Below are 57,671 nucleotides of genomic sequence, written 5' to 3'. Positions count from 1 at the left end.
TCAGCGCGTCGGTCGCCGTGATCGGCCCGAGGAAATGACCGTCGAAGTTCTCCGGCGCATACGGGCCGAACGACGTCGGCACGTCGCGCAGCACGGTCTGCGGATGCAGCACGCCCTGGTCGAAGCCGAGCGCATAGATGAACGGCTTGAGCGTCGAGCCCGGCGAGCGCCGCGCGAGCGTGCCGTTCACCTGCCCGTCGATCGTCCGGTCGAAGAAGTTCGCGGAGCCGACCAGCGCCTTCACGCCCATGTCGCGCGTATCGACGAGGATGGCCGCCGCGTTGCGCACGCCGCGCGTATCGTTGCGCGCGACGTAGCGTGAAATCTGCCGTTCGAGCGTGCGTTGCAGGTCGAGATCGAGCGTCATCGCAAGACGGGCGCCGCCATCGCCGTCGCGGTTGCCATCGTCCGCCGCGCCGCTCGACGTCGTACGCCACGCGCTGCGCGCGGCCAGCGCCTGGTCGACCGCATGCGGCGCGTCGAACGGCAGCGCGGACAGCGGCCGCATCGCGAGCGGCAACGCGAACAACGGCTTGAGCGACGCATCGCCCGGGTGCTTCGTCAGCCAGCGCGCATAGAGCCGATTGCGCGACGCGGCCAGCGCACGGTTGATCTCGTCCTGCCCGCCGCGCACGCGTCGCGCCGGGTCCTGCGGAATCACCGCGAGCGCGAGCGCTTCGGGCAACGTCAGCGCGTCCGGCATCCGGTCGAAATAGACGACGCTCGCGGTGCCCGCGCCTTCGACGTTGCGGCCGTACGGCGCGTCGTTCAGATACGCTTCGAGAATCTGCCGCTTCGAGTAGAACAGTTCGAGCTGCACCGCGCGGGCAACCTGCTCGAGCTTGCCGGCCGGCGTGCGCGTGTTCAGCTTCCACAGCGAGCGCGCGAGCTGCATCGTCAGCGTGGAGCCGCCTTGCGGATTGCCGCCGCGCACGTACGTGATCCACGCACCGCGCGCGAGCCCGTACGGATTGAAACCCGGATGCCACCGGAACCAGCGGTCCTCGTGCAGCATCACCGCTTCGACGAGCTGCGGCGACATCCGGTCGAGCGGCACCCACAGCCGGTAGCGGTCGTCCTTCGCGAGCGTCAGGCGCAGCAGCCGGCCTTGAGCGTCCGTCACCGCGACCGACGACGGTTTCCAGTCGCGCAGCGGCGGATGCGGCCACAACCGGCACGCGGCCAGCACGCCGAACACGAGCAGCGCGCCGACGAGCCAGTTCTGCCAGCGATGCAGCCAGCGGCCGGCGCCGTGCAGCGCGCGCCGGAGCACGGATGCGTCAGCCACGCGCGGCCGCTCCTGGCGACGTGCGCGACCTGCGACGCGGATGAAACCGCCCCGTCATCGCACGCGCTCCACCGTCAGCGCCGTGCCGCCCGGCGCCTGCGCCTGCACGCGGCGGTCGTACATCGATTCGCCGTAAGCGGGCGGTGCAATGAAGCGGCCCGCGTTGCTCGCCTTGATCCGGTAGACGAACTCGCGCACGTCGGTCGTCGCGGTGCCGTAGATCACCACGCGATCCTCGCGGATATCGGCGAACTGCGGCTGCCACGTCGAGCCCTTCACGCCGATCGGCGAATGCCACGGTGCATCGGCCACCGGCGCCGACGCACTGCCGTCGCCGTTGCCGTCCTGCGTATCGGTCACCGGCGGCGGCGCGATCACCGGATCGAAGCCGCCCGGCAGCAGATCGACGATCGCGACGTTGCCGACGTTCGCCGAACCTGTCGCGCGAATCTTCAGGTGTACGTCGATCTCCTGGCCGAGCGCGATCCTCGCGAGCGGCTTGCCGTCGGTATCCGTGTAGTCGCGCACGATCTCCAGCCCGTTCCTGATCGCCTTCGTCGACGTGCCGCGGTCGTAGCCCGACTGGCTCGCGACCCACCACGCCGGCAGCGCGCTGCCGTTCACGAAGTCGACGCGCGACGCGCCGGCCGCCCACGTGCCCGATCGCACGAGGTTCGCCTGAATCGACGACACGTCCTTCGGCGCTGCGCCCGCGCGCACCTCGTTGATGGCGAGCCGGTCGAGCTGGCCCGCGTTCGACGCCGCATACGCGTCGAGCGCGAGAATCGTCATCGCCGACGACAGCGTGTTGTAGCGGTTGTCGACGAGCGGCGCGGCGAGGTTGTCCATCGCGCGCGGCGACAGCTTGCGCACGCGCTCCGGGAAGTGCTTCGCGAGCAGGTACAGCACGCTCGCATCGCGCGTCAGCGGGTCGATGTAGTAGCCGGCCGCGTCACCGCCGTCGGACGCGCGCTTGCGTTCGAGCAACGCCTGCGGGCCGGCAATCAGCGCGGCGGCCTCCTTGTCCTGCTTCAGCAACTGATACGACGCGGCGAGCCACGCGGCCGCGAGATCGTTGTTCCAGTCGTTCGGATAGGCCGCCTGCAGCCGCTTCTGCACGGCCGCGAGGCTGTTGGTCGTCACGTTGCCCTGGCGCGTCAGCAGGTACACCGCGTACGCGCGCTGCCGCAACAGGTCGAGCGAGCCGAGCGAATCGTTCGCGGCGAGCCGCTGCAAATACGCGTTGCCCGCGTCGAGCATGTCCTTCGGCACCGCGATGCCGCGCTCGCGCGCATCCAGCAGCACGTGCATCGCATACGCGGACACGAACGGATCGGCATCGGGCGTCGCGCTCCACAAGCCGAAGCCGCCCTGCGCGTTCTGCCGGCCGCGCAACACGCCGAGGAACTGCGCGATCGCGCTCGCGTTCGCCGTGTCGGCGCCGGCTTCCGGCGCATGCATCGCGCTCGTCAGCGCGCGCACCGACAGCCATTTCGCCGCGAACACGCGCGGCACGGCCGCGCTCACCATCTGCTCGCTGCAGGAATGCTCGAAGTTGACGAGATACGACGACAACCCTTCGGTCAGCACCAGCGGCGCGGTGGAAATACTCGCGTCGCGCGACGCATACGCGTCGTACATCGACCGCAGGTTCGGCACGCCCGTCTTCTTGCCCGGGTCGAGCCGCGCGATGTCGAGCTGCGTGCGGAACGCGGCGGCCGGCCGCACCGACACGTCGACACGCTGCTGCGCACCCTTCGCGCCGTAGCGCGCGCCGAACGACAGCGCGCCGGAGCCGAGCGTATCGGTCGCCTTCACGCGGAACAGCGCGACGCCTTCGTGCTGCGGCGCGAGCGCGACGTTCTGCGTCGCCGGCCCGATCACCTGCAACTGCGGGCCCGTCTTCAGCGTGACCGCGACCGGCACCGGCTGGTTGCCGACGCCCGTCAGGTTGTTCGCGACACCGACGCTGACGTCGGCCTCGTCGCCCGGCGCGAGCGTCGTCGGCACGTTCGGCGACAGCACGAAATCGCCGCGCACCGTCGTCGCGCCTTCGAACGTGCCGACGAGATCCGGCGACACCGACACGGCCATCACGCGCAGCTTTCCGTTGAAGTAGTCGGGCACCGTGTAGCTCAGGCGCGTGTCGCCGTTCACGTCGACGATCCCCGACCAGTAGACGACCGGCTTGTCGCGCTTGCGCTTGAACGGGTTCAACTGGCGGCCGATCGCATCGTCGGCGTCGCCGCCGGGCGCGGCCATCGCCATCAGCTTCTCGAAGTCCGGCAGGATCAGGTCGAGGATCTGCGACGTGCCGACTTCGAGCATCCGCTTGCGGAAGAAGAACTTCAGCGGATCGCCGAGCTTGTAGCGCGCGACCTGCAGGATGCCCTCGTCGACCGCGAACACCACGACCTTCGCGGGCTTCGCCGAATGCACGGTGAAGTTGACGGTATCGCCCGGTTTCACGAGCGCCGGCGCATCGACGCTCACCGCGTTGCGGCGCGCATCGAGGTTCACCGAGAACGGCACGACGCCGTAGCTCAGCGGGCTCATGAAGATCTCGTCCGACGCCGGATCGCGAATGTATTGGACGTTGATGTAGCCGTTGCCTTCGAAGCCGGCCGGCACCGTGATGTGCTGAATCGAGCTCGTCGTGTCCGCATGGAACCACGCATGTGCATACACCTTGTCGCGCTCGATCGTGATCAGGCCGCTGCCCGCGTAAGGCGCGCGGATCGCGATTTCCACCTGTTCGCCCGGCTTGAAGTCGTGCTTCGCGAGGCTTACCTGAAGCTCCGCGTTGCGGTCGAGCGAACGCGTGACGTTCGCGGCGCCCGTGACCGAATACTCGATCCGGTTCACCGCGGCGCCATCGGCGCGGCGGATCACGAGCGCATAGCTGCCCGGCTTGTCGGTGCGCAGCGCGTAGTCGAGCCCGGCTGCCGGAATCGACAGCGGCTTCTCGTCGACCGGCACTTCCTTCAGCCGCGAATCGTATTTGTACGCGCCGGAATCCTGCTTCGTCAGCACCGACACGTAACGCTGCTCGACGAGCTGCGCGCGCAGGTCCTTCACGTCGATCGCCTTCGCGCCCGGATCGATCGCGACGAGCCGCACCGTGCGCGGGCTGCCGCGCTTCACGTAGCCGAGATCGTCGACCGACTTGTAGCCGACGAACCAGTCGTTGTTCGACACGAGCGTCTGCGCGTTCGCGGCGACGTTGCGGCCGCCTTCCGCTTCATATGCCTTCGCCTGGAAGTAGAGCTGGTAGGTCGCGTCCGCGTACTTGTCGAGATCGAGATCGAATTCGGCATGACCCTTGTCGTCGGTCGTGCCGTCCTGCAGCGCGGTCGTGTAGCCCTCCTTCGCGCGGCGTGCGTCGAAGAAGTGATACCCCTGCCAGCTGCGGAACGACGGCCACACGGGGCGCAGCGTCAGCGTCGCCGCGACGCGGCGTTTCTCGGCCGGCGTGCCGAACAGGTTCTGCGCATCGACGATGCCCTTCAGCCCCTTCGGCTTCACCCACCCTTCGACGACCTGCTGCGACAGCTTCGCGTCGACCTTCATCCGGTCGGGCAGGAATTCCTTCACCTGCACCGTCGTGCTGCCGATCGGCTCGGCGCCCGGCTGGCCGTCCTTCACGATGTACAGGTTGACCGTCCACGTACCGGTCGGCGCCGTTTCGGCGGTCGTGTAGCCGATCTCGGTGAAACCGGTCGCGTCGACGGTCACCGGCTTGCGCTCGACGGTCATCCCGCGCGGGTCGACGATCTCCGCCTGCAGCGGCACGCCGGCCGGGCTGCGCGCCCAGTTGGCCGCACGCACGATCAGGCCGATATGGAATGGATCGCCGGGCCGGTACAGCCCGCGATCCGAGAACAGGTACGCGGACAATTGCCCCTGGCCCGTCGCGTTGCGTTCGCCGTCGACGTCGAAGCGCGAGAAGTCGAGCTGGCGGTCGCGGCCGGCCACCGGCAGGAACGACAGGTCGGTGTCCTTCTTCACGACGTAGAGCTGCGGACGCTTCTCGCGGTCGAGCCCCTTGAATGCCGGGAAATGCACGACGCCGTCGGCGCTGGTGGTCTGCGTGAACAGCGCCTGGCCGTTCACCGCGAGTACCGATACGGTTGCGCCCGCAACCGGCTTGCCCGAGCGGATCGACTGGATGAACACGTCCTGGCTGCCATCCAGCGCCTTCTTGACCAGCATCCCGAGATCGGTCACGACGATCAGCCGCGTGTCGCCGAGTGCGTTGTCGCCGTCGTCGCCGTTGCCGCTGCTGTCGCCCGAATCGGCGTTGTCGGACTGATCGTGGCTGCCGTCATCGGACGCCGCGTCGCCATCCTTCGCATCGTCGGCCTTCTTCTTCTCGGCCGCCGGATCGTACTTCGACAGGTGCAGCAGGAACACGCCGCGCTTGCCGTCCTTCAGATACTGGCCGAGGTCGACGCCTTCGTAATGGGCGCGGCCCGGGTCGCCGGCCGGGAACGCGCGAGTCTGCACGAAACGCTCGACGATGTGATCCTCGCTGAACGAATACGACAGTTCGGGCCGCGCGTACGTGCCGTTGTTGAAGCTCACGAGATGCTGGATCTGGTCGGGCAGCACGCGGCCGATCTCGACCTTCATCCCCGGCAGGTTGCGCGACACGACCGACAGCCGCTTGCTGCCGCTCATCGACAGCAGCGAGCCATCGGCCATGAAGCGCAGCAGCTTCGGATAGTCGGGCACCGTGAACGCGGTCGTCGCCGCCTCGGCGAGCAGGTAACCGCCGGCCGATTTAAGGTTGCCCTCGATTCGCACGACGATACGATCGCCCGGCGTCGCGTGATACTTGAAGCTTTGCAGCGTCGCGTAGTCGTTCTCGGTGGGCACCGCTTCGAGCGGCAGCGGCTTCGACTGCTTCAGCACCGCGTCGCTGACGTCGGCCAGGTTCCATTCGTACGGCGGATCGTCGTCCGACTGATCGACGCCCGGCTTGCGCTTCGGCAACACCCACGCCTTCGCGCGCGCGGCCAGCTCCGCGCTGCGCACGCCGTCGGACGCTTCGGCGACGAGCACCTGCTCCGGCTCGTAACGCTCGTTGTCGACCAGCGTCGGCGCGATATTGCCGATCGACAGGCTGTACAGCCCCGGCACGTCGACCGACGCGTGCAGCACATCCGGCGTGCCGTTGCCGCCTCGCGCGCTCTTCACGCCCTTGTCGACGTCGAGCCGCACTGCCAGCGGATCGCGCGGAATGTCGAGCGGCTGCGAGTAGACCCACGCGCTCGTCTTCATCTTGTCGTAGTTGACCGTATAGCGCAGCGGCGACACGGTCTTGCCGTCGCGGCCGACCAGCGCGAGGCCGATGCGCTTCTCGAACTCGGCCGGATCGACCGGGTAGTTGAAGCGCAACTGCAGCAGCGCCTGCTTCTCCGCCGGATTGTCGGGGTTCTGGTAGAACTGGTTGTCGCCGAACGTCGCGGCGAACGCCGGCACGTCGAACGCGAAACGATCGTCGCGCATCGTCGCCTGCGGCGCGAACACGCGATGCACGGCGAAGCGCACCTCGACGTGCGCGCCGACCGGCCAGTCGGCCGCCGGCGTGAAGCGCAGCGTCTTGTCGTCGGCCCACTCCCACACGCCCTTCAGCGCGGGTGTCATCTCGATGCCGTCGCCGGCCGGCTTGCCGACCTGTTCGATCGGCGCGGCCGATCGCGAGAACGCCACTTCCAGCGGATGCACGGTGATCTTCGGCTTGTCGGCATCGTCGACCTCGTAGGTCGTGATCGCCGGCGCCTTCACGGTGAAGCCGACGGTTTCGGGCTCCGGCGGCTTCGGGCGGTGCTTGAACCAGTAGCCGCCGTAACCGAGCGCGGCCGCGAGCAGCACGATGCCGCCGGCATGCCACGGGCGGCGGCGCACGGCCGCGGCGGTGACGCCCATCCATGCGGGCGCCGTCCACGACACGTCGCCGACCAGCGGCCGCAGCGCGCAGCCGAGCAGCCACCAGACGAAGCCCGCCGCGCGAATCGGCAGGAGCAGCAGGAAACGCAGCAAATCCATTTTGTTATTTCCTTGTCAAGGACATGCTGCCCAAGCGGCAACCTTCCCCGAATCGTTATGGGTCTGTGACGGCGCGGCCCGGTTGCGCCGTGATGATTTGGTATCTTCGACCGGATGCTGGGCGCCATTATCGATCAGACCCGAAACGATGGAAACAGCGGTGTGCCGGCGCGCAACGCCCGCCGGTGACCGGCCGGTCGGGCGGGCATCGGGCGGATGGCGGGCCGCCGCCGTCCGGCCTCCGCACGCGGCCGCGCCGCGTTCGCTAGAATGCGCGGCTCGGCAGGATCGAATCGAAACGAAAGGAAACCGCTTGAAACTCCCGTTCGAATGGCAGATCGGGCTGCGCTACGCGCGCGGCGGCCGGCGCTCGGCCGGCGACGGCTTCGTGTCGTTCATCGCCGGCGCCGCGATGGCCGGCATCGCGCTCGGCGTGGCCGCGCTGATCGTCGTGCTGTCGGTGATGAACGGCTTTCGCACCGAGGTGCGCGACCGGATGCTGTCGGTGCTCGCGCATGTGGAAATCTTCTCGCCGTCCGGCGCGATGCCCGACTGGCGGCTCACCGCGCACGAATCGTTACAGAATGCTGCGGTGCGCGCGGTCGCGCCCTATGTCGACGCGCAGGCGCTGCTGACGAACGCGGGCAACGTGACCGGCGTCGCGCTGCGCGGCATCGATCCCGTGCTCGAGCCGCGCGTGTCCGAGATCGCGCGCAAGCTGAAGACGGGCCGCCTCGACGCGCTCGTACCGGGCGAGATGGGCATCGTGCTCGGCGCGGCGCTCGCCGACGCGCTGCACGTGAAGATCGGCGACCGCATCACGTTCTTCGCGCCCGGCAACACCGCGCGCCTGGGCGACGCGCTGCCGCGGTTCCGCCAGTTCAACGTGGTCGGCACGTTCGAGTCCGGGCACTACCAATACGACAGCGCACTCGCGTACATCCACATCCGCGACGCGCAGCAACTGGCCAACGTGCGCGCGCCGACCGGCATCCGGCTGCGCGTCGACGATCTGCAGCGCGCGCCGGAGATCGCGCTGGCGCTGTCGCGCACGCTGTCGGGCAACCTGTATATCCGCGACTGGACGCGGCAGAACCGCACGTGGTTCGAAGCCGAGCGGCTGCAGAAGCGGATGCTGTCGCTGATCCTGATGCTGATCGTCGCGGTCGCCGCGTTCAACCTCGTGTCGTCGCTCGTGATGACGGTCACGCAGAAGCAGGGCGACATCGCGATCCTGCGCACGCTCGGCGCGCCGCCCCGCGCGATCATGAAGATCTTCGCGATCCAGGGAATGACGATCGGCCTCGCCGGCACGCTGGCGGGCGTCGCGCTCGGCTGCGCGATCGCGGTGAGCATCCCGGTGGTGCTGCCGGCGGTCGAACAGTTGCTCGGCATCCGCTTCCTGACGCCGTCCGTGTATTTCCTCAGCGCGCTGCCGTCGAAGCTGTCGGCGCTCGACGTGATCGAGATTGCGTCGGCCGCGTTCCTGATGTCGTGCGTCGCGACGCTGTACCCGAGCTGGCGCGCCGCGCGGGTGCGGCCGGCCGAGGCGCTGCGCGACGAGTAGAGGCCATTGGCGCGGCGTTACGCGGTCTCGTGGAAACCGACGCTGCTGCCGCCGTCGGGCGTGTAGCCGGCGAGCACGTCGAAGCCGACGTTGACGAGTTCCATACGCATGCCGTAGGACGTGTTGCCGGATGCGTCGACGAAAATCGCCGCCCCCGACGACAACTGGCGCGCGGTGCTCAGCAGCGCGAGCGTGCCGCGCACCGTGCCGGCCGACGGCTCGATCGTCAGCGTCGTGCCGTCCTGCGTGGTGAAGTGCCCGCCGGGCGGCACGGGCGGCGGGTTGTCCGCGACCGACCGGTTGAGCAGGCTCATGAAGTGAAAGCGTGCGTCGGCGCCCTGGCTCGCCGCCGCGCGATCGCTGTCCGTGAATGCGTCGCCGCGCACGGCCGCGCCTTGCGCGGCGATATCGACGGCCTGCTCGTGAAAATCGCGCGTCGCGAGCACGAGGCCGGCGTTCGAATTCAGCGTCGACTCGATCCACGCGCGATCGCTGTCCGTCATCGTCTTCGACACGACCTTGATCCGGCCGTCGTCGGTCATGAAGTCGAACGGCGCATCGGCCAAGTCCGGCCGCTTCGCGACGATGTCCTGCAGGCTCGTCGCGAGCATATCGGTCACGCCGCGCAGCTTCATCGTCAAATCGCCCACCATCGACAACTGTTTCGTCATCGCCGCCTGCAGCGCGTCCGGATCGATTGCCCGGACGCTGATCGGCGTGTCTTGCTGCGCGCCGGACGCCGTCGTGTCCGGTGTCTCGCGCCCGGCGAGCGCCGCCTGCGCCATTTGCGCGAGCGTAAGGCCGCCCGCCGCCGTAACCGGTATCGTCATTGCCCTCTTTCTCTCTCGTTTTCAGCCTGTTTTTCCCTGTTTACGGACGGATTGCCGGGAAGTTAAGCGCGCATGCCGCACCCTCACCGAAACTTTGTTTGATTCAAGCTAAAAAAGTTTGACACGGACATTTCACTGAGATAACTTTTGCGCAAGCTTCCGGAAAGCAATCCGGCCAGCGTGCCGATTCGCGTCGCGCTTTCCTGCCGTTGCAGCACCGTCGTTCGCAACACTCCCGCCTCATCGCATCGTGCCGTTCCGTTTCATCCGAAACCTGAAGGAAGCCAGGGCATGCCCGCATTTGATTCGCACTCCTGTATTCGTAGCGAACCGCCGCACTGACGATTCCCGTTCGGGGCGATGCGCTCGCCTCGACGCCGGCCGGATGCGCGCCGCCCGACGCACGCCGGCACCGGGCGAGATCCTTATCCATCTCGTCCGCCGTTTTTGATGGTGCAGTTCCGCTTCATCCGACGCAGCACCCGGCCAGGCCGCAGGGGGCGTATCGCGAGCCGGCCGGTTCCAGACAAACACAAGAGACGAGGTCGATTCCATGAACATTCATCGAACCGGAGTACGGCGCGCATGGCTGCCCGCGCTCGTGGCGGCCGCGACGCTCGCCGCGTGCGGCGGCGACGACGGCGGCAGCGTGGCGGGCGTGTCAGCGCTCGCGCAGGGCCAACAGGCGGGGGCCGCCGCCGCGGCCGATCAGTCCAATACGCAATCGCTCGCGTCGCGCTTTTCGCCGTCCGGCGTGCCTTACGCGAATCCGGCGAGCGGCGGCCGCTACAAGCCGGTGATCAGCAACGGCCAGGTGCAGCCGTCGCTGTCCGGCGGCACGATCGAAGAGAACGCGTGGGTCGACACGCCGGTCGATTCCGACGGCGACGGCACGCGCGACCGCATCCACGTGCGCATCGTGCGGCCGTCCGAAACGGCGAACGGCGCGCGCACGCCCGTCATCGTGCTCGCGAGCCCGTATTACGCGGGGCTCGCCGACAGCCCGAACCACGACGTCGACGTCGAACTCGACGGCACGCCGCATCCGGCCTCGACCGCCGGCGCCGCGGCATCGGCATCCACGCGCATCCTCGCCGCCGCACCGCAAACCCGGATGCTGCAGCAGCTCGAGGCGGCCGCCGCCGGCCGTTCATGGATCGAGAGCTACTTCGTGCCGCGCGGCTTCACGATCGTCTATGCGGATTCGCTCGGCACCGCCGGCTCGGATGGCTGCCCGACGATCCTGACGCGCGACGAATCGGTCGCGATGGCGTCGGTGATCCGCTGGCTCGGCCGCGACGCGACCGCGAAGGACGCGAACGGCAAGACGGTCGTCGCGAACTGGTCGACCGGCCACGTCGGCATGTACGGCGTGTCGTACGACGGCACGCTGCCGAAGATGGTCGCGAGCCTGCGCACGCGCGGGCTCGACGCGATCGTGCCGATCGCGGGGCTGTCGAACATGTACGGCTACTACCGCTCGGGCGGCCTCGTGCGCGCGCCGGAAGGCTATCAGGGCGAGGATGTCGACGTGTACATCAAGGCGCTGCTGACGAACGCGCATCCGGAGCGTTGCACGCACCTGATCGACGAAGCGCTGCAGCAGGAAGACCGCAAGACCGGCGACTATTCGCCGTTCTGGGCCGCGCGCGACATTCCGACCGCGTTCGCGGTCGCGCCGGCGCTCGTCGCGCAGGGGCTCACCGACGACAACGTGCGCGTCGACCAGTCGACGTCGTGGTATCTGGCGATGCGACGTCAGGGCGTGCCGACCCAGCTGTGGCTGCATCGCCTGAAGCACACCGATCCGACCCGCGTGCCGGCGATGGCCGACGCGTGGACGGCGGAGGTGAACCGGTGGTTCACGCGCTACCTGATCGGCTATGACAACGGCGTCGAGCAGGATCCGCGCGCGGTGGTCGCGCAGGCGGACGGCACGCTGCTGAAGGAAGCCGACTGGGCCGCGCGCCACGCGACGCCGGTCACGTACTTCGCCGGCGGCGACGGCGCGAGCACCGGCACGCTGCTGCGATTGCCGAGCGGCGGCCCGCTCGCGCGCTTCACCGACGATGCGCGCATTCCCGCGCTCACGCTGGCGAACACGCCGACCGGCGAAAACCGCAGCCGCTTCGAGACCGCACCGCTGACGGCCGCGGCACGCCTGTCCGGCACCGCGACCGCGCGCGTCAGGCTGACCTTCACGGGCGTCGCGAACGTGACGGCGCTACTGGTCGACCGTGCGCCGGACGGCACGGCGACGATCGTCACGCGCGCATGGACGGACCCGCGCAACCGGTTGTCCGAGTGGGTGTCGCAACCGGTGCTGCCCGGCATGCCGTACGACCTGAAGCTGACGTTCATGCCGCGCGACTACCAGTTGGAAGCAGGCCACCGGCTGGGACTCGTCGTCCTCTCCAGCGACTATGAAGCGACGTTGCGGCCGACGCCGGGCACCGGGCTGACGCTCGATCCGGCCGGCACGTCGGTGACGGTGCCGCTGGCGTCGCCGTCGACGGGCGCGTAATCGTGCGCCGTCTGCCGGCGTAACGGCGCCGCGTCCCCCGCCCGCATGCCCGTCGATGCGGGCGGGGGATCGCTAGATGAAAGGAGTGTCAGGCCGATCGTCGCGAAATCGTGCTGAGCGGCGAACACAATCCGTTCGGCTGGATCGACGTCGATGCCGACAAGCCGGCGAATCGGCCGGATTTCTACCGGGAATGCTGCAAACAGGCGGACTGATTCAACGCCGCCGCCCGTTCCTCACACCGGCGTCAACACCGGCTGCCCCGCGAAGTGCCGCGCCGCGTTGTCGAGAAACTGCCGCACCGAACGATCGAGCGCCTCGGGCGACCAGCCGCCCATGTGCGGCGTCAGCACGACGCTGTCGAGATCCGACAGCGCGCGCGGCGGCTCGGGTTCGCCTTCGTACACGTCGAGCCCCGCGCCCGCGATGCGCCGCTCGCGCAGCGCGTCCGCCAAAGCAGCGGTATCGACAACGCTGCCGCGCGACACGTTGACGAGAAAACCGCCGGGGCCGAGTGCGTCGAGCACGGTCCGATCGATCAGATGCCGCGTGAGCGCGCCGCCCGGCGTCGCGACGATCAGGAAATCGGCCCACTGCGCGAGCGCGTCGACCCGGTCGAAATAGCGGTACGGCACGGGCTTCTCCGACCGGTTGTGATAACCGATCTCGATGTCGAAGCCGACCGCGCGACGCGCGCATTTCTCGCCGATCTTGCCGAGCCCGACGATGCCGAGCTTCTTGCCCGACACGTTCGGCGGCATCGACAGCCCGTCGCGCCACACGCCCGCGCGGGTCTTCGCATCGAGCTGCACGACGTTGCGCACCGCCGCGAGCAGCAGCGCGAACGCGTGATCGGCGACGCAATCGTCGTTGGTGCCGGCGCCCGTGACTACGACAATGCCGCGCGCCTTCGCGTGCGCGACGTCGATGTGCTCGTAGCCCGCGCCGAGCGCGCTGACGAACGTGAGCTGCGGCAGCCGGTCGATCTCGGCGGCGGTCAGCCCCGTGCTGCCGTTGGTCAGCACCGCGCGAATCGTGCTGCCGTGTTCGGCGATCGCGCGTTCGCGCGCGTCGGGGGTCGGGGCATAACGCACGTCGAACGACGCGACGATCTCGCGATGCGCGTCGCCGCGCAATGCGATGAGGACCAGCAGCTCGGGCTTCATGTCGGCAAATGTCCGCAGGCGGGAGTGAATTCCAGTGTAACAAGCCCGTACGGCGGTTGCGGGTTATCCTCACATCGGCTGTGGACACGCCGCCGCACGCGGTTTGCCAAAGCCCGCTCAGTCAAGTAACTTTCGGCGTACGCCCCCTCCTGGAGATTGGCCCCGATGAAGCTCGCCCTGCCCGCCCGGATCCTGGGCCTCGCGTTCGCCGCCGCGATCGTGGCGCCTGGCGCGCACGCCGACACGCCCGTCGTGGTGTCGTCGAAGATCGACACCGAAGGCAACCTGCTCGGCAACCTCATTTCACAGGTGCTGAAGGCCCACGGCATTCCCGTCACAGAAAAGATCGCGCTCGGCACGACGCCGATCGTGCGCAAGGCGCTCACGAGCGGCGAGATCGACGTCTACCCCGAATACACGGGCAACGCCGCGTTCTTCTTCAACAAGGCCGACGATCCGGTGTGGAAGAACGCGAGCCAAGGCTACGACACCGCGAAGCAACTCGACTACGCGGCGAACCATCTCGTGTGGCTCGCACCGGCGCCCGCGAACAACACGTGGGGCGTCGCGCTGCTCGCGCCCGTCGCGCAGTCGCAGCACCTGAGGACCTTCTCCGACTTCGGCAAGTGGGTGGCCAGCGGCGGCAAGGTGAAGCTCGCGGCCTCGGCCGAATTCGTGAACAGCGCGTCCGCGCTGCCGTCGTTCGAGAAAGCGTACGGCTTCAAGCTGAAGCCCGAGCAGCTCGTCGTGCTGTCCGGCGGCGACACGGCCGCGACGATCAAGGCCGCCGCGAACCAGACCGACGGCGTGAACGCGGCGATGGTCTACGGCACCGACGGCGGCATCGCGTCGAGCGGCCTCGCGGTGCTCGACGACGACAAGCACGTGCAGCCCGTCTACGCGCCGGCGCCGGTGATCCGCGAAGCCGCGCTGAAAGCGCATCCGCAGATCGCCGACTTGCTGAAGCCCGTGTTCGCGAGCCTCGACCTGAAAACGCTGCAATCGCTGAACGCCCGCATCCAGCTCAACGGCGAGCCGGCGGCCGGCGTCGCGAAAAGCTACCTGAAAGCGAAGGGTTTCGTGAAATGACGGCGCGCGCGGCAGCGTCCGCGCGGCGCGTCACGCTCGACAAGATCGGCATCCTGATCGGCATGCTGACGATCGTCGCGGTGTTCGGGCTGTCGTTCGCGGTGCTGCGGCCGAACCGGATCGCGGCCGGCACCGGGCTGTCGGTGTTCGCCGCGTTGCCGCCGATGCAGGGCGCCGTGCTCGCCGCGCTGTGGACCGTCGGCGCGCTGTGGGTGATGACGGCGAGCCGTCCCGCGTGGCGGCTCGCGGCCGGCTGTACGGGGCTCGCGACGCTCGCGTATGCGGTCGGCGCGGCCGCGGCGCATGTCGTCGCACCCGACGACATGCTGGCCCGCGTGTCGCCCGACGCCGGCGTCTGGCTGCTGCTGTTCGCATGGGCCGTGCTGATCGCCGACGCGCTCGCGCGCCTCGCGTTCGGCCCGTGGCGGCGCCTCGCCGCGCTCGCCGTCGCGATAGCAGCGGTTTCGGTGCCGCTTGCGAGCGGCGGGTGGGACGGCCTCTCCGTGATGCGCGAATACGCGGTGCGCAGCGACGATTTCTGGCGCGAAGCGATCCGTCACGTGTCGCTCGCGGGCGGCTCGGTCGCCGCCGCGCTCGTCGCGGGCGTGCCGCTCGGCATCGCCTGCGCGCGCATCGCGACGGTGCGCACCGTCGCGATGCCCGCGCTCAATATCGTGCAGACGATCCCCAGCATCGCGATGTACGGGCTGATGATGGCGCCGCTCGGCCTGCTCGCCGCGCACGTGCCGCTCGCGGCCGCGCTCGGCATCCGCGGCATCGGGGTCGCGCCGGCCGTGCTTGCGCTGTTCCTCTACTCGCTGCTGCCGATCGCATCGAGCGTCGTGGTCGGGCTCGAACAGGTGCCGCCGCACGTGACCGAAGCCGCGCGCGCGATGGGCATGACGCGTGCGCAGCGGCTGCTGCGCGTCGATCTCGTGCTCGCGCTGCCGGTGATCCTGAGCGGCGTGCGCATCGTGCTCGTGCAGAACATCGGGCTGACCGCGGTGGCCGCGCTGATCGGCGGCGGCGGGTTCGGCACCTTCATCTTCCAGGGGATCGGGCAATCGGCCGCCGATCTCGTGCTGCTCGGCGCGATCCCGACGATCGCGCTCGCACTGGCGGCCGCGGTCGTGTTCGAAGCCGCGACGTCGCTCGCGAAGGGGCGTGCAGGATGATCGAGATCGAACGAGTCGGCAAACGCTTCGGCGACGCGATCGCCGTCGACGACGTATCGCTGACGATGCAACGCGGCACGATCACCGCGCTCGTCGGCGCATCGGGCAGCGGCAAGTCGACGCTCTTGCGCATGATCAACCGGCTGATCGCGCCGACCAGCGGCACGATTCGCATCGACGGCGTCGATACGGCGACCGTCGCACCCGAGCAACTACGCCGCGGCATCGGCTATGCGATCCAGGGGCACGGGCTGTTTCCGCACTGGAGCGTCGCGCGCAACATCGCGACCGTGCCGCGCCTGCTCGGCTGGCCGGCGGAGCGCATCGACGCCCGCGTGAACGAACTGCTCGACCTGTTCCATCTCGCGCCGGCCGAATTCGCGGGCAAGCTCCCGCACGAACTGTCGGGCGGCCAGCAGCAGCGCGTCGGCGTTGCGCGCGCCCTTGCGGCCGAGCCTGCGATGCTGCTGATGGACGAACCATTCGGCGCGCTCGATCCGATCATCCGCAACAAGGCGCAGGACGATCTGTTCGCGCTGCAGCGCCGCCTCGGCATCACGGTCGTGATCGTCACGCACGATATCGAGGAAGCGCTGAAGCTCGGCGACACGATCGCGGTGATGGACGGCGGCCGGCTGCTGCAGGTCGCGTCGCCGGCCGAGATTCTCGGCAAGCCGGCGGCGGGTGTCGTCGAACAGCTCGTCGCGGGCGTCGATCGGCCGCTGCGCCTGCTCGCGCTCACGCCGATCGACGCCGTGGCCGAAGCCGGCCACGCCGACGGCGAACCGATCGCGGCGACGCGCACGCTGCGCGATGCGGTGTCCGAATTGTTGTGGCGCGGCGTCGATGCGCTGCCCGTCGACGATACGGCCGACGGCTACCGCCACGCACACGGCCCCCGCCGCATCACGCTCGACGCGATCCGTTCACACGCGAGGCAGCCCGCATGACGACGCGCGGCAGCATGGGCCCCAAGCGGTCGTCGCTTCCCGCGTACGTCGCCCGCGCGGCCGCGCTCGCGCTGCTGCTTGTGCTGCTGTTGCGCCCCGTGTGGCTGCAGGGTCTGTTCGCGCCGTTCGCGGACAACGGCGCGCCGGTGATCTACGATCGCGCGAGCCTGCTCGATCTCACGCTCGCGCATCTCGGCACGGTCGCGCTGTCGAGCCTGATCGGCACGATCGTCGCGGTCGCGGCCGGCATCGCGGTCACGCGGCCGTTCGGTGCGGATTTCCTGCCGGTCGCGCGCAGCGTCGTCGATATCGGCCAGACCTTCCCGCCGGTCGCCGTGCTCGCGCTGGCCGTGCCGGCAGTCGGCTTCGGCCTGAAACCCGTGCTGATCGCGCTCGTTTTGTACGGGCTCCTGCCGGTTTTCGAAAGCACGATCGCGGGGATCGAGGACGTGCCGCGCGACGTCGTCGACGCCGCGCGCGGGATGGGGATGAGCGGCTGGCAGCAGCTGGTGTCCGTCGAGCTGCCGCTCGCGTTCCCGGTGATCGTCAACGGCATCCGCCTCGCGGTCGTGATCAATCTCGGCACCGCGACGATCGGCTCGACGGTCGCCGCGCGCGGGCTCGGCGACGTGATCATCGCGGGCCTGCAGACGTCGAACACCGCGTTCGTGCTGCAAGGCGGCGTGATCGTCGGCTTGCTCGCGGTGCTCGTCAGCGATGCGATCGGCGCGATCGCGCGGGTGGCGAGCGCGCGGCGCGCGTAGCAGCCGTCGCAAAATTTTTCGAAGGAGAAACCATGGCTGCCCTGGACACCGGCCCGTTTTTTCATGGCACGAAAGCGGATCTGCGGACCGGCGACTTGCTGACGGCAGGCTTCAGATCGAATTATCGGGATGACGTCGTGATGAATCACATTTATTTCACGGCCCTGCCCAAAGGCGCCGGCCTGGCTGCGGACATGGCCAAAGGCGATGGCCGGCCGCGGGTCTACATCGTCGAACCCACCGGCGAATTCGAAAACGACCCGAACGTCACGGACAAGAAATTCCCGGGCAATCCGACGCGATCGTATCGAAGCACATCGCCTTTGAAGATCGTTGGCGAACTCGATAGCTGGGAACCGTACGATCCGGCGTTCATCCAGCAGCTCAGAATCCGCATCGAAACCGGCATCGGCGAGATCATCAACTAGCGCGCGTCCGGACTCCGATGCGTGTCCGCGCAACGATCGGCACGTCGATGATCGCGAACGTGACAAGCCTACACGTCGCTTTCATTCGAGCCGGCGCTCGACCACGCGCCGCGATTGGTCGATATACTATGCGCCTCCCATTTCCCCGCACTCGACCATGCGACGACGGTTCTTCTGGCTGATCGTGCTTTCGCTCGGCATTGCGCAACAGGCCGCGGCGCAGCAGGCGCCCGCTTTGCCTGCTTCCGCGCCCGACGCACTGGCATCGGCGCCGGCTGCCGCGTCCGCGCCGCTCGCGAGCACCAACGATCAGCCTAACGAAGCAAACCGCCGCATCACGTCCTACCTGACGAAGAAATTCGGCGTCGCAAGAGAAAAGGCCGCGAAGCTCGCCGATATCGTGAGCGTCACTGCGACGAAATATTCGCTGCCGCCGGCACTCGTTTACGCGATTATTTCGATCGAATCGCGCTTCCAGGAAAAGGCGCGCGGCCAGCATGGCGCGACCGGATTGATGCAGGTCGTGCCGTCCGCGCACCGCGGCATGCTGCGCGACGTGAAGGACCTGACCGAGCCGAATGCGAACGTCGAGGTCGGCTCGCGCATTCTGTCGGGCTATGTGAAAGCGGCCGGCGGCAACGTGCAGGCCGGGTTGAGGAGCTACAGCGGCGGATCCAGCGCGTATGCGGCGAAAGTGATGCAGCGGGTCGATTCGTTCCGGTTCGTGCTCGAACCCGATGATGATGCGAAAAGTGCGAATACCGCGAACGATGCGAACAACGCGAAGGCGCACATGGTGCCGGTCAGCGATCCGTCAGCGGCGCCGGCCGCGAACCGCAACGCGAAGTAAGCAATGGGCCCCCCCGTTCGCACGGCCCCGGCCCGACGCCGCGCGGTCCGGCTGTTCGCCATTGTCGCGCTGTCGGCCGGCCCTGTATCGGCTTTCGCTGTCGTCGACTGCGAACAGGCAGGGCCGACGATGGAAGCCGTGCGGCGCTGCGTGCTCGATCAGCAGCAGCAGCAAGTGGACAGCGCGTACCGGTCGCTCGCTCGCAAGCTGCGCCAACGCAACCCCGACGCTGCCGCCCGACTCGCGAAATCGCAGACGAGTTGGGCCGCCTTTGCCGGCGATACTTGTGACTACGTGAAGACCGCCAATCCGCAGCAGACGATTCCGAGTGACGCCTGGCTCAACTGTTGGGTGGATTTCAGTCAGGCACGCGTGCGCATCCTGAAGAAGTGGGAAGCGCAACTGACGCAGCCGAACTGACCGCCGGCCGTGCCATATCGCCAATTGTTCCGATATTTCAGGAACAAAAACGCCAAAGGCCAGCGGTAGCCCATTCTTCTCATATTTCAGGAACTGTAAACGAGTACGGCGGCGCATTCGCGCCGCCGCCCCATGGCGTCACCGGATCACCTCCCTCGTGCCTTGATCCGGCCCCCTCTGATCAAAGCTGCCCCGCCGCCCCCGTCCACCGCAGGTAATCCCCGCGCGTCCAGTCCAGCGACACACCCACGCGCTTCGTCCCCGGCCGGATCTTCGGCTTGTACACCGACAGCGTCAGCGACTCCAGCGCCGGCCATTCGCGAAACGACAGCACCGCGATATCCGCAACGAGCGTCTCCAGCAACCGCGTATGCGGCTTGTGCGACAGAAACGACGCGACGCGCGCGCAGTAGCCGTCGTAATCGATCCACTCGCCCTGCTCGCTCGGCTCGCAGCGATACCCGAGCCGCGCATCGATCACGATCGGCTGCGGCGCCTCGTGTTCGTGCGCATGGATGCCGATCCGCGCGGGCACCTTCAGTTCGTCGACGAACACGCTCCAGCCGCGCCCGCGCAGGCGCGGCGCGTCGATCGCCACGAACGGTTCGTCGAACGGCTTCATGATGCGAGCGGCGCCGCGGCGTCGAGCATGATGCGCACGAAATAGTCGGCGAAGCTGCGGCGCAGGACGATCTCGAACGTGTCGTCGCCGGTCGGGATCAGCGTGATCGGCGACTTGAAGTAGTGCGACTGCGCGCACTGGCCCGGCTTGAACACGCGCGGATGCAGATCGAGCGGACAGCCGCGCGCGATCACGTCGCGCACGCGTTCGCCGGTGATCTCGACGACCGTGTAGCCGCTGCCGACGTCGACGGCCGCCGCGTACAAGCCCTGCACGGCCTCGGCCAGCTTCGCCTCGAGCACGCCGGCCTGCACCGGCCCGTTCGACCGCACGAGCCATTCGTCGGGGCCGAGCCACAGCACGTCGTACTCGGCGCCGCGCGCCACCGTGTTCGGCTCCGCGGGCGGCCGGCAGCCGACCACGCGCTCGAACGCGGCGACGAATGCCGGATCGCCCAACTCGCCGCGCACGTTGACGAGATCGAGGAACGGCCGCTCGCGCAGCGTGAACTTCTTCGAAGCGCGCGCCTGGTGCGGCTTCAGCACGTCGGCCGCGCCGACGAACGGCGATTCAAGCGTCACGCCGCCCGCGCCCGCCACCTGCGTCTGGTTTCTCGTTTCATTCCACATGCTGACGCACCCCTTCGGTATCGTAGAAAACCGGGCTCGAGATCTTCGCGGTGATGCGCTTGCCGTTGGCCAGCGGAATCACGACGCTCTCGCCCATCTTGTTCAGGCCGCCCTTCACCACCGCGAGCGCGATCGAGCGCTTCAGGATCGGGCTGTAGTAGCTCGACGTCACGTGGCCGATCATCGGCGTCGGATCGGTGGCCGACACCTGCGTGTCCTTCGCGATGATCTGCGCGCCTTCCGGCAGCACGAACTGTTCGTCTTCGGTCAGCAGGCCGACGAACTGCTTGCGGCCTTCCTTCGCGGTATCCGAACGCGACAGCGAGCGCTTGCCGAGGAAGTCCTTCGACTTCGCGACGACCCCGCCCATCCCGAGGTCGAACGGCGTGATCGAGCCGTCGGTGTCCTGCCCGACGATGATGTAGCCCTTCTCCGCGCGCAGCACGTGCATCGTTTCCGTGCCGTACGGCGTGATGTCGAACTCGGCGCCGGCCGCCATCAGCGCTTCCCACACCGCGCGGCCCGCATTCGCCGGCACGTTCACTTCGTAGGCCAACTCGCCCGAGAAGCTGATCCGCATCACGCGCGCCTTCGCGCCGGCGACGGTGCCGTTGCGATAGCTCATGAACGGGAACGCTTCATTGCCGAAGTCGATGTCCTGGCACACCTTCTGCACGACCTTGCGGCTCTTCGGGCCGACCACCGCGAACGTCGCCCAGTGATCGGTGACGGACGCGAGCCGCACCTTCATGTCGGGCCATTCGGTCTGCAGCCAGCGCTCGAGCCACGTCAGCACGCGCGCCGCGCCGCCGGTGGTGGTCGTCATCATGAAATGCTGGTCGGCGAGGCGCACGGTCACGCCGTCGTCGAACACCATCCCGTTTTCGTCGAGCATCAGCCCGTAGCGGCACTTGCCCACTTCGAGCTTGTTCCACGGGTTCGTGTACATCCAGTTCAGCAGCTTCACCGCGTCCGGGCCCTGGATGTCGATCTTGCCGAGCGTCGACGCGTCGAGGATGCCGACGCTGTTGCGCACCGCGAGACATTCGCGCTTCACGGCCGCATGGAGATCCTCGCCGTTCTTCGGGAAATACCACGGCCGCTTCCAGTTGCCGACGTCCTCGAACATCGCGCCGTGCTCGACGTGCCATTCGTGCACGGCCGTCTTGCGGATCGGGTCGAGGAAATCGCCCGTCTCGCGGCCCGCGAACGTACCGAACGACACGGGCGTGTAGTTCGGGCGGAACGTCGTCGTACCCGTTTCCGGAATCGTCTTGCCGAGCGCGCCCGCGAGAATCGCCATCCCGTTGATGTTGCCGAGCTTGCCCTGGTCGGTGCCGAAGCCCATCGCCGTGTAGCGCTTCACGTGCTCGACCGACTCGAAGCCTTCGCGCGCGGCGAGCAGGATGTCGGCGGCTGCGACGTCGTTCTGGAAGTCGACGAACTGCTTCGGCCCACGTGCGGCGGCCTCGCGGCTGCCGACGAGCCACAACGGCTGCAGCGCACCTTCGACGGTTTCCGCGACCTGCGGCGCGACGGGGCGCTGCGCGGCCGTGAAGCCCGCGGCCTTCGCCGCTTCGGCACCCGCGTCGACCGCGAGCCGCAGCGCACGGGCGAGACCGAACTCGCCCGCGGCCGCACCGATACTGGCCTCGGCCTGCACGGGCTTGCCCGGCAGGAAGCACGCCTTCTCGTCGTTCCAGCACGCCTTGCCGCCCGACTGCGCGAACAGGTGCAGCACCGGGCTGAAGCCGCCCGACATCGCGACGAGGTCGCACGGCAGCGACTGCATCTTGCCGCCGGTCTGGCCGTTCGAGTAGGACGCGACGTCGACCGACGATACGCGCCACTTGCCCGAAGCGGCCGTGACGACCGCACCGCTCATCACCGTCACGCCCTGCCGCTTGGCCGCCGCCGGCAATGCGCCGTTCGACGATGCGCGCGAATCGACGACCGTCACCTTCGCGCCGCACGCCTTCAGGTCGAGCGCGGTCTGGTATGCACGGTCGTTGTTCGTGAACACGACCACGTTGCGGCCCGGCAGCACGCCGAAGCGATGCACGTAGGTCGACACCGCGCCCGCCAGCATCACGCCCGGCAGGTCGTTGTTGCCGAACACGATCGGCCGCTCGTGCGCGCCGGTCGCGAGGATCACGCGCTTCGCACGGACCTTCCACAGCAGTTCGCGCGTGCCCTTGCGCATCGACACCGGCAGGTGATCGGTCAGGCGCTGCGTGACCGTCACGAGGTTGTGGTCCTGATAGCCGAACGCGGTGCTGCGCGACAGGATCGTCACGTCGGGCAGCTTGCGCAGCTCGGCCTCGATCTTCTCGACCCATTGCAGCGCGGGCTTCGCGTCGATCTCCGCACGGCACGACAGCAGGCTGCCGCCGAGTTCGCGCTGGTCGTCGACGAGGATCACGCGTGCGCCGGCCGTGGCGGCCGCATGCGCGGCGGCGAGGCCCGACGGGCCACCGCCGACCACGAGCACGTCGCAGTGCGCGTAGCACTTGTCGTAGCGATCGGCGTCGAGCACCTCGGGCGCCTTGCCGAGGCCGGCCGCTTCGCGGATCTTCTCTTCGTACTTCGGCCACATGTTGCGCGGCCACATGAAGGTCTTGTAGTAGAACCCGGCCGGCATGAAGCGCGAGAACTTCTGGTTGATCGCGTACTTGTCGTTCTCGAGCGTCGGCTCCGCGTTCACGCTCGTCGCGACGAGCCCCTGGTACAGCTCGATCTCGGTCGCGCGCGCGTTAGGCACGGTGTACGGGCCGGTTTCGAGCTGCACGACGGCATTCGGTTCCGCGACGTCCGCCGTCACGATTCCGCGCGGACGGTGGTACTTGAAGCTGCGCGCGACGAAGTGCACGCCGTTCGCGAGCAGCGCGGACGCGAGCGTGTCGCCCTGGAAGCCCTGATACGTGCGGCCGTTGAACGTGAACGTCAACGGAATCGCGCGATTGATGCGGCCACCGGTGCCGAGGCGGTCTTTCTGGCTCATTTGCTGGTGCCCTCTTCGTGTGCGTTGCCGGCAGCGGCGCTACCGAACTTTTCGTAGCCCTTGATATCGTAGGTCACCGTGTCGCGCGTGACCTTGAACCAGCGGCGGCAGCCCTGCGTATGCAGCCATTGCTCCTTGTGCAGCCCGCGCTTGTTCTCGCGCATGAACACGTATTCGCCCCATTCGCGGTCGGTCATGGTCTCGTTCGCCACCGGGCGCACGATGTCGGCTTCACCGCCGCACGTAAACTCGGATTCGGCGCGCGGCCCGCACCACGGACATTCGATCAGCAACATGTTTCTTTCTCCTCAGTGCGGTTAGTGCGCGACGGCGGCAGCGCCGTGCTCGTCGATCAGGTGGCCCGTGTAGAAGCGGTCGAGCGCGAACGGCGCGTTCAGCGGATGCGGTTCGTCGCGGGCGATCGTGTGAGCGAACACCCAGCCCGAGCCCGGCGTCGCCTTGAAGCCGCCGGTACCCCAGCCGCAGTTGAAATACAGGCCCTTCACGTCGGTCTTGGTGATGATCGGGCACGCGTCCGGCGACACGTCGACGATGCCGCCCCACTGGCGGTTCATCCGCACGCGCGAGAACACCGGGAACATCTCGACGATCGCCTGCAGCGTACTTTCGATGATGTGGAAGCTGCCGCGCTGGCCGAAGCCCGTGTACTGGTCGATACCGGCGCCGATCACGAGGTCGCCCTTGTCGGACTGGCTGATGTATGCGTGCACCGCGTTCGACATGATCACCGAGTTGACGACCGGCTTGATCGGCTCGGACACCAGCGCCTGCAGCGGATGGCTTTCGATCGGCAGACGCACGCCGGCCATGTCGGCGAGCGTCGTCGTGTTGCCGGCCGCGACCACCGCGACCTTCTTCGCCTTGATGAACCCCTTCACCGTATCGACGCCGACCACCGCGCCGCCTTCGCGGCGAATGCCCGTCACCTGGCAGTTCTGGATGATGTCGACGCCGGCGCGATCCGCGCCGCGCGCGAAGCCCCAGGCCACCGCGTCGTGGCGTGCGACGCCCGCACGGCGCTGGATCGATGCGCCGAGCACCGGGTAGCGGCTGTTCAGGTTGATCGTCGGCTCGATTTCCTTGATCTGCGCGGGCGTCAGGAATTCGGCGTCGACGCCGTTCAGCCGGTTCGCGTTCACGCGGCGCTCGGTGTCGCGCACGTCCTGCAGCGTGTGCGCGAGGTTCATCACGCCGCGCTGGCTGAACATCACGTTGTAGTTGAGATCCTGCGACAGCCCTTCCCACAGCTTCATCGCCTTCTCGTACAGCGCGGCCGATTCGTCCCACAGATAGTTCGAGCGCACGATCGTCGTGTTGCGCGCGGTGTTGCCGCCGCCGATCCAGCCCTTCTCGAGGATCGCGACGTTCGTGATCCCGTGCTCCTTCGCGAGGTAGTACGCGGTCGCGAGGCCGTGGCCGCCGCCGCCGACGATCACGACGTCGTATTCCTTCTTCGGCTCCGGGCTCTTCCACTGCTTTTCCCAGTTCTCGTGATACGAGAGGCCGTTGCGGAACAGGCTGAATATCGAGTAGCGGCTCATGTTTGGATCCTTCGTTAGCATTCGATGACGTTCACGGCGAGGCCGCCGCGCGACGTTTCCTTGTATTTCGTCTTCATGTCGGCGCCGGTTTCGCGCATCGTCTTGATCACGGAATCGAGCGATACGTAGTGCTGGCCGTTGCCCTTGAGCGCCATGCGCGACGCGTTCAGCGCCTTGATCGCGCCCATCGCGTTGCGCTCGATGCACGGGATCTGCACGAGCCCGCCGACGGGGTCACAGGTCATCCCGAGGTTGTGCTCCATGCCGATCTCGGCCGCGTTCTCGACCTGGTCGGGCGTGCCGCCCATCACCGCGGCGAGCGCGGCGGCGGCCATCGAGCACGCGACGCCCACTTCGCCCTGGCAGCCGACTTCCGCGCCGGAGATCGACGCGGTTTCCTTGTAGATGATCCCGATCGCCGCGGCCGTCAGCAGGAATTCGACGATGCCGGCTTCGTTCGAGCCCGGCACGAACTTCACGTAGTAGTGCAGCACCGCGGGAATCACGCCGGCCGCGCCGTTGGTCGGCGCGGTGACGACGCGGCCGCCGGCCGCGTTTTCCTCGTTCACGGCCATCGCGTACAAGTTGACCCAGTCGAGCATCGACAGCGGGTCGCGCAGCGACTCTTCGGAACGCGAACGCAGGCGGCCGTTCAATTCGGCCGCGCGGCGCTTCACGCGCATCGGTCCCGGCAGGTCGCCCTCGACCTTGCAGCCGCGCTCGACGCAGGCGGCCATCGTGCGCCAGATCGCGAGCAGCCCGGCGCGCACTTCGTCGGCGGAGCGCAGCGCGCTTTCGTTGCGCAGCATCAGTTCGGCGATCGACAGCCCGTGCTCGCGGCACTGGCGCATCAGGTCGTCGCCGGTGCGGAACGGATACGGCACCTCGACCGCCGCGCGCACGCCGTTCACGCGATCGCCGTCGCGGTTCACGACGAAGCCGCCGCCGACCGAGTAATACTCTTTCTCGACCAGCAGCTGGCCGTGCTCGTCGAATGCCTGGAAGCGCATCCCGTTCGGATGCACGATGCTCGTGCCGCTCATCAGCTTGCGATAAAAGCCGATGTGTTCCTTCTCGTCGAAGCGCACCGTCTGCTTGCCGAGCAGCGACAGCGACTTCTCCGCGCGGATCGCGGCCAGCCGCGGCTCGATCAGGTCCGGATCGATCGTGTCGGGCAGGTGGCCCTCGAGGCCGAGCAGCACGGCCTTGTCGGTGCCGTGGCCCTTGCCGGTCGCGCCGAGCGAGCCGTACAGCTCGACCCGCACGCGGCGCACGAAGCCGAGCAGGTTCGCGTCCTCGACGTGCGACGCGAAGCGGCACGCGGCGATCATCGGGCCGACCGTATGCGAACTGGACGGGCCGATGCCGATCTTGAACAGGTCGAACGCGCTGACGTTCATCTGGCTTCCTTTGGGTTGCATGCGTGAAATGTCGTTGGGCACCAGTACATCAAAGCGTAAAATCGGCCGATAGAACAAAAACGGCATCGGCGTGGGATACCGCCGCCAAGCGCCGTGCCGGCCGGCCCGAAAGTGCGTTTTGGCGATGGTTCGCGACGAAAAACCACAAGTCCGGCCGCGGCCGATCGGCGACGCTGGCTGCATCCGCGCCGCCTCCGGCAGCCGCAACCCGCAAACAGTGTGAAACGAGTGAGACCGCCTGCCCGGCGTGACGAGATTGGCCGCGATGACCCCCGACGTACCCGCTTCCCCCCTCGCAGAACCCGCGCCGCGGCGCATCCGCTTCGGCATCGTGCTGCTGCCGAACTTCACGCTGACGGCCTTCTCCGGCTTCGTCGACATGCTGCGGCTGTCGGCCGACGACGGCGACTACAGCAAGCCCGTGCGCTGCGCGTGGAGCGTCATCGGCGAGACGCTCGCGCCGGTGCGCGCGAGCTGCGGGATCCAGATCACGCCGTGGGAGACGTTCGATGCGGCCGAGCCGTTCGACTATGTGGTGGTGGTCGGCGGGCTGCTGCATTCGGGGCCGCAGGCCGGCCCTGAAACGCTCGAGTTCATCCGCCGCGCGGCGGCGGGCGGCGCGACGGTCGTCGGCATCTGCACCGGCGTGTTCACGCTGATGCGCGCCGGCGTGCTCGACGGCTACCGCACCTGCGTGAGCTGGTTCCATTACTGGGATTTCATCGAGCGCTTTCCGTCCGCCGATCCCGACCTGCTGATCGCAGACCGGCTGTTCGTGATCGACCGGCGCCGGATCACGTGCTCGGGCGGCCGCGCGTCGATCGACGTCGCCGCAGCGATCCTGCTGCGCCATTTCGATCACGCGACCGTGCAGAAGGCGCTGCGCATCCTGCTCGTCGGCGAGATGCAGAAAGGCAATGCGCCGCAACCGCATCCGCCGGGGCTCGAGCCGGCGACGCACCCGAAGGTCAAGCGCGCGATTCTTCTGATGGAACAGCACGTCGGGCGTGCGCTGCCGCTCGAGGAACTCGCGTGCAAGCTCGACCTGTCGACGCGGCAGCTCGAACGGCTGTTCAAGGCCGAGACCGGCAGGAGCCCGCAGGCCTTCGCGAAGCAGGTGCGGCTGCGCACGGCCGCGTGGCTGCTGACGAGTTCCGATCGCACGGTCGCCGATATCGCGTCGAGCTGCGGATTCGCCGATGCGTCGCACCTGGGCCGCGAATTCCGCAAGCAGTTCGGCGTGCCGCCGGCGACCTATCGCGAGCGCGGCGGCGACGTGGCCGAAGTGGCCGCGATGCCCGACGCGTCGGCCGACCCCGTCGAGGACATCGCCGAGTGACGGGGCCGGGCAGCCAGCCCCTTCCCTGATCGATTGCAGAACGACGCACGTTCGCGTCGGCTTCCGTTTTTTTGGAACCGGTTCCAATCAATTTAGCCGACGTTACCTCTCTTGAACGAGGGTTATCCCGGATGCTGATGCTCGCTCAAATTTGTATGATGACCACATCACCTTACAAACCTGAGCATCATGTTCGAGAAAATTCCCGCCCGTGCGATGAGCGACCACGTCGCGCAGCAACTGCTCAAGCAGATCGAAGTGGGCAGCTTCTCGGCCACCGGCAAGCTGCCGACTGAAGCCGTGCTCGCGCAGGAATTCGGCGTGAGCCGCACCGTGATCCGCGAGGCGATCTCGCGGCTGAAGAACGAAGGCGTGGTCGAGCCGCGCCAGGGCAGCGGCGTATTCGTGAACCAGCACGGCGCGATCCGGCCGTTGCGGATCGACTACGCGGAAGCCGTCGAGGCGAGCTCGCTGCCGCATCTGCTCGCGGTGCGCCGCGCGATCGAGGCGGAAGTCGCGGCCGAGGCCGCGCTGCACCACACCGCCGACGACATGGCCGACATCGACGACGCGCTGCGCAAGATCGACGCAGCCGTTGCCGAAGGGCGCGACGGCGTCGCGGAAGACGTCGCATTCCACCGCACGATCGCGGCCGTCACCGGCAACCCGTATTTCCTGAAGACGCTGCAATTCCTGAACCAGTATCTCGAAGCCGGCGTGAAGGTCACGCGCAGCAACGAAGCGACACGCGAGGATTTCTCGCGTCAGGTGCGCGAAGAGCACGCGGCGATCGCCGACGCGATCCGCGCGCGCGACCCGATGGCCGCCCGCAACGCGGCGCGCACGCACATGTACAACGCCGCCCGCCGTCTCGCGGAAGCCGGCATCTGCTGAAGCCGGCGGCGCCCGCCGCCGTTGTCCAGAACCTCTTTCGAATCGATCAAGGTTGACCATGTCACGAAATGTTGGAGTCATCGGCCTCGGCGCGATGGGCCTCGGCGTCGCACGCTCGCTGCTGCGCGCCGGCCTGCGCGTCCACGCATGCGACGTGCGCGACACCGTGCTGCAGGCGTTCGCCGCCGAAGGCGGCATCGCGTGCGCGACGCCGGCCGAACTCGGCGCGCAGTGCGACGTCGTCGTCACGCTCGTCGTCAATGCCGCGCAAACGGAAACGGTGCTGTTCGGCGAACACGGTGCGGTCGCCGCGATGAAGCCGGGCGGCGTCGTGATCGCGAGCGCGACCGTCGCGCCCGAATTCGCGGTCGCGCTCGGCGCGCGCATCGAAGCGGCCGGCCTGCAGATGCTCGACGCGCCGGTATCCGGCGGCGCCGCGCGCGCGGCCTCCGGCGAGATGACGATGATGACGTCGGGCCCGGCCGCCGCCTATGCGGGCTGCGAGGACGTGCTCGCCGCGATCGCCGGCAAGGTGTACCGTCTCGGCGACGCGCACGGCATCGGCTCGAAAGTGAAGATCATCAACCAGTTGCTGGCCGGCGTGCATATCGCGGCCGCCGCCGAGGCGATGGCGCTCGGCCTGCGCGAAGGCGTCGACGCCGACGCGCTGTACGACGTGATCACGCACAGCGCGGGCAATTCGTGGATGTTCGAGAACCGCGTGCCGCACATCCTGAACGGCGACTACACGCCGCTGTCGGCCGTCGACATCTTCGTGAAGGATCTCGGCCTCGTGCTCGATACCGCGCGCCGCAGCAAATTCCCGCTGCCGCTCTCCGCCACCGCGCACCAGATGTTCATGAGCGCGTCGAGCGCCGGCCACGGCGGCGAGGACGATTCCGCCGTGATCAAGACTTTCCCCGGCATCACGCTGCCGCCCGCCCGCTGATTCGAACGACGTGCCTGCCATGACCGCTTCCGCTTCCCGTCCCCTGCTCGGCTGCATCGCCGACGATTTCACCGGCGCGACCGATCTCGCGAACATGCTCGTCAAGAGCGGCATGCGCACCGTGCAGACGATCGGCGTGCCCGCCGACGGCGCGACCGACACGATCGCCGACGCCGACGCGATCGTCGTCGCGCTGAAGTCGCGCACGATCCCCGCCGCCGACGCCGTCGCGCAATCGCTCGCCGCGTACGCATGGTTGCGCACGCAAGGATGCCGCCAGTTCTTCTTCAAGTACTGCTCGACGTTCGACTCGACCGACGCGGGCAACATCGGGCCGGTGGCCGACGCGCTGCTCGATGCGGCCGGCGGCGACTTCACGATCGCGTGCCCGGCGTTCCCCGAGAACGGCCGCACGATCTATCGCGGCCACCTGTTCGTCGGCGACGTGCTGCTGAACGAATCGGGGATGGAGCATCATCCGCTCACGCCGATGCAGGACGCGAACCTCGTACGCGTGCTGCAACGGCAGACGAAGTCGCCGGTCGGCCTGATCCGCTACGACACGATCGCGCTCGGCGCGGCCGCCGCGCGTGCGCGGATCGACCAGTTGCGCGCGGAAGGCGTGCGCTTCGCGATTGCCGACGCGCTGTCGGACCGCGACCTCTACGTCCTCGGCGAAGCATGCGCGGGCCTGCCGCTCGTCACCGGCGGCTCCGGCATCGCGCTCGGCCTGCCCGCGAATTTCCGCCGCGCGGAGCAATTGCCCGAGCGCGACAACGCGGCATCGCTGCCGCGCATCGACGGCCCGTCGGCCGTGCTCGCCGGCAGTGCATCGAAGGCCACCAACGCGCAGGTCGCCGCGTGGCGCGCGACGCGGCCGAGCTTCCGCATCGATCCGCTCGCGGCGTCGCGCGGCGAGTCCGTCGTCGAGCAAGCGCTCGCCTTTGCGCGCTCGCACCTGCCGCAGCCCGTGCTGATCTACGCAACGGCCACGCCCGACGAAGTGAAGGCCGTGCAGCAGGCGCTCGGCGTCGACGCGGCCGGCCGTCTCGTCGAAAGCACGCTCGCGGCGATCGCCCGCGGGCTGCGCGAGCTCGGCGTGCGCAAGTTCGTCGTCGCGGGCGGCGAGACGTCCGGCGCCGTCGTGCAGGCGCTCGACGTGAAGTCGCTGCAGATCGGCGCGCAGATCGATCCGGGCGTGCCGGCCACGGCCACCATCGACACGCAGCCGCTCGGCCTCGCGCTGAAATCCGGCAACTTCGGCACCACGGACTTTTTCGACAAGGCGCTGCGCGCGCTGGATGGAGTCGCACGATGAGCGACGAAGCAAAACTGCGCGAAGAGATCTGCGTGGTCGGCGCGAGCCTGTATGCGCGCGGCCATGCGGTCGGCAGCGCCGGCAACATCAGCGCGCGTCTGAACGACGGCTGGCTGATCACGCCGACCGACGCGTGCCTCGGCCGGCTCGACCCGAACGACATCGCGAAGGTCGGCGCCGACGGCCAGCCCGTATCGGGCGGCAAGCCGTCGAAGACGCTCGCGCTGCATCGCGGCATCTACGCACGCAACGCGGAGGCGCACGGCGTCGTCCACACGCATTCGACGCATCTCGTCGCGTTGACGCTCGCGGGCGTGTGGCGCGATACCGACGTGCTGCCGCCGATCACGCCGTACTACGTGATGAAGGTCGGCCACATTCCGCTGATCCGTTACCGCCGCCCCGGCGACCCGGCCGTCGCGGCCGAAGTCGCGGCGCTGGCCGACCGGGTGCGCGGCGTGCTGCTCGATCGCCTCGGCCCGGTGATGTGGGGGCCTTCGGTATCGCACGCGTCGTATGCACTCGAGGAACTCGAGGAAACCGCGCGGCTGTGGCTGATGACGAACCCGAAGCCCGAACCGCTGTCCGACGCCGCGCTCGACGAACTGCGCCAGAGCTTCGGCGCGCGCTGGTAACGCACCGCGACCCGATCATGCAGTAGTCCGTATCGATTTATCTACCCGCCGTGTGCGCGGGCCTTTCCGTCAGCACACACGACTGGCGGCGTACGCGCCGCCGGCACATAACATCATTGGAGACGACGATGACTGCTCTCGACGCGGCCGCAAGCCGCTCGCCCGCCGCGGCCGCCCAATCGGGCGAACTCGACCGCACCTACAAGAAAGTGTTCTGGCGCATCGTGCCGTTCCTGATGCTCTGCTACGTGGTCGCGTATCTCGACCGCGTGAACGTCGGCTTTGCCAAGCTGCAGATGTCGCAGGATCTCGCGTTCAGCGAAACCGTATTCGGCCTCGGCGCGGGGATTTTCTTTCTTGGCTACTTTCTGTTCGAACTGCCGAGCAACCTGCTGATGCACCGCCTCGGCGCGCGCATCTGGATCGCGCGGATCATGATCACGTGGGGGCTGCTGTCCGCGCTGTTCGCGTTCGTGCAGACGCCGACGCAGTTCTACGTGCTGCGGTTCCTGCTCGGGCTCGCGGAAGCCGGTTTCTATCCGGGCGTGATTCTGTACCTCACGTACTGGTTCCCGTCGCATCGCCGCGCGAAGATCATCGCGGTGTTCATGTCCGCGATTCCGGTGTCGGGCATCTTCGGCAACCCGCTGTCGGGCTGGATCATGGAGCGCTTCCACGGCGGCTCGGGCTTCCACGGCTGGCAATGGATGTTCATGATCGAGGCCGTGCCGGCCGTGCTCATCGGCATCGCGACGATCCTGTATCTCGACAACAGCATCCGCGGCGCGAAGTGGCTCGACGAGCGCGAGAAGCAGTTGCTCGAGGACGAAATCGCCGCGCAGCCGCAGGAACAGCAGCAGCACGGCCATTCGCTGAAGGCCGTGTTCTCGGACCCGCGCATGTGGTGGATGTCGCTGATCTACTTCGCATTCGTCACCGGCCAGTACGGGCTCACGTTCTGGATGCCGACGCTCGTCAAATCGACCGGCATCACCGATACGCTGCAGATCGGCCTGCTGTCGGCGATTCCGTTCGTCGTCGCGATCGTCGTGATGAACCTGTTCGGCCACAGTGCGGACAAGCGCCGCGAACGCCGCTGGCACCTGATCGTGCCGGCGCTGATGGGCGCGGTCGGGTTTGCGGTCGCCGCGTCGTACTCGCACAATACGGCAGTGTCGATCGTGTTCCTGTCGCTCGCGGCAGGCGGCGTGCTGACCTGCGCGCCGCTGTTCTGGTCGCTGCCGACCGCGTTCCTCGCGGGCTCCGCGGCTGCCGCCGGGATCGCGATCATCAACTCGGTCGGCAATCTCGCCGGTTTCGCGAGCCCGTACGTGATCGGCTACCTGAAGGACGCCACGCACAGCACTGCGTCCGGCATGTACGTGCTCGCGGCGATGCTCGTGATCGGCGCGATCGCCGTGTGGCTCACGCCGCCCAAGCTCGTGAACCGCTGATCCGCCGCCGGCCGATTCATCATTCGACGCGGGGCGCGCGGCGCCCCGCCCCATTCATTCACAGGACCCGCTGCCATGCCACGCTTCGCCGCCAACCTCTCGATGATGTACACCGAGCATGCGTTTCTCGACCGCTTCGGCGCTGCCGCCCGCGACGGCTTCAAGGCCGTCGAGTACCTGTTCCCGTACGACTTCGCCGCCGAGGACATCCGCGCGCGCCTCGACGCGCACGGCCTCGAACAGGCGCTGTTCAACGCGCCGCCGGGCGACTGGGCCGCGGGCGAACGCGGCATTGCATCGCTGCCGGGCCGCGAGGACGAATTTCGCCGCGGCATCGACCAGGCGCTCGACTATGCGCGCGTGATCGGCAACAAGAAGCTGCACGTAATGGCCGGCATGGTGCCGCCGGGCGCCGACCGCGCACGCCATCGCGATACGTATCTGACGAACCTGCGTCATGCGGCGCAGGCCGCCGCCGCGCACGGCGTCACGATCCTGATCGAGCCGATCAACCCGCGCGACATGCCCGGCTATTTCCTGAGCCGCCAGGACGACGCGCAGGCGATCCGCGCGGAAGTCGGCGCGCCGAACCTGAAGGTGCAGTTCGACTGCTACCACTGCCAGATCGTCGAAGGCGATCTCGCGATGAAGCTCAAGCGCGATTTCGCGGGCATCGGCCATATCCAGATCGCGGGCGTGCCCGAACGCCACGAGCCGGACGTCGGCGAACTCAACTACCCGTATCTGTTCGCGCTGATCGACGCGCTCGGCTACGACGGCTGGATCGGTTGCGAGTATCGGCCGAAGGCCGGCACGTCGGAAGGCCTCGGTTGGCTCGAGACATACCTGTAATTCCCGTATTTCCCAGAGGGTCAAGAACATGAAAGTACTGATCACCGGCGGCGCCGGCTTTCTCGGCCAGCGTCTCGCACGCAAGCTGCTCGAGCGCGGCGACCTCACCGGCCCCGACGGTCGCATCGAGAAGATCGACGAACTGGTGCTGCTCGACGTCGTCCAGGGCAGCGATTTCGGCGATGCGCGCGTGACGTCGATCGTCGGCGACATCGCCGATCGCGCGGTGCTCGAAAGCGCGATCGACACGCGGACGGGCGCAATCTTCCACCTCGCGGCGATCGTCAGCGGGCAGGCCGAAGCCGATTTCGATCTCGGCATGCGGATCAATCTCGATGCATCGCGCACGCTGCTCGAAGTGTGCCGCGCGCGCGGCCACCAGCCGCGCGTCGTGTTCACGAGCTCCGTCGCGGTGTACGGCGGCGCGCTGCCCGACGTCGTGCAGGACGACACCGCGCTGAATCCGCAATCGTCGTACGGCGCCGAGAAGGCGATCGCAGAACTGCTGCTGTGCGACTACGCGCGACGCGGCTTCGTCGACGGCCGCGTGCTGCGGCTGCCGACCATCAGCGTGCGGCCCGGCCGCCCGAACGCGGCCGCGTCGTCGTTCGCGAGCGGCATCATCCGCGAGCCGCTGAATGGCGAGGAAAGCGTGTGCCCGGTGCCCGGCTCGACGCGGCTGTGGCTGCTGTCGCCGCGCGGCGCGATCGAAGCGCTGGTCGCCGGGTGCGAGATCGACGGCGCGACGCTCGGCACCAAGCGCGTGATCAACCTGCCGGGGCTGTCGGTGTCGGTCGACGAGATGATCGCGGCGCTACGCGACGTCGCGGGCGACGAGGTCGTGAAGCTGATCCGCCATGTGCCCGACGAACGCGTCGAGAAGATCGTCGGGAGCTGGCCGGGCCGTTGGGATACGTCGCGCGCGGAAGCGCTCGGGCTGAAGGGCGACACGTCGTTCGCGGACGTGATCCGCAGTCATATCGCGGACGAACGGCACTGATTGACGCCGGGTCGGGCCGCATCGACGCGGCCTGACCGATTCCCCGACGCGCAACGACGCGCGTTGCATCCCCGCCCGCCTGCATGAAGGGCGCATCGGCGCCGCGTCGACACCGCACGCCCCTCTCCACGATTCGTCTCCGCACGACACGCTGCGCACGTGCCGCGTTCCGCCGCGACGCCGACGGTCTCGCGCAACACGGGTACATGCCGGCACCTAGTTGGCGACCTGCGCCGGCATGCCGGGTCCGGCCTCCCGCGTGGCCGACACCGCCAGCCGCGCGCGGTCCTGGTCCGCGAGCTTCGCTTCCGCGGCCTGGATATCGGCCGGATACGCGCCGTCCTCGCCCTTCGCCGGGTCGTACCCGGCCGCTTCGACGCGGATCAGTTCGTCGCGAACCTGCGCACGCGTCAGCGGCGCGGCCGATTGCGCGAATGCCGACTGACCGACGATCGCCCCGATCATCATCAGTAGTGCGATATATGTTTTCATCATGGACTCCTTCAATGTGACGTATCGATCAACCACGGGACAGGCGTGACCTGCGGATGCAGGCGGGTGGATCAGCTTCCGAAATAGATCGTGCAGAAACTCGCGGGGCCGACGCATGCGGCGGCGCTTCGACGCGGCGACATCGTCGCCGGCTTGCCCGCTTCGGACGACATGGCCGGATCGCCGCCGACCGCCGTGCTCGCCTGCCGCTGCGGCATCCGATCGGCCTGGTGCTGGAACAGCGGGCTCACGTCCGGATACGACGTATCGGTCACGAAGCGCAGCCCGTTGTTTTCCGCGTCGACGAGTTCCTGCCGGACCTGTTCGCGCGTGAGCGCCTGTGCCGACGCTTGCGTCGCGACACCTGCGAGAGAAATCGCCGCTACCGTGGCGGCCACCAGCCAGTGCGTGTTCATGCTCCACTCCTTCATCAGTCAACGAAACGATGTGCTACACCCGTATGACGACGGAGAGGCGCGGTTTATTCCCGGCTTTCCATTCGCGCCGACCCAACATTCATGAAACTGTCATTCATTCGTCAGCCGGCGTAACCTGACGTAACGCAGTGCCCGTCGTGCTTCGGGCAGACTGACCACCACTTCATCCGGACCGCCCCTCGATCGACCATGTCCGCCGCTTACGACCATGCAGCCGCCCTGCTGCGCAGGCTGTACGACCGCCATATCGACAGCGGCGCGGTGCTCGACGCGGCCGCGTTCCCGGATGCCGAGCGCTTCGTGCGCGCGTGGCCCGCGATCCGTGCGGAGGCGCTCGACGTCGCACGCGACATGCCGCGCATCCCGCGCTTTCACGAAATCATGCGCGAGCAGTACGACATCTCGGCCAACGACGCGCGCGACTGGCGCATGTTCATCATGCAGGCGTACGGTCAACCGTTTGCACGCAACCTGTCGCGCTGCCCGACCGTCGCGTCGCTCGTCGCGGCGTCGCCGGACGTGCTGTCCGCGTCGCTGTCGTTCCTCGCGCCCGGCAAACACATCCCGCCGCATCGCGGGCCGTTTCGCGGCATCTTGCGCGGGTATCTCGTGCTGTCGATGCCGACCCGCGCGGACGGCACGCCGGCCGCCGTGCTGAAGGTCGACGGGCACGAATACCGGCTCGACGAAGGCCGCTTCCTGCTGTGGGACGACACGTTCACGCACGAGGTGTGGAACGACAGCGACGCGGTGCGGATCGTGCTGCTGCTCGATATCCGCCGGCGCGGGATGCCGCGCTGGCTCATGTGGCTATCGAATGCGGTGATCGGCGTCGTGCGGCTCGGGATCCGGATCAGGGGACGGTCGATTCCGGTTTAGCGAGGACGCCACCCACGCCGCGCACGGCGGCTGCGTTCCGCCTTTCGGCGTCCGCCGGATCGCCTAAACTACAAGCCGTCCCTTCGTGCGGCTCCTGCCACCTACCGCCATGGCGCACCTCTTCTTCGCCGCGTCGATCCAGCGGCACGTCGAAACGCCCGAGCGCGACATCGACGCGCATACGGTCGGCGAAGCATTCGACACCATTTTCAGCGAACAGCCGCGGCTGCGCGGCTACATCGTCGACGACCAGGGCGCGCTGCGAAAGCACCTGTCGGTATTCATCGACGGCCAGCCGATCCGCGACCGCCAACATCTGTCCGATGCGCTCGAGGCCGCCAGCCGCGTGTATGTCGTGCAGGCGCTGACCGGCGGATAAAGGGACCGATGCACGGGCGCATTCCCCGATACCAAGCACCGTCGCGCCAAGGCCGACCATCCGGAGACATCCCACATGAACGATCGACTGCTCGTCGCCACCCGCAAGGGCCTCTTCGTCCTGCAACCCGACGGTCATGGCGGCTGGACGCCCGGCGAACCGCATTTCATCGGCGAACCCGTCAGCATGGCGCTTGCCGACCCGCGCGACGGCACGCTGTATGCGGCGCTCAATCTCGGCCATTTCGGCGTGAAACTGCATCGGCTGCGTGCAGGCGCCCGCGATTGGGAGGAATGTGCAGCCCCGGTTTATCCGCCGCAGCCCGCCGACGCGTCGCCTCCCCGTGCCGAACCGCACGCAGGCAGCGGCGATACTGATGATGAAGCTGCCGCTGCCGGGACGTCGCAGCCAACGTGGACGCTTCAGCAAATCTGGTCGCTCGAAACCGGTGGCACGGACGAACCCGGCGTGCTGTGGGCCGGCACGATTCCCGGCGGCCTGTTCCGCTCCGACGACCACGGCGATTCGTGGGTACTGAACCGCGCGCTGTGGGATCGCCCCGAACGCCTCGAATGGGGCGGCGGCGGGTACGACGCGCCGGGCATTCACTCGGTGATGGTCGATCCACGTGACAGTCGGCACGTCACCGTCGGCATCTCGTGCGGCGGCGTGTGGCAGACCGCGGACGGCGGCTCGACATGGCGCGTCACGGCGGAAGGCATGGAAGCCGACTACATGCCGCCCGAGCGACGCGGCGAGGCGAACATGCAGGACCCGCACCGCGTCGTGCAGTGCGCGGCCAATCCGGACGTGCTGTGGACGCAGCATCACTGCGCGATCTTCCGCTCGACCGACGGCGGCGAACAGTGGCAACGGATCGAAGCAGAGCCGTCGAGCTTCGGTTTCGCGGTGGCCGTGCATCCGCACGAACCGGATACCGCGTGGTTCGTGCCGGCCGTGAAGGACGCGTGCCGGATTCCGGTGAACGGCCGGCTCGTCGTCACGCGCACGCGCGACGGCGGCCGCAGTTTCGAGAGCCTGTCGAACGGGTTGCCGGCCGCGCCCGCGTACGACCTCGTGTATCGGCACGGGCTCGCGGTGGACGATTCCGGCACGCGCCTCGCGATGGCGTCGACGACCGGCGGGCTATGGACGTCCGATGATGGCGGCGAGCACTGGCAGCAGGTATCGGCGCATTTGCCGCCGGTGTATTGCGTCAGCTTCGGGTAGCGGCGCGAGCATCGTCCGGCGCCATCCGCGCCACCGCCTCGCGCGTCGTTGCGATTTCCGCTTCGAGCCAGTCGAGAAACCGCCTGACCTGCGGCTCGCGCTCGCGCCCCGGCCGGCACAGTGCGACGAAGCGCGCACCGTCGAGCCGCACCGTGGGCTCGATCGGCATCAACGCGCCGCGCTCGACATGCTCGGCGGCCAGCACCGAGCTAAGCAGCGCGATACCCTGCCCGTGCAGCACGGCCTGCAGTGCGTAATGCTCGTCGTCGTAATGGCGAAACACCGCACGTTCGAGCCATGCTTCTCGCCCCGCCGCACGACACCACGACGCCCAGTCGATTGACACGGGCAGCGGCGTATCCCACACGGTTTCGATCAGGTCGAGCGGCGCGTCCGCACGATGCATATCGAACCCGGCGGCCGCATACGCGCCGAAATACTCGTCGATCAACGCAATCTCGTGCAGCGCGGGAAACCTGCGCGACGTCGCGCGAATCGCGAGATCGACGCGTGCATCGCGTTCGAGATCGACGAGCGTGTTCCCCGTTTCGACCTTGATGTGCAGGTGCGGATCGACGCGGCGAAACGCACCGAGCCGCGGAATCAGCCACATCGCCGCAAACGCGGGCGTGGTGGTCAGCACGAGCGGGCGCGCATCGGCCGCGTCCGGACGCAGCGCGTCGAGCCCGCGGCTCAGTGCCAGCAACGCATCGTGACTCGCACGAAACAGTTGCTCGCCTTCTTCCGTCAGCCGCACGCCGCCCGCGCCGCGCTCGAACAGCAGCACGCCGACGCGGCTTTCGAGCGACTTGATCTGGTGCGACACGGCGGCCGGCGTCACGGACAGTTCTTCCGCGGCGGCCTTGAACGTGCCGAGCCGCGCCGACGATTCGAAGACACGCAATGCGGTCAAGGGAATTTTCGAGAACACGGGGCCTCGCGGGCCGGATGCGGCCGGGTTGAATTCGATTCAATCCGGGTGAGATTAGGTGAATTGAAGCGGCTGCGCAACGCGGCTAGCCTTCCGGAACGTCGCGGCACGTCGCCGCGGCGGTTGCCGTCGAACCGGAGGAACCCCGTGCAAGGCCTATCGCGCAGGATCACGCAGGCGGTGCTCTACGAAGCGATCGCCATTTCCTGCATCTCGCCCGCGATCGCGGCGATCTTCAAGCAGGACCTCGTCTACTCGGGCGCGCTGTCGGCGACGATGTCGGCGATCGCGATGCTGTGGAACATGCTCTTCAATGCGCTGTTCGAGCGCTGGGAAGCATCGCGCCGGCAGCCGGCGCGTACGCTCGGGCGGCGGATCCTCCACGCGACCGGATTCGAGGGCGGGCTGATCTTCATCCTCGTGCCGGTCGTGTCGTGGTGGCTCGGCATCTCGTGGTTCGATGCGTTCGTCGTCGATATCGCGCTGTTCGCGTTCTTCTTCTGCTACGCGTTCGTGTTCCAGTGGGCGTTCGATCGCGTGTTCGACGTGCCGGCGGCGACGAAGGGGTCGTGAGTCGGGCGCCTATGCGCCCGCGGCAATTTTCGGCAGTTGCCAGCCGAACCGCACCGCCGCCATCCGCAGCGCAAAACAGGCGATGCCGCCGAGCACGGCCGCGACGACCGGCGGGCAACCGAGTCGCCGGCACAACACAACGACGACCGCGCCGAGCAACGCCGCGCTCGCATAGATGTCGGTGACCAGCACGACCGGTATCCGCGCGAGCAGCAGATCGCGCACGACGCCGCCGCCGCAGCCGGTCACGGCGCCCATCAGCGTTGCAATGAACGGGTGGACACGGAATTCGAGCGCCTTCACCGCGCCGGCGACCGCGAACAATGCGAGGCCGGCCGCATCGAGCGTCGTCAGCAGCGACGGTGAGAACGCGGCGACCCGCGCATGAAACACGAAGGCGAACAGCCCGGCGGCGAACGCGAGCGCCGGATAACGCCAGTCGCTCACGGCGCTCGGCGGCCGCGCGCCGATCAGCAGGTCGCGAATCACGCCGCCACCGAGCGCGACGACGAGCGACAGCACCATCACCCCGAACAGGTCGAGGCCGGCGCCGATCGCCGCATTGGCGCCCTCGATCGCGAACACCCCCGTGCCCGCGAGATCGGCGGCGAGCACGACTTGCTCGATGCGCTTCATGCGAATGAATGGTCGAAGCACCGGACGGTCCGGTTGCAGCCTGCGTCGACCGAAGCGGTCGCGTGATTCGGCCACGTGCCGGCTGCATGTTGCCGTCCGGATGCATCCAGCGGGTTGCGGGCCATGGCCGTCTCCTCGATCGTGGATCGAGCAGTCTAGCGCATCGCCCGCCCGCCGTCGGCGCGAGCACGAAGCACGTAGCAAAAAACCGGCGCAAGCAGGTCACCCCGCTTACGCCGGCTCAACATTCACGTCAGGCTTCGGGCCGCAGCCGCAAAGCCCGACGCGTCATGCTCAATGCGCGCCGAGATACGCCTTCACCGCCGGCAGGCCCGGCTTGCCGTCGATCGTCGTCACGCCGGCCAGCCACTTGTCGAGTGCGTCCGGGTTCGCCTTCAGCCACGCGGCGGCAGCCTTGTTCGGGTCCTGCTTGTTCATGATCGGCACCATCACGTGGTTCTCGATCGCCGTCGTGAACTGCAGGTTCGACACGAACTTCGCGACGTTCGGGCAGCGCTGCGCGTAGTCGGGCGGCGTCGCCGTCAGCACCTTCGCTTCGCCGTAGTTCGGGCCGAACACGTCGTCGCCGCCGGTCAGGTAGTCGATCTTCATCTGCACGTTCATCGGATGCGGCTCCCAGCCGAGGAACACGATCCACTGCTTGTCGCGGATCGCGCGATTCACCTCGACCAGCATCCCGGCCTCGCTCGACTCGACCAGCTTGAACTTGCCGAGGCCGAACTGGTTGCCGTCGATCATCTTCTTGATCAGCGCGTTGCCATCGTTGCCGGGCTCGATCCCGTAGATCTTGCCGTTGAGCTTGTCCGCGTATTTCTGGATGTCCGCGAACGACTTCAGGCCGCCCTGGTACACGTAGTCGGGCACCGCGAGCGTGTATTTCGCGCCGGTCAGGTTCGGCGTCGCGAGCACCTTGATCGTGCCGGCCTTCGTGAACGGCTGGATGATCGGGTCCATCGTCGGCGACCAGTAGCCGAGGAACACGTCGATCTGCTTGCTCTTGATCCCCGCGAACGTGATCGGCACCGACGCGATCGTCTTCGTCGGGTTGTAGCCGAGCCCCTGCAGCATCGTCGATGCGAGGCCCGTGGTCGCCGCGATGTCGGACCAGCCGACATCGGCGAAGCGCACGTTCTTGCACACGGGCGGATCGGCCGCATAGACGGCCGACATCGGTGCGGTCATCCCGATCCCGCACACCGCTGCGATCAATAGGCGCTTCATCTTGCTTCTCCTCAAAGTGATGTCGTTTGCTTGAATCCGGGATCGTTTATTGAAGCCGCGCGCCGCGATCCCGGCGACGTCGCGGACCGAATGATTGCCCCGTTCAGCGCCCCGGCAGCCGGCGCTCGTAGCTCGGCGCATGGCCGAACTGCGCGCGGTATGCCTTGCTGAAATGACACGGCGAATGAAAGCCGCAGACCGTCGTCACGCGCGCGATCGATGCGTCGGTCGTGCGCAGCAGGTCGCGTGCGCGTTTCAGGCGCAGCGTCAGGTAATAGTGGGTCGGCGATACGTTCAGGTACACCTTGAACATGCGCTGCAGATGCCGCTGCGACAGCCGCACGAGCCGCGCGAGTTCCTCGAGCGACAGCGGCTCCTCGATGTTCGCCTCCATCAGCCGCACGACCTCGATCAGCTCCGCGCGCGAGAAGCCGACGCGCGCGTCGACCGGAATCGGCTGCGTATCGGTCGAACTGCGGATGCGCTCCAGGATGAACTGCTCGGAGACCTGCGCGGCGAGCTGCTGGCCGAACCGCATGCCGACGAGGTTCAGCATCAGGTCGAGCGGCGCGGTGCCGCCCGTGCAGGTCAGCCGGTCGCGATCGACGACGAACAGCTCGTCGGCGAAGCCCACCTGCGGAAATTCGGAATGCAGCGCGGACAGGTTCTCCCAGTGCACGGTGCAGCGATAGCCGTCGAGCAGGCCGCTCGACATCAGCGCGTACGCGCCCGTGCAGATGCCGCCGAGCGGCAGCCCGCGTTCGGCGAGCGCCGCGAGCGTATCGCGCGCGCCCGCGTCGATCACGTCGCGGATGCGGATGCCGCCGCACACGATCATCACGTCGGGCAGGTTGTCGTAGTCGAGCGCCTGCGTGGGCCGCACCGCGATGCCGTTGCTGGCATGCGCGGGCGCGCCGTCGAGCGAGTAGATCGACCACTTGTAGTGATCCGCCCGCCCGACGTAGTTCGCCATCCGAAGCACTTCGACCGCGCTCGAGAACGCGATCATCGAGAAATTCGGCAGCGTGAGGAAGCCGAAATGGGCGAGGGACGAAACCGGTGAAACGCAGGCGGCGGGCGCGACAGCGACGGCGGACGTCACATCGGTCTCCTGGCGAGGAGGTTGTAGAGGGCCAGCCCCGCGGCCGAAGCCGCGGGAGCCGTTATCCATTCAGGGTGAGCGGCAGGAGCGTGGTCCGGCCGCCGAAGATCAGGCCTGCGCGGGCGAAGCCTTCACGCGAAAGAGCTGCTTGAGGCCCGAGAACAGCGGCGCCTTCACGGTGCCCGGCGCGCGGCCGAAGCTCTCGGTGATGCGGTCGAGAATGATCGCGAGCAGCACGACCGACAGGCCGCTTTCGAAGCCGAGGCCGATGTCGAGACGCTGGATACTCGCGAGCACGTCGTTGCCGAGGCCGCCGGCGCCGACCATCGACGCGATGATCACCATCGACAGCGCCATCATGATCGTCTGGTTCACGCCCTGCATGATCGACGGCAGCGCGTTCGGGAACTGCACCTTGTACAGCAGTTGCCACGGCGTGCAGCCGAACGCCTGGCCGGCTTCGACGATCTCGCGGTTCACGTGGCGGATGCCGAGGCTCGTGAGACGCACCGCGGGCGGCATCGCGAAGATCACCGTCGACAGGATCCCCGGCACGCGGCCGAGACCGAACAGCATCGCGGCCGGAATCAGGTAGACGAAGGCCGGCATCGTCTGCATCAGGTCGAGGATCGGGCGAACGATCGCGGCGACCCACTTGCTCTTCGCGGCCCAGATGCCGAGCGGGATGCCGAGCACGAGGCTGATGATCGTCGACGACAGCGTGAGGCCGAGCGTGATGACCGTCTGGTCCCAGAAGCCGGTCGCGAAGATCAGCAGCAGCGATGCGGTGGTGAACAGCGCGAAGCGCCAGCCCACCCGCCACAGCCCGACGCCGATGAAGATCGCCATCATCAGCCACATCGGGATCGCCTGCAGGCCATGCTCGACGAATGCCGCGAGCCCCTCGATCGCTTGACCGATCGCGTCGAACGTCTTCGCGTCGTGGTCGAGCAGGTAGTGAACGGACTGGTCGACCCAGGTACCGAGCGGAATCATTTCAGACATGGGAACCTCGCGAACGCGTGATGGCCTTCAGGATGAGCGCGCGATCGACCGAGCCGCAGTAGCAGCCGTCGTCGTCGACGACAGGCAGTGCATTCGGGCTCGCGACCACGCGCGCGACGACATGTTCGAGCGACGCATCGCGCCGGATGCTTTCGATCGGCCGCACGGACGGCGTGTCCTGACCGAGCGCCTCGCGCGTGACGAAGCCGCGAATCTTGCGTGCGGCATCGAGTACGAACGCGTAGTCGGCGCTGCCGTTCAGCGAAGCGGCGACGTTCGCGGCATCGCACTTCGACATGGTCGGCACGGCGCCCGTCTGCATCAGGTCGCCCGCCGTCAGATAGCGGCTCGTGTCGATGCCGTCGAAGAACGCGCGCACGTAATCGTCGGCCGGGTTCGCGATGATGTCCTGCGGCGTGCCGACCTGCACGAGGCGGCCGCCTTCCATGATCGCGATGCGGTTGCCGATGCGCAGCGCTTCCTCGAGATCGTGCGACACGAACATGATCGTGCGGCGCTGCTCCTTCTGCAGTTGCAGCAGCACGTCCTGCATTTCGCGGCGCTTGAGCGGATCGAGCGCGGAGAACGCCTCGTCCATGATCATCAGCGACGGGTTCACGGCCAGCGCGCGGGCGAGGCCGACGCGCTGCTGCATGCCGCCCGACAGCTCGGACGGCAGCTTGTGCGAGAACGGCGCGAGACCCACTTGCTCGAGCACTTCCATCGCCCGGCGCTCGCGCTCCTTCTTGCCCATGCCGCCCACTTCGAGCCCGAACGCGGCATTCGACACGACGGTGCGATGCGGCATCAGCGCGAACGACTGGAACACCATGCTCATGTCCTTGCGGCGCAGCGCGGTCAGCGCCGAGCGGCGCGCCGACGCGACGTCGAGCCCGTCGATCAGCACCTTGCCGGCGCTCGGATCGACCAGCCGGTTCACGAGGCGGATCAGCGTGGACTTGCCGGAGCCGGACAGGCCCATCAGCACGAAAATTTCGCCTTCCTGCACATCGAAGGAGACGTTGTGCACGCCGACGACCTGGCCGGTGCGCTTGAGCACATCGTCCTTCGTCGCGCCGGCGGCGAGCATGTCGAGCGCCTGCTGCGGGTTACTTCCAAATACCTTGCACAGACCTTCGACCACAACCTTGGGGGCATCCATCGAAACCTTCTCCTCGTGTAGCGGGGACTCGCGCTTGTCATAGCGTGCCTACATAGTTGCCAGAAAAAACCCCGGCCTGCCGACGAATTACGACAAACGCTTGCGCAAATACGACACACCCGCCAGCCCCGCCCGGCGGGCCGCGCCGCCGATTGCGGCGGCGCAATACGCGCACGGCCAGCAATGACGGGCATCCCCCGCCGGACTTGTGCGCAGCAGCGCGGCGGATGGCGCATGAGGTTTTGCGCCAGACCGTATCGGGCACGCGTCGCTTTGCGACAAGTTGACGTCCGTTCCGGCGTCGATCTATTCAGACGAAAGCGACCACCGCATGCGTCAGTAAAAAGCATGACCGTGCAAAAAGCCGGATGGCGACACCGGACGGCGCACGCCGCGATACCGCGCCAACCCCGGAAATAGGAGCATGCGCGCTGTGATACATTCCCGCAAACACGCCGATCGCGACGTTGCCGCGGGCCTTGCGCACGAGGGCCCGGCCGCACGGCGCGCGCATGCCGGTTCGCCTGCCGGCCGTGCCGAAACTGCCTCGATCCGGTGTGATCCGCGATCGAAGGACGATAACGATAGTGAGAGGGAGCAAGGCGTTGAACTGGGCATTCGCCGTAATCGGCTTCATCGTGGGCGGCATCGCCGCGTTGATCGGGGATTTCTCTGCCGCGAGCGGCTCGCTGCTGGGGGCCGCCGGCGGGTTCTGGCTTGGACACGCGCTGCGGCAACGCAAGCTGCAGAAGCCGCGCGCCGCACCCGACGCATTCGCGATCGCCGCGACGACGTCGCCTACTCCGTTACCGCTCGCCGATCGTGTCGCGCGCCTCGAAGCAACCGTCGACACACTCACACGCGAACTCGACGCGCTGCGCGCTCAACTGGCGGGCGCGAAGGCCGGTGGGGCGACCTCCGGCGGCATCGCGCAAACGGCTTCGGCCGACGCTGCGTCCGCGCCGCTGCCGGGGCACTTCCCGACACCGCCCGCGCAACAACCTGTCGCCGTGCGCGCCGACACACCGGCATCCATTTCGACGACGACGCCCGCGACACCGCCCGCACCGGCCACCGCAGCACGCACCTCGGCTGCGTCCGCTCACGCTAACGCTCACGCCGCAGCCACCGCACAAGCCACCCCGATCCGCCCTGCCCCACCGCAACCGCCCGCGCCGCGCGAACCCGGCCTCGCCGACCGCGCGTTCGGCGCCGCGCGCGACTGGCTGCTCGGCGGCAACACGGTCGTGCGTGTCGGGATCATCGTGCTGTTCTTCGGCGTCGCGTTCCTGCTCAAGTACGCGGCCGACAACGCGATGCTGCCGATCGAATTCCGCCTCGCGGGCACGGCGCTCGCCGCGGCCGCGCTGCTCGCGATCGGCTGGCGCGTGCGGCCGCGCCGCGCCGCCTACGGCCTCGTGCTGCAAGGCGGCGGCGTCGGCATCCTGTACCTGACCATCTTCGCCGCGACCAAGCTTTACGCACTACTGCCCATCGGCGCCGCGTTCCCGCTGATGGTCGCGGTCTGCGCGCTGAGCGCGTTCCTCGCGGTGCGGCAGAACGCGCTGCCGCTCGCGTTCATGGGCAGTGCGGGCGGCTTTCTCGCGCCGATCCTGCTGTCGACCGGCCAGGGCAACCACGTCGCGCTGTTCAGCTATTACGCACTGCTGAACGCGGGCATCTTCGCGATCGCGTGGTTCAAGGCCTGGCGCCCGCTGAACCTGCTCGGCTTCGTGTTCACGTTCACGATCGGCTCCGCGTGGGGCGTGACCGCCTATCGCCCCGCGCTGTTCGCGAGCACCGAGCCGTTCCTGATCCTGTTCTTCCTGATGTACGTCGGCATCGCGCTGCTGTATGCGGTGAAACGCGAACTCGCGCTGCGACACTACGTGGACGGCACGCTCGTGTTCGGCACGCCGATCGTCGCGACCGCGCTGCAGGCGGCGCTCGTGAAAGGCATGCCGTTCGCGCTCGCGTGGAGTGCGGTCGCGCTGTCGGCGTTCTACGTCGCGATCGCCGCATGGCTCGCGCGGCGCCGCGACCGCCTCGGGCTGCTGTTCGAATCGATGCTCGCGCTCGCGGTCATCTTCGCGACGCTCGCGGTGCCGCTCGCGTTCTCGGGACCGACGACCAGCGCCGCGTGGGCCATCGAAGGCGCGGCCGTCGTATGGCTCGGCGTGCGCCAGAAACGCCTGCTCGCGTTCGGCTTCGGGCTGCTGATGCAGGTCGCCGCGGCCGGTGCGTTCTTCACGAGCCTGCTGAGTCCGGCCGACGCGACCGCGCTGCCCGTGCTCAACGGCCCGACCATCGCGATGCTGCTGATCGCGCTCGCCGGCCTGTTCACCGGCTGGTGGCTGCACGGGCGCGGCGAAGCGCGCGCATGGCACGCGTGGATGCCCGAGATCGGCGTCGCGGCTGTCGCGTGGGGGCTGCTGTGGTGGGTCAGCGGCGGGCTGCACGAGATCCTCGTCCATGCGAGCCGTCACGTCGATCTGCATGCCGATCGCTTCGTCGTCGATACGACCGCGCTGTTCGCGGCCGGTACCGCGTGGCTCGCGCACGTCGCACGCCGCCGGCTCGCGTGGCCGCTCGCCGAATGGCCCGCACTCGCGCTCACGCCGGTGCTGGCGCTGCTCGCGCTGCGCGCGTTCGATGCGCACGAAGCGCCACTGTCGGGCATGGGCGCGTTCGCGTGGCCGGTGGCCGTCGGCGCGGGGCTTGGGCTGCTGTGGCGCCAGTCGCGCGGCACGACCGGCGCCGCTGCCGCGAACGGCGCGACGCCGTCCGTTGCAACGCGCATCCTCGCGCCGCTGCATACGCTGACGTTCTGGACCGTGTGCGGGCTGCTGTCGCTCGAAGGTTTCTGGCGCCTGCACGCGTTCGTCCCGGAAGGCGCATGGAGCTGGAGCGCATGGGCGTACGGCTTCGGCACGCTGCTCCTGCTCGTGTCGGGCGCCGGCTCCCGGCTGCGCTGGCCGGTCGCGGCGTTCCCGCGCGCATACCAGGTGTGGGGTGCGGCGCCGCTCGCCGCGCTGCTGTGGCTGTGGAGCCTCGCCAGCACGGTCAGCGACGGCGACGCAGCGCCGCTCTTCTGGCTGCCGCTGCTCAATCCGCTCGACATCGCGCAAGGTCTCGTGTTCGTCGCCTTCGCCGCGTGGCTGCGTCGCCTCAAGACGCTCGGCATCGCGTGGCATCCGCGCGTCGTCGACTATCTCGCGATCGCGACCGTGTTCCTGTGGTTCAACGCGCTGATGCTGCGCACGCTGCATCACCGCTTCCACTTCGGCTACGACGTCGACACCGTGCTGTCGTCGTTCGGCATCCAGCAGGTGTTCATGGTCGGCTGGAGCCTGTTCGCATTCGCCGGGATGTGGCTCACGCGCCGCGACGGCATCGCCCGCCTCTGCGCGCTCGCGTCGCTGCCGCTGATCGTCGTGATGTGGGCGTGGACCTTCTACGCGAACTTCACGCAGGACGGCGGAAGCTGGGCGCGCGTGCCGCTGTTCAACCCGCTCGATCTCGTGCTCGCGGTCGTCTATGCGCTCGCCGCGTCGTGGTTCGTGCGCGCGCGCAAGCTCGGCTGGTCGTTCGGCGCGTATCGCGTCGAGCTGCTCAGTGCGGCCGGCGCGACCGGCTTCCTGTGGCTGAACGCGATCCTGCTGCGCACGCTGCATCACTGGGCCGGCGTGCCGTACGCATTCGGCGCGATGGCCGAATCGACGCTCGTGCAGGCATCGGTGTCCGTGTACTGGACGGTCTGCGCGCTCGCGATCGCGATCTGGGCCACGCGCCGCGGGCTGCGCCCGCTGTGGTTCGTCGGCGCCGCGCTGCTCGCGCTGACGGTCGTCAAGCTGTTCCTGTTCGACCTGTCGCACGTCACCGGCATCGAGCGCATCGTGTCGTTCATCGGCATCGGCGTGCTGCTGCTGTTGATCGGCTATTTCTCGCCGCTGCCGCCGAAGGCCGCCGCGCAACAGGACGGCCAGCCATGAAACGACTCGCCGCCCTGCTCGGGCTGAGCCTGCTCGCGTCGTTCGCGGCGGCCGACGGCGCATCGAACGCCGGGCGCGTCACGCAGCGCTTCGCGCTCGACGTAGACGGCAGCGCCGCGTATTACCAGCTCACCGTGCCGCAGCCTGTGTATGCGGCGAGCCGGCGCGACGATCTCGGCGACGTGCGGATCTTCAACGGCGCGGGCGAGCCGGTGCCGTATTCGCTCGACGCGCCGGCCGCGCCCGCCGTGCCGCCGTCGCGCGCGCCGGTGCACTGGTTCCCGCTGCCGCCCGCGCGCGCCGAGAACGGCAACGCGCCGCTCGGCGTGACGGTCGGCCCGGACGGCGCGCTGCGCGCGGCCGTCGCCCCCCCTTCGCGCACTCGGCACGGCGCAGACCTCGTCGACCTGTCGCATACCGACGGCAGCATCGATGCGCTGCTCGTGCACGTGAACGACGACAGCTACCAGGGGCGCGTGTCCGTCGAAGCCAGCGACGACCTGCGCAACTGGCGGCCGCTCGGCAGCACGCAGTTGCTGAAAGTCGGCCGCGGCAACGACCTGCTGGTGCAGGAGCGCATCGCACTCGACGGTGCGACGCCGCGCTACCTGCGGCTGGACTGGCTCGACGGCGCGCCGGCGATCGCGTCGATCGACGCCGACACGCATCCGCGCGACGCACGCGGCGCCGACACGGCGTCCGTGCCGCGCCAGTGGCGCGACGCCGTGCGGATACGCGCCGGCGCTGCGCCGGGCGAGTATCTGTTCGACACCGACGGCGCGTATCCGGTCGACCGCGTGCGCATCGACCTGCCGCAGCCGAACACCGTCGCGCGCGCGACGCTGCAAAGCCGCGCCGATGCGCAAGCGCCGTGGCGCGACGTCGCGGCCGCGGTGCTGTTCCGGCTGCAGGGCAAGGGCGGCGAGCAGCGCAATCCACCGTTCGAGTTCGCGGCGAATACGGATCGCGCGTGGCGGATCGTCGTCGACATGCGCAACGGCGGGCTCGGCGGCGGCCGGCCGGCGGTCGCGATCGGCTGGCATCCGGCCGCGCTGATCTTCGTCGCGCGCGGCACGCCGCCATTTACGCTCGGCGTGGGCGATGCATCGCTCATGTCGTCGGCCGTGAGCCGCGACGCGCTGCTGGTCGGTATGGCGCCCGAAATACGGCCGGCCCGCGTCGGCGCGGCGCTACCCGTGTCGGCGGTCGCGCCGGCGGCAGCCGCCGATGCGGACGCCGGGCGTCGCTACGTGCTGTGGGGCGCGCTGATCGTTGCGGTCGGCGTGCTCGGCGCGATCGCGTGGCGCGTCGCGAAAGGCGGCGGCGACACGCGCAGCCGCGACGAGTGACGTCCACACGCATTTGCGAGCCGCTTGACGCGCCGGCCGGTTCCTTGGGCCATCGCCATGCGCGGTCGCACCGATTCATCGAGTGCCCGCGCCCGTCTTTACGTGAAGGCGATGCGACGCGTCAGCGGCGCGAATCGGAACCCGCCCGCCGCTCTCTGGCCACGAAGCGGCCGTGCTGACGCGGTCGCCACGGCGACGACCGGCAACTGGCCGCCCCGGCCGCGCGGCGCGCCGCGAAACCTCCGCCGCGACGCAGGCCCGACTCGCGCCGGCCCATCGCGACGACGCGCGGCGCCCACGCATGCATGATCCACCGCACGGCCGCCACACGCGCCGCCAGCCGCGACGCCGGCGACACGCGCCGCGCGGCACGTGCAACGGGCCGCTTGCACAGGATCGCGCTGTCGTAGCGCTTGCCGGCAAAGCGCATCACGTCAACCACCTCGAAGCCCTGCGCGCCGTAGAACGCCAGCAGGTGCGAAGCCGGATGCGGCGTATCCAGCGCGAGCAACGCATAGCCGCGCAACGCGGCCCACTGCTCGGCGAACGACAGCAGCAACGCGCCGATCCCGCGACTCTGGCAAGTCGGGTCCACCGCCACCTGGCGCACGCTCGCGACGCCTTCGCGCCGATACAGCGAGCAGGCCGACGACGGATCGGTCGCATACAGCGTGGCCGTGCCGACGACACGCCCGCCGCATACGGCGACATAACACTCGCCCGCTTCCGCGCGACGGCGCGTGACGTCTTCGTCCTGATCGACGCACGTGCAGTTGAGCCCCATCGCACCGAGCCGCGCGAACGCACGATGCAGCATCGGCGTGAGTTGCGCATAGCTGTCGATTGCCGGATCGAAACGCCGGACGATCACCCGATCAGCGCACGCGGAAGGCGGCGCGGCAGGGGTGCGTTCGGCGATCGCGTTCCAGGGTATCGACATGGCCATGCTCCGTGGTGAAGATGCCCGCAGTCTAGGAGCGCGCCGGTCGCCGTCGCAAGAAAAAATGTCGTAAAAATCCGGGGTAACGCGGCTGGTGGAGACGGCGAGTACGGTGCGTTTCGAAGCTGTTCGGACGTCATGCGCGAACGCATCGAAGCGCCGATCGTTGCTCGCGCAAGCAACGCACCAAGCGATGAAATCGACGCCCGGCGCGCACGCGCGTTGACACGTACCGCCCCACGCTCCAGACTCGCTGCTCCGTCACCGCATCGCGAGCGCCCATGATCACCTGCTTCCTTCGCTACGTCGTCGATCCGTACAAACTCGTCGAATTCGAAACCTACGGGAAGATGTGGATTCCGCTCGTCGAGCAGTTCGGCGGCACGCATCATGGCTACTTCCTGCCGTCCGAAGGCGCGAACAACATCGCGCTCGCGATGTTCTCGTTCCCGAGCCTCGCCGACTACGCGCGCTACCGCGAACGCTCGAAGGACGATCCGGCCTGCCAGGCCGCATTCCGCTACGCGGAGGAAACACGGTGCATCGTCAGCTACGAGCGCAGCTTCTTCCGGCCGGTGTTCGAGTAACGGACGAAACAGGCGCATCGCCGCACATCGCGCCCCGTTTTCCGGCCGAGGACGAAAAAAAGCCCCGCCAGCATCCGCGCGGCGGGGCCAACCCATGTCAGTAGAGACATCATGGAGGAGACGAGCCCATCTTATCGACCGCGGCGCACCGTCCCAACCAAGCATTTCTGCTATCGATCTGCGCGGCCGCGCACACGATTGCCCCGCCGCGCGGCATATCGATAGAACGAAAAGTCGTTTTCAGAGTGGCGGCGGGGTCGTTACCATCTGGTTTTAAGCCTGTGCTTAGCCGGGCAAGCCACTCCCAGGAGCGCCCCTTGACTGCATTCGATCAACACCGCCGCCCGTTCGTCGTCGGCATCGGCGGGACCACCCGGGCCGCATCGTCCACCGAACGCGCACTGTCGTTCGCGCTGCGCGGCGCGCAAGCCGCCGGCGCGCGCACGCGCCTGTTCGACGGCCCGTTCCTGCATACGCTGCCGCACTACGCACCCGAACACAAAACGCTGACCGACGCGCAACGCGAGCTGATCGACGCCGTGCGCGAGGCCGACGCGATCATCATCGCGACGCCCGGCTATCACGGCGGCGTGTCCGGCCTCGTGAAGAACGCGCTCGACACGCTCGAGGAACTGCGCGCGGACAGCCGCCCGTATCTCGACGGCCGCGCGGTCGGCCTGATCGTCACCGCGTACGGCTGGCAGGCGGCCGGCACCGTGCTGACGTCGCTGCGCTCGATCGTCCACGCACTGCGCGGCTGGCCGACACCGTTCGGCGCAACCGTCAACACGCTGGAAACGCGCTTCGAAAGCGCCGATAGCTGCTCGGATCCGAAGGTCGTCGCGCAACTCGAGACGGTCGGCGCGCAAGCCGCCGAATTCGCGCTCGCGTTCGCGTCGCATCGTGCGGCCTCGCATGCCGCCTCGGTCGATGCGCTCGCGCCCGTGCTGAAGGTCGCCAACCAGTAAGCTCCGCATTCCGCCGCGCCCCTTCGGTCGACACGGTTCGACGCAGGTGCGCGGCGCGTCTTCCGACGCACGGCGATGTGCCGGGCGCGTCCGTCTCGCCGCTCGAACACATCGTTCCCGCGCACCGCCCCGATAACGATTCAGCCCACCGCATGATTTGCATTGGCCGAAAGATTGGTTCACGCGGCCGGCAGGTTTTCGTACGCTGAAAGTCCGAACTTTTTATGCGCACGCCATGAACCGTACGATCCGCTACAAGGGCTATGAAGTCGCTCCCGCTGCCGCCCGGTTGCCGAACGGGCTGTTCGCCGCCAACCTGACGATCGAACGCGCGAGCGGCGGGCCGTCGCCGCGCTCCGTGTCGTTCGACGCCATCGATTTCTTCTTCGAGGAAGAGCACGCCCTCGCGTACGCATCGCGCTGGGGCCGCCTCTGGGTCGACACGAACGCGTGACCCGCGCGAGGCCCGCGTTGCACATGGCCCCCGAAAATACGCGATGACGGAAGCTGTGCCAGAATCTTTCGATCCGTAATCGCATAACAATAGCCATGACCGACACGCTGCAGGAAGAGCATGCAGCCGCAGATCACGCGATGCGCAACTGGACCTTCGAGAGGCAGGGTCCGGTCCGGATCGGTTCCGATGCGCACAAGCAGATGTTCTGTCGGATGCTGCTCGACACACACAATCCGTACAAGCCGGCGGTAATCGACTGGCCGGCGCTCCAGCCGGCCGAACTCAGGCGGCTCACGTCGCTGCCGATCTGGGACATCGCGGTGCAAACGGAAGGCCGCGCGTCGATTCGCGTCGCGACCTACGCCGCGACGGTCGACGATCCGCTGTTGCGCCGCGCGCTCGAGATGGACGGCGGCGAGGAAGCCCGCCACAAGGTCGTACTGTCGAAGCTCGTCGAGGCGTACGGTATCCGGCTCGCGCCCGAGCCGGCCTATCCGGCGCCCGCCGATCCCGAATGGTCGTGGATGATGACGGGCTTCAGCGAATGCATCGACAGCTTTTTCGCATTCGGCCTGTTCCGCTCCGCGCAGCGCTCCGGCTATTTCCCGCCCGAGCTCGTCGAGACCTTCGAGCCCGTGATCCAGGAAGAAGGCCGCCACATCCTGTTCTTCGTGAACTGGTACGCATGGTACTGGCGCACGATGCCGTGGTGGCGCCGGCCGTGGTTCTTCGCACGCGTCGCGGCCGTGTGGGTGCAACTGATTCGTGACCGCATGAATATCGCGCGCGGCATCGATGCCGACGGCGCCGCGCGTGACGCGAATTTTCCGGCGACCGGCACCGCCGATATCGGCGATGCGCTGAACCCGCGCGAACTGATCGAGCTGTGTCTCGTGGAGAACGACCGGCGGATGGCCGGTTACGACAAACGCCTGCTGCGCCCGATGTTCGTGCCGCGGATGGCGCGGCTCGCGCTGCGGTTTCTGAAGAAGTGAAGTCGGGCGCTTGCCGCGGATCATGCGGCAAGCGCCCGGATCGGCCCCCGCCCGTGGTTCGAGTGTGGCGCGTCCGATACATTCGCTTCCTCCCCTCTTTTTCCTCGACACATCGAGCGCCAGCGGCACGGCAGACACATTGCCGCACGCCGGATCTGACATTTCAGACACCGCCGCTCCCGCCAACGCTCGATCTTCGACGGCCTGTCGACGCCGCGCGGAACACCCACCGCGTGCGCGCCCGCTCGACTTCCGGCACGCGCGCCGATTCCGCCTTAACACCGACGCCAACGCGATCGTCAATAGGACAAAACCGATAAATTGACGCGAATTGTTTCGTCTGCGTGTCTGTAGCACTTTTTTACAACTTCCACGGCCCGGGCAGCCCGCAACGCCCGTCCCTCGGGCTCCGGCGCCGCGCGAAATGCGCAGATCCGCACAAACCAATGCACCCGACATCAGACAAATTCAATTACCAGATAACCAGTAAATGCAAACACAAATTCAACACAAACCCAAAATATTAATAAGTTAATAAAATATCAATAACATTATCCACGGCTCCACCCTCAAACATTACAAACATGAAAGTATTCGATGGTGCGCAAACGTTTGCGCTCCGTTTCGTCTTACTTTTAGGTGGATCGATCGTGTTGCCTATCGCACACAACCATCATAAGCCATTGATTCATATGGACAATTGTCGCCACTCCAACAGTAACACGAACCCTGCCCGGCCCATCCTCATATCTTTGACATTCGTTTCTCCGCACCACGTCAAAACGTGATGTATTAACCATTCTTTAACTTTAAAAACACTTCATTTATCACTGTTTGTCAATCTACAAAATCCACCTCCAATAAACTCCGCCCATCAATTTTGAGATTCGCGCGAACGCACGGAGCAATCCTCTAACAAAAGAGACCGGTGTGTGGCGTGCACATTTGGAGGTAGCAGGACATGAACCGCACATACCGCTCGATCTGGAACGAAGCGCTCGGCGCCTGGGTTGCAGCATCGGAAATCGATTCGGCACGGGGCAAGCCGAACAAGTCGGCCGTCGTGGTGGCAGCAGTCGCGGCTCTGGCGATCAGCCTGCCGTCGCTTGCAAGCGCGTCGACTTACATTCCCGGAACAGTGAACGGATTCGGGCAGTTCACGGTATCAAGCTGTACGTCCAGCAGCGGCAACACGGCCGCCGGGCGCACGACAATGGGCGACACCAACGCGTATCCCACCGACGGTTCGGGCACGTGGTCGACCGTGACCGGCTGTAACGCATCCGGCAACGGCAATCTCGCAGCAACGGTCTACGGCACCTACTCGCAAGTCACCGGCAAGGGCGGCACCGCGATGGGCTTCCTCAGCTCGGCCGGCCTCTGGGGCGTCGCGGCCGGCCTCGAAACCACCGCCAGCGGTGCCGGCGCGACCGCACTCGGCTTCGGCTCGACTGCGAACGCGCTGAACTCCGTCGCGATCGGCGGCGCGGGCGGCAACGGAACGACGCCGCTGTCGCAGGCGAACTCGACCATCGCTTCGGGCGCAGGCGCAATCGCCATCGGCAGCAACGCAACAAAGGGCGCCCAATCGGCCGCGGCGGACGGTATCGCGATCGGCGGGCAGTCATCCGTCGCGTCGGCCGCCACGTCGGGCATTGCAGTCGGCCGCGGCGCAACCGTCAACGGTGCGTACGGCATCGCGCAGGGCGACGGCGTCGTCTCCGGCGCAACGGGCCGGAACGTGGCGATCGGTTCGTCCGGCACTACCGCAAACAGCGCCACCGCTGCCGGCGGTGCAGTGGCAATCGGCCGAGGCCAGAGCGCAAACGGCGACGGCGCCGTTGCAATCGGCGATCCAAACAGCGCGACCGGCACGGGCGCGCTGGCAATCGGCGCGAACGACACGTCGAACGGCTCCGGCGCCATCGCGCTCGGCAACAACAACTCGGCGAACGGCACGGGCGCCGTGGCGCTCGGCAACAACAGCACGGCGATCAACAGCTCCGTCGCGATCGGCAGCTCGGCCTCGGCGACGGGCACCAACGGCGCGGTCGCCATCGGTAATGCGGCCACCGCGAACGGCACCGGCGCGATCGCGCTCGGTAACGTCGGCAGCTTTGCCGCCACCTCGATCGCGAGCGGCACGGACGCACTCGCGCTCGGTAACGGCTCGACGGCCAGCGGCAGCGCCGGCGCGGTCGCCGTCGGTGCGGCAGCCGTGGCGTCGAACTCCTACGCAACGGCCTTCGGTTCGAACTCGACTGCGTCGGGTGCCGGTTCGGTCGCGTTCGCGCAAAATGCCAATGCTTCGGCGTCGAACGCCATCGCCATCGGCGTCGGTTCGACCGCGAACGTCGCAAACTCGATCGCACTCGGCAGCAGTTCCATCACGAACAGTGCACTGACGACGACGTCCGGCGGCACCACCGCCGTCAATAGCACCACGATCGGCGGCCAGACGTTCGGCACGTATCAGGCCGGGACGCCTACGGGCGGCATCGTCAGCGTCGGTCAGCCGAACGCGGAACGCCGCATCCAGAACGTCGCCGCGGGCCTCGTCAGCGCGACCAGCACGGATGCGATCAACGGCAGCCAGCTCTTCGCAGTGGCAAGCACGACGACGTCGAGCATCACGAGCCTGTCGTCCTCCACGTCGACGGGCCTCTCGTCGGCTAATAGCTCGATCGCTTCGCTGTCGACCTCGACTTCGACCGGCATCAATTCGCTGTCCACCGGCCTGAGCTCGGCAAACAGCTCGGTTACGTCGCTTTCGTCTTCCACGTCGACGGGTCTCTCGTCGGCGAATAGCTCGATCACTTCGCTGTCGACGTCGACTTCGACCAGCATCAACTCGCTGTCCACCGGCCTCAGCTCGACTAACAGCTCGGTCACGTCGCTTTCGTCGTCCACGTCGACGGGGCTCTCGTCGGCGAATAGTTCGATCGCTTCGCTGTCGACGTCGACTTCGACCGGCATCAACTCGCTGTCCACCGGCCTCAGCTCGGCAAACAGTTCGGTTACGTCGCTGTCGTCTTCCACGTCGACGGGCCTCTCGTCGGCAAACAGCTCGGTTACGTCGCTTTCGTCGTCCACGTCGACGGGTCTGTCGTCGGCAAATAGCTCCATCGCTTCGCTGTCGACGTCGACTTCGACTGGTATCAACTCGCTGTCCACCGGCCTCAGCTCGGCAAACAGTTCGGTTACGTCGCTGTCGTCTTCCACGTCGACGGGTCTCTCGTCGGCTAACAGCTCGATCGCTTCGCTGTCGACGTCGACTTCGACTGGTATCAACTCGCTGTCCACCGGCCTCAGCTCGACTAACAGCTCGGTCACGTCGCTTTCGTCGTCCACGTCGACGGGGCTCTCGTCGGCGAATAGCTCGATCGCTTCGCTGTCGACGTCGACTTCGACCAGCATCAATTCGCTGTCCACCGGCCTCAGTTCGGCAAACAGTTCGGTTACGTCGCTTTCGTCGTCCACGTCGACGGGGCTCTCGTCGGCGAATAGTTCGATCGCTTCGCTGTCGACGTCGACTTC

Annotated in this window: 47 protein-coding genes and 1 pseudogene (1 of these 48 only partly in view); 28 read left to right on the top strand and 20 right to left on the bottom strand. The window is 67.7% G+C overall.

From position 1 onward, the window contains the following. Both pbpC and J8I33_RS29260 read right to left on the bottom strand, forming a co-directional pair. On the bottom strand, positions 1–1,288 hold the 5' portion of the coding sequence (pbpC, locus tag J8I33_RS29265; RefSeq protein ID WP_209939596.1) for a penicillin-binding protein 1C. Its footprint begins 1,136 nt before the window's first position; the window shows 1,288 of its 2,424 coding nt (coding positions 1–1,288); the start codon lies at positions 1,286–1,288; the stop codon falls past the left edge of the window. Between the two features lie 54 nt (positions 1,289–1,342). Next, complete coding sequence (locus tag J8I33_RS29260) at positions 1,343–7,339, bottom strand: alpha-2-macroglobulin (RefSeq protein WP_209939595.1); 5,997 nt, start codon at positions 7,337–7,339, stop codon at positions 1,343–1,345. A gap of 313 nt (positions 7,340–7,652) precedes the next feature. Between J8I33_RS29260 and J8I33_RS29255 the strand changes: the two genes are divergently transcribed. Next, positions 7,653–8,906 carry a lipoprotein-releasing ABC transporter permease subunit gene (locus tag J8I33_RS29255; RefSeq protein ID WP_176016360.1) on the top strand — a complete coding sequence of 418 codons (1,254 nt, stop codon included), beginning with the start codon at positions 7,653–7,655 and terminating at the stop codon, positions 8,904–8,906. 17 nt (positions 8,907–8,923) lie between these two features. Here J8I33_RS29255 and J8I33_RS29250 read toward each other — a convergent pair whose 3' ends face one another. After that, positions 8,924–9,736 carry a hypothetical protein gene (locus tag J8I33_RS29250; RefSeq protein WP_209939594.1) on the bottom strand — a complete coding sequence of 271 codons (813 nt, stop codon included), beginning with the start codon at positions 9,734–9,736 and terminating at the stop codon, positions 8,924–8,926. Between the two features lie 553 nt (positions 9,737–10,289). Here J8I33_RS29250 and J8I33_RS29245 point away from each other — a divergent pair. Then, positions 10,290–12,260, top strand: a complete 1,971-nt coding sequence (locus tag J8I33_RS29245) for a Xaa-Pro dipeptidyl-peptidase (protein ID WP_050012247.1) — start codon at positions 10,290–10,292, stop codon at positions 12,258–12,260. Between the two features lie 236 nt (positions 12,261–12,496). Here the strand turns inward: J8I33_RS29245 and J8I33_RS29240 are convergent, their stop codons facing one another. Next, the gene (locus J8I33_RS29240; protein ID WP_209927911.1) at positions 12,497–13,426 is read right to left on the bottom strand and encodes a 2-hydroxyacid dehydrogenase; all 930 of its coding nucleotides are present in this window, start codon (positions 13,424–13,426) and stop codon (positions 12,497–12,499) included. A gap of 165 nt (positions 13,427–13,591) precedes the next feature. Here J8I33_RS29240 and J8I33_RS29235 point away from each other — a divergent pair, with 165 nt between their 5' ends. From J8I33_RS29235 to J8I33_RS29205, 7 genes are all read left to right on the top strand, one after another. Next, complete coding sequence (locus J8I33_RS29235) at positions 13,592–14,515, top strand: ABC transporter substrate-binding protein (protein ID WP_209939593.1); 924 nt, start codon at positions 13,592–13,594, stop codon at positions 14,513–14,515. Beyond that, entirely contained in the window at positions 14,512–15,690 is a 1,179-nt protein-coding gene (locus J8I33_RS29230) for an ABC transporter permease (RefSeq protein ID WP_209939592.1), read from the top strand. Before J8I33_RS29235 ends, J8I33_RS29230 begins: the two co-directional genes overlap by 4 nt. Next, positions 15,687–16,640 carry an ABC transporter ATP-binding protein gene (locus tag J8I33_RS29225; protein ID WP_050012242.1) on the top strand — a complete coding sequence of 318 codons (954 nt, stop codon included), beginning with the start codon at positions 15,687–15,689 and terminating at the stop codon, positions 16,638–16,640. The genes J8I33_RS29230 and J8I33_RS29225 overlap by 4 nt, the downstream gene beginning before the upstream one ends. Further along, positions 16,637–17,404: an ABC transporter permease gene (locus J8I33_RS29220; protein ID WP_050012241.1), complete on the top strand. Its 768-nt coding sequence runs from the start codon at positions 16,637–16,639 to the stop codon at positions 17,402–17,404. The genes J8I33_RS29225 and J8I33_RS29220 overlap by 4 nt, the downstream gene beginning before the upstream one ends. A gap of 32 nt (positions 17,405–17,436) precedes the next feature. Further along, on the top strand, positions 17,437–17,832 hold the full coding sequence (gene arr / locus J8I33_RS29215; RefSeq protein WP_050012240.1) for an NAD(+)--rifampin ADP-ribosyltransferase: 396 nt from the start codon (positions 17,437–17,439) through the stop codon (positions 17,830–17,832). Between the two features lie 157 nt (positions 17,833–17,989). Continuing rightward, positions 17,990–18,682 carry a lytic transglycosylase domain-containing protein gene (locus tag J8I33_RS29210; RefSeq protein ID WP_124595460.1) on the top strand — a complete coding sequence of 231 codons (693 nt, stop codon included), beginning with the start codon at positions 17,990–17,992 and terminating at the stop codon, positions 18,680–18,682. Positions 18,683–18,811: 129 nt separating this feature from the next. Continuing rightward, positions 18,812–19,102, top strand: a complete 291-nt coding sequence (locus tag J8I33_RS29205; RefSeq protein ID WP_050012238.1) for a lysozyme inhibitor LprI family protein — start codon at positions 18,812–18,814, stop codon at positions 19,100–19,102. Between the two features lie 181 nt (positions 19,103–19,283). Here J8I33_RS29205 and J8I33_RS29200 read toward each other — a convergent pair whose 3' ends face one another. From J8I33_RS29200 to J8I33_RS29175, 6 genes are read right to left on the bottom strand one after another with little or no spacing between them, the layout of a single operon-like run. Continuing rightward, positions 19,284–19,724 (bottom strand): dihydroneopterin aldolase, encoded by a 441-nt coding sequence (locus tag J8I33_RS29200; protein WP_034186032.1) that lies wholly within the window; start codon positions 19,722–19,724, stop codon positions 19,284–19,286. Then, the gene (locus J8I33_RS29195; RefSeq protein ID WP_050012237.1) at positions 19,721–20,353 is read right to left on the bottom strand and encodes a sarcosine oxidase subunit gamma; all 633 of its coding nucleotides are present in this window, start codon (positions 20,351–20,353) and stop codon (positions 19,721–19,723) included. Before J8I33_RS29195 ends, J8I33_RS29200 begins: the two co-directional genes overlap by 4 nt. Then, on the bottom strand, positions 20,343–23,354 hold the full coding sequence (locus tag J8I33_RS29190; RefSeq protein WP_209939591.1) for a sarcosine oxidase subunit alpha family protein: 3,012 nt from the start codon (positions 23,352–23,354) through the stop codon (positions 20,343–20,345). Before J8I33_RS29190 ends, J8I33_RS29195 begins: the two co-directional genes overlap by 11 nt. Further along, complete coding sequence (locus tag J8I33_RS29185; protein WP_124654753.1) at positions 23,351–23,650, bottom strand: sarcosine oxidase subunit delta; 300 nt, start codon at positions 23,648–23,650, stop codon at positions 23,351–23,353. The genes J8I33_RS29190 and J8I33_RS29185 overlap by 4 nt, the downstream gene beginning before the upstream one ends. Positions 23,651–23,671: 21 nt before the next feature. Further along, a complete protein-coding gene (locus J8I33_RS29180) occupies positions 23,672–24,916 on the bottom strand; it encodes a sarcosine oxidase subunit beta family protein (RefSeq protein WP_006480591.1) in 1,245 nt (414 codons plus the stop codon). Positions 24,917–24,930: 14 nt separating this feature from the next. Continuing rightward, entirely contained in the window at positions 24,931–26,316 is a 1,386-nt protein-coding gene (locus tag J8I33_RS29175; RefSeq protein WP_209939602.1) for an L-serine ammonia-lyase, read from the bottom strand. A 286-nt stretch (positions 26,317–26,602) separates the two neighbouring features. Here J8I33_RS29175 and J8I33_RS29170 point away from each other — a divergent pair, with 286 nt between their 5' ends. The 8 genes from J8I33_RS29170 (at position 26,603) to denD (ending at position 34,778) form a co-directional block, all read left to right on the top strand. Beyond that, complete coding sequence (locus tag J8I33_RS29170) at positions 26,603–27,676, top strand: GlxA family transcriptional regulator (protein ID WP_050012446.1); 1,074 nt, start codon at positions 26,603–26,605, stop codon at positions 27,674–27,676. Positions 27,677–27,865: 189 nt separating this feature from the next. Continuing rightward, positions 27,866–28,570 (top strand): FCD domain-containing protein, encoded by a 705-nt coding sequence (locus J8I33_RS29165; protein WP_006480587.1) that lies wholly within the window; start codon positions 27,866–27,868, stop codon positions 28,568–28,570. Between the two features lie 58 nt (positions 28,571–28,628). Beyond that, on the top strand, positions 28,629–29,519 hold the full coding sequence (ltnD, locus tag J8I33_RS29160; RefSeq protein ID WP_006489132.1) for an L-threonate dehydrogenase: 891 nt from the start codon (positions 28,629–28,631) through the stop codon (positions 29,517–29,519). Between the two features lie 19 nt (positions 29,520–29,538). After that, positions 29,539–30,837, top strand: a complete 1,299-nt coding sequence (gene otnK, locus J8I33_RS29155; RefSeq protein ID WP_209939590.1) for a 3-oxo-tetronate kinase — start codon at positions 29,539–29,541, stop codon at positions 30,835–30,837. After that, the gene (locus J8I33_RS29150; RefSeq protein ID WP_050012232.1) at positions 30,834–31,472 is read left to right on the top strand and encodes an aldolase; all 639 of its coding nucleotides are present in this window, start codon (positions 30,834–30,836) and stop codon (positions 31,470–31,472) included. Before otnK ends, J8I33_RS29150 begins: the two co-directional genes overlap by 4 nt. A gap of 128 nt (positions 31,473–31,600) precedes the next feature. Then, on the top strand, positions 31,601–32,926 hold the full coding sequence (locus tag J8I33_RS29145; protein ID WP_050012231.1) for an MFS transporter: 1,326 nt from the start codon (positions 31,601–31,603) through the stop codon (positions 32,924–32,926). Positions 32,927–33,001: 75 nt separating this feature from the next. Further along, entirely contained in the window at positions 33,002–33,778 is a 777-nt protein-coding gene (otnI, locus tag J8I33_RS29140) for a 2-oxo-tetronate isomerase (protein WP_050012230.1), read from the top strand. 28 nt (positions 33,779–33,806) lie between these two features. Next, positions 33,807–34,778 carry a D-erythronate dehydrogenase gene (gene denD, locus J8I33_RS29135; RefSeq protein WP_209927879.1) on the top strand — a complete coding sequence of 324 codons (972 nt, stop codon included), beginning with the start codon at positions 33,807–33,809 and terminating at the stop codon, positions 34,776–34,778. A gap of 216 nt (positions 34,779–34,994) precedes the next feature. Here the strand turns inward: denD and J8I33_RS29130 are convergent, their stop codons facing one another. Further along, positions 34,995–35,270 carry a DUF4148 domain-containing protein gene (locus J8I33_RS29130; RefSeq protein ID WP_209939589.1) on the bottom strand — a complete coding sequence of 92 codons (276 nt, stop codon included), beginning with the start codon at positions 35,268–35,270 and terminating at the stop codon, positions 34,995–34,997. A gap of 71 nt (positions 35,271–35,341) precedes the next feature. Continuing rightward, positions 35,342–35,686, bottom strand: coding sequence for a DUF4148 domain-containing protein (locus J8I33_RS29125; RefSeq protein WP_124654749.1), 345 nt, complete (start codon positions 35,684–35,686; stop codon positions 35,342–35,344). A gap of 210 nt (positions 35,687–35,896) precedes the next feature. Between J8I33_RS29125 and J8I33_RS29120 the strand changes: the two genes are divergently transcribed. From J8I33_RS29120 to J8I33_RS29110, 3 genes are all read left to right on the top strand, one after another. Continuing rightward, complete coding sequence (locus J8I33_RS29120; protein WP_209939588.1) at positions 35,897–36,586, top strand: aspartyl/asparaginyl beta-hydroxylase domain-containing protein; 690 nt, start codon at positions 35,897–35,899, stop codon at positions 36,584–36,586. A gap of 109 nt (positions 36,587–36,695) precedes the next feature. Continuing rightward, a complete protein-coding gene (locus J8I33_RS29115; RefSeq protein WP_175973102.1) occupies positions 36,696–36,965 on the top strand; it encodes a MoaD/ThiS family protein in 270 nt (89 codons plus the stop codon). Between the two features lie 75 nt (positions 36,966–37,040). Beyond that, positions 37,041–38,195 (top strand): exo-alpha-sialidase, encoded by a 1,155-nt coding sequence (locus J8I33_RS29110; RefSeq protein ID WP_209927870.1) that lies wholly within the window; start codon positions 37,041–37,043, stop codon positions 38,193–38,195. Here the strand turns inward: J8I33_RS29110 and J8I33_RS29105 are convergent. Next, entirely contained in the window at positions 38,182–39,126 is a 945-nt protein-coding gene (locus J8I33_RS29105) for a LysR substrate-binding domain-containing protein (RefSeq protein WP_209939587.1), read from the bottom strand. The two genes, J8I33_RS29110 and J8I33_RS29105, sit on opposite strands and share 14 nt — an antisense overlap. Before the next feature lie 147 nt (positions 39,127–39,273). Between J8I33_RS29105 and J8I33_RS29100 the strand changes: the two genes are divergently transcribed. Next, positions 39,274–39,699, top strand: a complete 426-nt coding sequence (locus J8I33_RS29100) for a PACE efflux transporter (protein ID WP_209939586.1) — start codon at positions 39,274–39,276, stop codon at positions 39,697–39,699. Between the two features lie 9 nt (positions 39,700–39,708). Here the strand turns inward: J8I33_RS29100 and J8I33_RS29095 are convergent, their stop codons facing one another. The 6 genes and pseudogenes from J8I33_RS29095 to J8I33_RS34650 all read right to left on the bottom strand — a co-directional run bounded on the left by J8I33_RS29095 (position 39,709) and on the right by J8I33_RS34650 (position 45,483). Continuing rightward, positions 39,709–40,335, bottom strand: a complete 627-nt coding sequence (locus J8I33_RS29095) for a trimeric intracellular cation channel family protein (protein ID WP_209939585.1) — start codon at positions 40,333–40,335, stop codon at positions 39,709–39,711. 294 nt (positions 40,336–40,629) lie between these two features. After that, positions 40,630–41,577: a choline ABC transporter substrate-binding protein gene (locus tag J8I33_RS29090; RefSeq protein WP_050012220.1), complete on the bottom strand. Its 948-nt coding sequence runs from the start codon at positions 41,575–41,577 to the stop codon at positions 40,630–40,632. Positions 41,578–41,680: 103 nt separating this feature from the next. After that, a complete protein-coding gene (locus J8I33_RS29085; protein WP_209939584.1) occupies positions 41,681–42,679 on the bottom strand; it encodes a GlxA family transcriptional regulator in 999 nt (332 codons plus the stop codon). Between the two features lie 108 nt (positions 42,680–42,787). Beyond that, positions 42,788–43,684, bottom strand: coding sequence for a choline ABC transporter permease subunit (choW, locus tag J8I33_RS29080; RefSeq protein ID WP_021163994.1), 897 nt, complete (start codon positions 43,682–43,684; stop codon positions 42,788–42,790). Next, a pseudogene (locus J8I33_RS29075) lies at positions 43,677–44,968 on the bottom strand (glycine betaine/L-proline ABC transporter ATP-binding protein); the annotation flags it as partial. The pseudogene J8I33_RS29075 and the gene choW, both read right to left, overlap by 8 nt. A gap of 188 nt (positions 44,969–45,156) precedes the next feature. After that, positions 45,157–45,483: a hypothetical protein gene (locus tag J8I33_RS34650; RefSeq protein WP_245172548.1), complete on the bottom strand. Its 327-nt coding sequence runs from the start codon at positions 45,481–45,483 to the stop codon at positions 45,157–45,159. Here J8I33_RS34650 and J8I33_RS29065 point away from each other — a divergent pair. Together J8I33_RS29065 and J8I33_RS29060 are read left to right on the top strand one after the other, a co-directional pair. Beyond that, complete coding sequence (locus J8I33_RS29065) at positions 45,452–48,838, top strand: DUF2339 domain-containing protein (protein WP_209939583.1); 3,387 nt, start codon at positions 45,452–45,454, stop codon at positions 48,836–48,838. The two genes, J8I33_RS34650 and J8I33_RS29065, sit on opposite strands and share 32 nt — an antisense overlap. Further along, positions 48,835–50,187: a DUF3999 domain-containing protein gene (locus J8I33_RS29060; RefSeq protein ID WP_209939582.1), complete on the top strand. Its 1,353-nt coding sequence runs from the start codon at positions 48,835–48,837 to the stop codon at positions 50,185–50,187. The genes J8I33_RS29065 and J8I33_RS29060 overlap by 4 nt, the downstream gene beginning before the upstream one ends. Positions 50,188–50,308: 121 nt before the next feature. Here the strand turns inward: J8I33_RS29060 and J8I33_RS29055 are convergent, their stop codons facing one another. Then, the gene (locus J8I33_RS29055) at positions 50,309–51,127 is read right to left on the bottom strand and encodes a GNAT family N-acetyltransferase (RefSeq protein WP_209939581.1); all 819 of its coding nucleotides are present in this window, start codon (positions 51,125–51,127) and stop codon (positions 50,309–50,311) included. Positions 51,128–51,408: 281 nt separating this feature from the next. Between J8I33_RS29055 and J8I33_RS29050 the strand changes: the two genes are divergently transcribed. From J8I33_RS29050 to J8I33_RS34645, 5 genes are all read left to right on the top strand, one after another. After that, positions 51,409–51,714, top strand: coding sequence for an NIPSNAP family protein (locus J8I33_RS29050; RefSeq protein ID WP_050012213.1), 306 nt, complete (start codon positions 51,409–51,411; stop codon positions 51,712–51,714). Positions 51,715–52,031: 317 nt separating this feature from the next. Continuing rightward, entirely contained in the window at positions 52,032–52,682 is a 651-nt protein-coding gene (locus J8I33_RS29045; protein WP_050012212.1) for an NAD(P)H-dependent oxidoreductase, read from the top strand. Between the two features lie 235 nt (positions 52,683–52,917). After that, positions 52,918–53,136, top strand: coding sequence for a hypothetical protein (locus J8I33_RS29040; protein WP_006480563.1), 219 nt, complete (start codon positions 52,918–52,920; stop codon positions 53,134–53,136). Positions 53,137–53,231: 95 nt separating this feature from the next. Then, on the top strand, positions 53,232–54,134 hold the full coding sequence (locus J8I33_RS29035) for a hypothetical protein (protein WP_050012211.1): 903 nt from the start codon (positions 53,232–53,234) through the stop codon (positions 54,132–54,134). Between the two features lie 961 nt (positions 54,135–55,095). Continuing rightward, a partial coding sequence (locus J8I33_RS34645) for an ESPR-type extended signal peptide-containing protein (protein ID WP_280920988.1) occupies positions 55,096–57,671 on the top strand: 2,576 nt, incomplete at its 3' end.

The organism is Burkholderia sp. AcTa6-5, from assembly GCF_017815075.1.
GTDB classification, from domain to species: domain Bacteria; phylum Pseudomonadota; class Gammaproteobacteria; order Burkholderiales; family Burkholderiaceae; genus Burkholderia; species Burkholderia sola.
The sequence above is the reverse complement of the archived record's forward strand: the minus strand, read 5'-3'. Positions and strand labels throughout refer to the sequence as shown.

Coding starts and splice junctions, on each gene's coding strand:
- J8I33_RS29260 (WP_209939595.1), bottom strand. CDS start 7,339: ATGGATTTGCTGCGTTTCCTGCTGCTCCTGCCGATTCGCGCGGCGGGC.
- J8I33_RS29250 (WP_209939594.1), bottom strand. CDS start 9,736: ATGACGATACCGGTTACGGCGGCGGGCGGCCTTACGCTCGCGCAAATG.
- J8I33_RS29245 (WP_050012247.1), top strand. CDS start 10,290: ATGAACATTCATCGAACCGGAGTACGGCGCGCATGGCTGCCCGCGCTC.
- J8I33_RS29240 (WP_209927911.1), bottom strand. CDS start 13,426: ATGAAGCCCGAGCTGCTGGTCCTCATCGCATTGCGCGGCGACGCGCAT.
- J8I33_RS29235 (WP_209939593.1), top strand. CDS start 13,592: ATGAAGCTCGCCCTGCCCGCCCGGATCCTGGGCCTCGCGTTCGCCGCC.
- J8I33_RS29230 (WP_209939592.1), top strand. CDS start 14,512: ATGACGGCGCGCGCGGCAGCGTCCGCGCGGCGCGTCACGCTCGACAAG.
- J8I33_RS29225 (WP_050012242.1), top strand. CDS start 15,687: ATGATCGAGATCGAACGAGTCGGCAAACGCTTCGGCGACGCGATCGCC.
- J8I33_RS29220 (WP_050012241.1), top strand. CDS start 16,637: ATGACGACGCGCGGCAGCATGGGCCCCAAGCGGTCGTCGCTTCCCGCG.
- arr (WP_050012240.1), top strand. CDS start 17,437: ATGGCTGCCCTGGACACCGGCCCGTTTTTTCATGGCACGAAAGCGGAT.
- J8I33_RS29210 (WP_124595460.1), top strand. CDS start 17,990: ATGCGACGACGGTTCTTCTGGCTGATCGTGCTTTCGCTCGGCATTGCG.
- J8I33_RS29205 (WP_050012238.1), top strand. CDS start 18,812: ATGGAAGCCGTGCGGCGCTGCGTGCTCGATCAGCAGCAGCAGCAAGTG.
- J8I33_RS29200 (WP_034186032.1), bottom strand. CDS start 19,724: ATGAAGCCGTTCGACGAACCGTTCGTGGCGATCGACGCGCCGCGCCTG.
- J8I33_RS29195 (WP_050012237.1), bottom strand. CDS start 20,353: ATGTGGAATGAAACGAGAAACCAGACGCAGGTGGCGGGCGCGGGCGGC.
- J8I33_RS29190 (WP_209939591.1), bottom strand. CDS start 23,354: ATGAGCCAGAAAGACCGCCTCGGCACCGGTGGCCGCATCAATCGCGCG.
- J8I33_RS29185 (WP_124654753.1), bottom strand. CDS start 23,650: ATGTTGCTGATCGAATGTCCGTGGTGCGGGCCGCGCGCCGAATCCGAG.
- J8I33_RS29180 (WP_006480591.1), bottom strand. CDS start 24,916: ATGAGCCGCTACTCGATATTCAGCCTGTTCCGCAACGGCCTCTCGTAT.
- J8I33_RS29175 (WP_209939602.1), bottom strand. CDS start 26,316: ATGAACGTCAGCGCGTTCGACCTGTTCAAGATCGGCATCGGCCCGTCC.
- J8I33_RS29170 (WP_050012446.1), top strand. CDS start 26,603: ATGACCCCCGACGTACCCGCTTCCCCCCTCGCAGAACCCGCGCCGCGG.
- J8I33_RS29165 (WP_006480587.1), top strand. CDS start 27,866: ATGTTCGAGAAAATTCCCGCCCGTGCGATGAGCGACCACGTCGCGCAG.
- ltnD (WP_006489132.1), top strand. CDS start 28,629: ATGTCACGAAATGTTGGAGTCATCGGCCTCGGCGCGATGGGCCTCGGC.
- otnK (WP_209939590.1), top strand. CDS start 29,539: ATGACCGCTTCCGCTTCCCGTCCCCTGCTCGGCTGCATCGCCGACGAT.
- J8I33_RS29150 (WP_050012232.1), top strand. CDS start 30,834: ATGAGCGACGAAGCAAAACTGCGCGAAGAGATCTGCGTGGTCGGCGCG.
- J8I33_RS29145 (WP_050012231.1), top strand. CDS start 31,601: ATGACTGCTCTCGACGCGGCCGCAAGCCGCTCGCCCGCCGCGGCCGCC.
- otnI (WP_050012230.1), top strand. CDS start 33,002: ATGCCACGCTTCGCCGCCAACCTCTCGATGATGTACACCGAGCATGCG.
- denD (WP_209927879.1), top strand. CDS start 33,807: ATGAAAGTACTGATCACCGGCGGCGCCGGCTTTCTCGGCCAGCGTCTC.
- J8I33_RS29130 (WP_209939589.1), bottom strand. CDS start 35,270: ATGAAAACATATATCGCACTACTGATGATGATCGGGGCGATCGTCGGT.
- J8I33_RS29125 (WP_124654749.1), bottom strand. CDS start 35,686: ATGAACACGCACTGGCTGGTGGCCGCCACGGTAGCGGCGATTTCTCTC.
- J8I33_RS29120 (WP_209939588.1), top strand. CDS start 35,897: ATGTCCGCCGCTTACGACCATGCAGCCGCCCTGCTGCGCAGGCTGTAC.
- J8I33_RS29115 (WP_175973102.1), top strand. CDS start 36,696: ATGGCGCACCTCTTCTTCGCCGCGTCGATCCAGCGGCACGTCGAAACG.
- J8I33_RS29110 (WP_209927870.1), top strand. CDS start 37,041: ATGAACGATCGACTGCTCGTCGCCACCCGCAAGGGCCTCTTCGTCCTG.
- J8I33_RS29095 (WP_209939585.1), bottom strand. CDS start 40,335: ATGAAGCGCATCGAGCAAGTCGTGCTCGCCGCCGATCTCGCGGGCACG.
- J8I33_RS29090 (WP_050012220.1), bottom strand. CDS start 41,577: ATGAAGCGCCTATTGATCGCAGCGGTGTGCGGGATCGGGATGACCGCA.
- choW (WP_021163994.1), bottom strand. CDS start 43,684: ATGTCTGAAATGATTCCGCTCGGTACCTGGGTCGACCAGTCCGTTCAC.
- J8I33_RS34650 (WP_245172548.1), bottom strand. CDS start 45,483: ATGAAGCCGATTACGGCGAATGCCCAGTTCAACGCCTTGCTCCCTCTC.
- J8I33_RS29060 (WP_209939582.1), top strand. CDS start 48,835: ATGAAACGACTCGCCGCCCTGCTCGGGCTGAGCCTGCTCGCGTCGTTC.
- J8I33_RS29055 (WP_209939581.1), bottom strand. CDS start 51,127: ATGTCGATACCCTGGAACGCGATCGCCGAACGCACCCCTGCCGCGCCG.
- J8I33_RS29050 (WP_050012213.1), top strand. CDS start 51,409: ATGATCACCTGCTTCCTTCGCTACGTCGTCGATCCGTACAAACTCGTC.
- J8I33_RS29040 (WP_006480563.1), top strand. CDS start 52,918: ATGAACCGTACGATCCGCTACAAGGGCTATGAAGTCGCTCCCGCTGCC.
- J8I33_RS29035 (WP_050012211.1), top strand. CDS start 53,232: ATGACCGACACGCTGCAGGAAGAGCATGCAGCCGCAGATCACGCGATG.